40 protein-coding genes, 1 pseudogene and 1 riboswitch are annotated in these 44,110 nt (G+C 71.2%); of the genes and pseudogenes, 24 read left to right on the forward strand and 17 right to left on the reverse strand.

The window, feature by feature from the left end; all coding sequences use genetic code 11:
• The 3 genes and pseudogenes from AB0N03_RS47020 to AB0N03_RS47030 form a co-directional block, all read left to right on the forward strand.
• Positions 1 to 1,084: pseudogene (locus AB0N03_RS47020) on the forward strand (SARP family transcriptional regulator); the annotation flags it as partial.
• A gap of 101 nt (positions 1,085 to 1,185) precedes the next feature.
• A complete protein-coding gene (locus tag AB0N03_RS47025; RefSeq protein WP_364387085.1) occupies positions 1,186 to 1,695 on the forward strand; it encodes a hypothetical protein in 510 nt (169 codons plus the stop codon).
• 170 nt (positions 1,696 to 1,865) lie between these two features.
• Positions 1,866 to 3,317 (forward strand): MFS transporter, encoded by a 1,452-nt coding sequence (locus AB0N03_RS47030; protein ID WP_364387087.1) that lies wholly within the window; start codon positions 1,866 to 1,868, stop codon positions 3,315 to 3,317.
• 4 nt (positions 3,318 to 3,321) lie between these two features.
• Here AB0N03_RS47030 and AB0N03_RS47035 read toward each other — a convergent pair whose 3' ends face one another.
• The 4 genes from AB0N03_RS47035 to AB0N03_RS47050 form a co-directional block, all read right to left on the reverse strand.
• Positions 3,322 to 4,392 carry a DNA polymerase ligase N-terminal domain-containing protein gene (locus AB0N03_RS47035; protein ID WP_364387089.1) on the reverse strand — a complete coding sequence of 357 codons (1,071 nt, stop codon included), beginning with the start codon at positions 4,390 to 4,392 and terminating at the stop codon, positions 3,322 to 3,324.
• 213 nt (positions 4,393 to 4,605) lie between these two features.
• Positions 4,606 to 6,624, reverse strand: coding sequence for an ABC transporter ATP-binding protein (locus tag AB0N03_RS47040; RefSeq protein ID WP_364387091.1), 2,019 nt, complete (start codon positions 6,622 to 6,624; stop codon positions 4,606 to 4,608).
• Positions 6,621 to 8,354: an ABC transporter ATP-binding protein gene (locus AB0N03_RS47045; protein ID WP_364387093.1), complete on the reverse strand. Its 1,734-nt coding sequence runs from the start codon at positions 8,352 to 8,354 to the stop codon at positions 6,621 to 6,623. The genes AB0N03_RS47040 and AB0N03_RS47045 overlap by 4 nt, the downstream gene beginning before the upstream one ends.
• A complete protein-coding gene (locus tag AB0N03_RS47050) occupies positions 8,348 to 9,004 on the reverse strand; it encodes a TetR/AcrR family transcriptional regulator (RefSeq protein ID WP_364387095.1) in 657 nt (218 codons plus the stop codon). Before AB0N03_RS47050 ends, AB0N03_RS47045 begins: the two co-directional genes overlap by 7 nt.
• Positions 9,005 to 9,351: 347 nt before the next feature.
• Here AB0N03_RS47050 and AB0N03_RS47055 point away from each other — a divergent pair, with 347 nt between their 5' ends.
• From AB0N03_RS47055 to AB0N03_RS47095, 9 genes are all read left to right on the forward strand, one after another.
• Positions 9,352 to 10,596 carry an ATP-binding protein gene (locus tag AB0N03_RS47055; RefSeq protein ID WP_364387097.1) on the forward strand — a complete coding sequence of 415 codons (1,245 nt, stop codon included), beginning with the start codon at positions 9,352 to 9,354 and terminating at the stop codon, positions 10,594 to 10,596.
• Positions 10,593 to 11,030, forward strand: coding sequence for a roadblock/LC7 domain-containing protein (locus AB0N03_RS47060; protein ID WP_125315245.1), 438 nt, complete (start codon positions 10,593 to 10,595; stop codon positions 11,028 to 11,030). Before AB0N03_RS47055 ends, AB0N03_RS47060 begins: the two co-directional genes overlap by 4 nt.
• A 68-nt stretch (positions 11,031 to 11,098) precedes the next feature.
• On the forward strand, positions 11,099 to 11,491 hold the full coding sequence (locus AB0N03_RS47065; protein WP_364387099.1) for a DUF742 domain-containing protein: 393 nt from the start codon (positions 11,099 to 11,101) through the stop codon (positions 11,489 to 11,491).
• Complete coding sequence (locus AB0N03_RS47070; protein WP_364387101.1) at positions 11,466 to 12,092, forward strand: ATP/GTP-binding protein; 627 nt, start codon at positions 11,466 to 11,468, stop codon at positions 12,090 to 12,092. Before AB0N03_RS47065 ends, AB0N03_RS47070 begins: the two co-directional genes overlap by 26 nt.
• Positions 12,093 to 12,111: 19 nt before the next feature.
• On the forward strand, positions 12,112 to 13,338 hold the full coding sequence (locus AB0N03_RS47075; protein WP_364387103.1) for a styrene monooxygenase/indole monooxygenase family protein: 1,227 nt from the start codon (positions 12,112 to 12,114) through the stop codon (positions 13,336 to 13,338).
• Between the two features lie 74 nt (positions 13,339 to 13,412).
• On the forward strand, positions 13,413 to 14,294 hold the full coding sequence (locus AB0N03_RS47080; RefSeq protein ID WP_364387105.1) for a Ku protein: 882 nt from the start codon (positions 13,413 to 13,415) through the stop codon (positions 14,292 to 14,294).
• A gap of 360 nt (positions 14,295 to 14,654) precedes the next feature.
• Complete coding sequence (locus tag AB0N03_RS47085) at positions 14,655 to 14,864, forward strand: hypothetical protein (protein ID WP_364387107.1); 210 nt, start codon at positions 14,655 to 14,657, stop codon at positions 14,862 to 14,864.
• Positions 14,865 to 15,108: 244 nt separating this feature from the next.
• Entirely contained in the window at positions 15,109 to 15,426 is a 318-nt protein-coding gene (locus tag AB0N03_RS47090; RefSeq protein WP_364387109.1) for a metalloregulator ArsR/SmtB family transcription factor, read from the forward strand.
• Entirely contained in the window at positions 15,423 to 16,067 is a 645-nt protein-coding gene (locus tag AB0N03_RS47095; RefSeq protein ID WP_364387111.1) for a cation transporter, read from the forward strand. Before AB0N03_RS47090 ends, AB0N03_RS47095 begins: the two co-directional genes overlap by 4 nt.
• Before the next feature lie 30 nt (positions 16,068 to 16,097).
• Here the strand turns inward: AB0N03_RS47095 and AB0N03_RS47100 are convergent, their stop codons facing one another.
• From AB0N03_RS47100 to AB0N03_RS47120, 5 genes are all read right to left on the reverse strand, one after another.
• Positions 16,098 to 16,253: a hypothetical protein gene (locus tag AB0N03_RS47100; RefSeq protein ID WP_285996763.1), complete on the reverse strand. Its 156-nt coding sequence runs from the start codon at positions 16,251 to 16,253 to the stop codon at positions 16,098 to 16,100.
• A 121-nt stretch (positions 16,254 to 16,374) separates the two neighbouring features.
• A complete protein-coding gene (gene ahcY / locus AB0N03_RS47105) occupies positions 16,375 to 17,835 on the reverse strand; it encodes an adenosylhomocysteinase (protein ID WP_364387113.1) in 1,461 nt (486 codons plus the stop codon).
• A 96-nt stretch (positions 17,836 to 17,931) separates the two neighbouring features.
• Positions 17,932 to 18,008: riboswitch (S-adenosyl-L-homocysteine riboswitch) on the reverse strand.
• Positions 18,009 to 18,039: 31 nt separating this feature from the next.
• On the reverse strand, positions 18,040 to 18,522 hold the full coding sequence (locus tag AB0N03_RS47110; protein WP_364387115.1) for a GNAT family N-acetyltransferase: 483 nt from the start codon (positions 18,520 to 18,522) through the stop codon (positions 18,040 to 18,042).
• Positions 18,523 to 18,526: 4 nt separating this feature from the next.
• Complete coding sequence (locus AB0N03_RS47115) at positions 18,527 to 18,697, reverse strand: hypothetical protein (RefSeq protein ID WP_364387117.1); 171 nt, start codon at positions 18,695 to 18,697, stop codon at positions 18,527 to 18,529.
• Positions 18,698 to 18,827: 130 nt separating this feature from the next.
• Positions 18,828 to 19,718: a diiron oxygenase gene (locus AB0N03_RS47120; protein WP_364387119.1), complete on the reverse strand. Its 891-nt coding sequence runs from the start codon at positions 19,716 to 19,718 to the stop codon at positions 18,828 to 18,830.
• Between the two features lie 86 nt (positions 19,719 to 19,804).
• Between AB0N03_RS47120 and AB0N03_RS47125 the strand changes: the two genes are divergently transcribed.
• Positions 19,805 to 20,464: a TetR/AcrR family transcriptional regulator gene (locus tag AB0N03_RS47125; protein ID WP_364387121.1), complete on the forward strand. Its 660-nt coding sequence runs from the start codon at positions 19,805 to 19,807 to the stop codon at positions 20,462 to 20,464.
• On the opposite strand, the gene AB0N03_RS47130 is transcribed toward AB0N03_RS47125, so the two are convergent.
• From AB0N03_RS47130 to AB0N03_RS47140, 3 genes are all read right to left on the reverse strand, one after another.
• Positions 20,461 to 21,486: a DNA polymerase IV gene (locus tag AB0N03_RS47130; protein ID WP_364387123.1), complete on the reverse strand. Its 1,026-nt coding sequence runs from the start codon at positions 21,484 to 21,486 to the stop codon at positions 20,461 to 20,463. The genes AB0N03_RS47125 and AB0N03_RS47130 overlap by 4 nt on opposite strands.
• Before the next feature lie 22 nt (positions 21,487 to 21,508).
• On the reverse strand, positions 21,509 to 21,772 hold the full coding sequence (locus AB0N03_RS47135; RefSeq protein WP_364387125.1) for a DUF3040 domain-containing protein: 264 nt from the start codon (positions 21,770 to 21,772) through the stop codon (positions 21,509 to 21,511).
• 64 nt (positions 21,773 to 21,836) lie between these two features.
• On the reverse strand, positions 21,837 to 21,986 hold the full coding sequence (locus AB0N03_RS47140; RefSeq protein ID WP_364387127.1) for a hypothetical protein: 150 nt from the start codon (positions 21,984 to 21,986) through the stop codon (positions 21,837 to 21,839).
• Between the two features lie 15 nt (positions 21,987 to 22,001).
• Between AB0N03_RS47140 and AB0N03_RS47145 the strand changes: the two genes are divergently transcribed.
• Positions 22,002 to 23,060 carry a cobalamin-independent methionine synthase II family protein gene (locus tag AB0N03_RS47145; RefSeq protein WP_364387129.1) on the forward strand — a complete coding sequence of 353 codons (1,059 nt, stop codon included), beginning with the start codon at positions 22,002 to 22,004 and terminating at the stop codon, positions 23,058 to 23,060.
• Positions 23,061 to 23,091: 31 nt separating this feature from the next.
• On the opposite strand, the gene AB0N03_RS47150 is transcribed toward AB0N03_RS47145, so the two are convergent.
• Positions 23,092 to 23,220: a hypothetical protein gene (locus AB0N03_RS47150; RefSeq protein ID WP_364387131.1), complete on the reverse strand. Its 129-nt coding sequence runs from the start codon at positions 23,218 to 23,220 to the stop codon at positions 23,092 to 23,094.
• Between the two features lie 94 nt (positions 23,221 to 23,314).
• On the opposite strand from AB0N03_RS47150, the gene ribA reads away from it, so the two are divergent.
• A complete protein-coding gene (ribA, locus tag AB0N03_RS47155; protein ID WP_364387133.1) occupies positions 23,315 to 23,920 on the forward strand; it encodes a GTP cyclohydrolase II in 606 nt (201 codons plus the stop codon).
• On the opposite strand, the gene AB0N03_RS47160 is transcribed toward ribA, so the two are convergent.
• Positions 23,917 to 24,450, reverse strand: coding sequence for a MarR family transcriptional regulator (locus AB0N03_RS47160; protein WP_364387135.1), 534 nt, complete (start codon positions 24,448 to 24,450; stop codon positions 23,917 to 23,919). The genes ribA and AB0N03_RS47160 overlap by 4 nt on opposite strands.
• Positions 24,451 to 24,549: 99 nt before the next feature.
• Here AB0N03_RS47160 and AB0N03_RS47165 point away from each other — a divergent pair, with 99 nt between their 5' ends.
• The gene (locus tag AB0N03_RS47165; protein ID WP_364387137.1) at positions 24,550 to 25,512 is read left to right on the forward strand and encodes an MBL fold metallo-hydrolase; all 963 of its coding nucleotides are present in this window, start codon (positions 24,550 to 24,552) and stop codon (positions 25,510 to 25,512) included.
• Complete coding sequence (locus tag AB0N03_RS47170) at positions 25,509 to 26,999, forward strand: FAD-dependent monooxygenase (protein ID WP_364387139.1); 1,491 nt, start codon at positions 25,509 to 25,511, stop codon at positions 26,997 to 26,999. The genes AB0N03_RS47165 and AB0N03_RS47170 overlap by 4 nt, the downstream gene beginning before the upstream one ends.
• A 9-nt stretch (positions 27,000 to 27,008) precedes the next feature.
• On the opposite strand, the gene AB0N03_RS47175 is transcribed toward AB0N03_RS47170, so the two are convergent.
• Positions 27,009 to 29,222: a discoidin domain-containing protein gene (locus tag AB0N03_RS47175; RefSeq protein ID WP_364387141.1), complete on the reverse strand. Its 2,214-nt coding sequence runs from the start codon at positions 29,220 to 29,222 to the stop codon at positions 27,009 to 27,011.
• A gap of 517 nt (positions 29,223 to 29,739) precedes the next feature.
• On the opposite strand from AB0N03_RS47175, the gene AB0N03_RS47180 reads away from it, so the two are divergent.
• Both AB0N03_RS47180 and AB0N03_RS47185 read left to right on the forward strand, forming a co-directional pair.
• Complete coding sequence (locus AB0N03_RS47180; RefSeq protein ID WP_364387143.1) at positions 29,740 to 31,434, forward strand: discoidin domain-containing protein; 1,695 nt, start codon at positions 29,740 to 29,742, stop codon at positions 31,432 to 31,434.
• Positions 31,431 to 34,361, forward strand: a complete 2,931-nt coding sequence (locus AB0N03_RS47185; protein ID WP_364387145.1) for a glycoside hydrolase family 3 C-terminal domain-containing protein — start codon at positions 31,431 to 31,433, stop codon at positions 34,359 to 34,361. Before AB0N03_RS47180 ends, AB0N03_RS47185 begins: the two co-directional genes overlap by 4 nt.
• Here AB0N03_RS47185 and AB0N03_RS47190 read toward each other — a convergent pair.
• A complete protein-coding gene (locus AB0N03_RS47190; RefSeq protein WP_364387147.1) occupies positions 34,304 to 35,350 on the reverse strand; it encodes a LacI family DNA-binding transcriptional regulator in 1,047 nt (348 codons plus the stop codon). The two genes, AB0N03_RS47185 and AB0N03_RS47190, sit on opposite strands and share 58 nt — an antisense overlap.
• 76 nt (positions 35,351 to 35,426) lie before the next feature.
• The gene (locus AB0N03_RS47195) at positions 35,427 to 38,477 is read right to left on the reverse strand and encodes a discoidin domain-containing protein (RefSeq protein WP_364387149.1); all 3,051 of its coding nucleotides are present in this window, start codon (positions 38,475 to 38,477) and stop codon (positions 35,427 to 35,429) included.
• A gap of 292 nt (positions 38,478 to 38,769) precedes the next feature.
• On the opposite strand from AB0N03_RS47195, the gene AB0N03_RS47200 reads away from it, so the two are divergent.
• From AB0N03_RS47200 to AB0N03_RS47220, 5 genes are all read left to right on the forward strand, one after another.
• Complete coding sequence (locus tag AB0N03_RS47200) at positions 38,770 to 39,522, forward strand: sulfite exporter TauE/SafE family protein (protein WP_364387151.1); 753 nt, start codon at positions 38,770 to 38,772, stop codon at positions 39,520 to 39,522.
• A 43-nt stretch (positions 39,523 to 39,565) separates the two neighbouring features.
• Positions 39,566 to 41,893 (forward strand): xanthine dehydrogenase family protein molybdopterin-binding subunit, encoded by a 2,328-nt coding sequence (locus tag AB0N03_RS47205; protein ID WP_364387153.1) that lies wholly within the window; start codon positions 39,566 to 39,568, stop codon positions 41,891 to 41,893.
• Entirely contained in the window at positions 41,890 to 42,360 is a 471-nt protein-coding gene (locus AB0N03_RS47210; protein WP_364387155.1) for a (2Fe-2S)-binding protein, read from the forward strand. Before AB0N03_RS47205 ends, AB0N03_RS47210 begins: the two co-directional genes overlap by 4 nt.
• Positions 42,357 to 43,160: a xanthine dehydrogenase family protein subunit M gene (locus tag AB0N03_RS47215; RefSeq protein ID WP_364387157.1), complete on the forward strand. Its 804-nt coding sequence runs from the start codon at positions 42,357 to 42,359 to the stop codon at positions 43,158 to 43,160. The genes AB0N03_RS47210 and AB0N03_RS47215 overlap by 4 nt, the downstream gene beginning before the upstream one ends.
• A gap of 97 nt (positions 43,161 to 43,257) precedes the next feature.
• Positions 43,258 to 43,953 (forward strand): flavin reductase family protein, encoded by a 696-nt coding sequence (locus tag AB0N03_RS47220; RefSeq protein WP_364387159.1) that lies wholly within the window; start codon positions 43,258 to 43,260, stop codon positions 43,951 to 43,953.
• Positions 43,954 to 44,110 lie beyond the last annotated feature (157 nt).

Here is a 44,110-nt window from a genome sequence, read left to right on the forward strand (position 1 = left end):
GCTGGCCGGCGCGCACGGCTGGCACGACCTCACCGAACGCCTCGCCGACGCGTGCGCCGCGCTGGCCGGCACGCCGTGGCTCGGTCACGCCGCCCGCGCCGTGTCGGTGCTCGGCCTGGCCGCGGCCCGCCGCCGCCAGGACCCGCACGCGGAAGCCGAAAAGCTGTACAACCTCGGTTCGGTGCACTGGCAGCACGGCCGCGGACGGCAGGCGCGCAACTACTTCGTCATGGCCGAGAACCGCTTCCGTCAGCTGGACGACCCGCAGGGCACGGGCGCGGTGCTGGCCGCGCGCGCCGACGTCGACCTCGACGGTGGTGACCCGCGGGCCGCCGAAGCCGCGCTGCTGGAGGCCCTCGACCTGCTGCGCGTGTGCGGCGACCGCCACGGGCAGGCGGCCGCGGCGGCACAGCTGGGTTCGCTGGCCGAGGACGTGGGGGACGTGCGGCGCGCCGTCGAGAGCTTCGAGGTCAGCATGCTGCTCGCGGGGGAGTGCGACGACGGCCGCGGGCACGACCACGCCGCCAAGCGCTACGCCGACGTCCTGCGCCGCCACGGCGGCTGGGACCAGGCGGCCGACCTGCTCACCGGCGCGCTCGGCGGCGCCGTCCGCACCCGCGAGCGGCACTGGGAAGCCCACGTCCTGCGCAGCCTCGGCGACCTGCACACCGAGGCGGGGGAGCTCGTCGACGGCGAGCGCTGCCTGACGCGGTCGCTGACGCTGTTCGAGCAGATCGGGCACCGGCACGCCGCCGCCTACACCCACCGCTGCCTCGCCGAGCTCCGCCGCCGGGCGGGCGACGCGGCCGGCGCGCGGTGGCACCTGCGCGTCGCGATGGGCGTGTTCCGCGAGCTGCGCGACCGCCGCGGCGCCGGGTACACCCTGCTCAGCCTCGGCCGGACCCACGCGGACGAGGGCGCCGGGCCGGAAGCCGCGCGGCTGCTGCGGACGTCGGCCGGCCTGTTCGAGGAGCTCGGGTTCCCGCTGTGGGAGCTGCGCGCGCTGCGGGAGCTCACCGCCGTCACCAGTGAATCCCCGGCACGCGACCGGACTCGTGAAGTCTTGACGAAGATCAGGACCTGACCCGCTCCCGCCCCGGTCCGCGGCCGCACTGTTTGGCGAAGTTATGGCCGTCCCGATTTGGCTGCCGCCGTTCGAGATCGTCGCAGGAGAAGGAGCAAGGCATGCCGGGACAACGGATGCTCGCGCGAGTGGCCGTCGGATTGACCGCTTCGGCCGCGACGGTGGCCTTCGCCACCATCGGCACGGCGTCGGCGAGCGTCGAGGTCACGAAGCTCAGCCAGTCGGCCGCCGCGTCGCAGCTGTCCGCCGCCGGGGTCACGCACTCGTCGAGCGGGGGCTGCACCACGCGGTCGAACTCGACGTGCACGTCCTACGAGCAGATCAACCAGACCACGGTCACCGGCGTCATCACGTTGAAGCGGGCCAGCGGCTGCGCGGTCAACATCACCGGCGGGACCGAGGTCGGCCACGCGTCGGGTACCTACAGCCACTACAACGGCTACAAGGTGGACATCGCGCACAACAGCTGCATCGACAACTACATCAAGAACACCTTCAGCTACATCGGGCTGCGCGGGGACGGCTACCCGCAGTGGAAGGCCGGCTCCGGCAACCTCTACTGCGACGAGGGCAACCACTGGGACATCACGTACTACACCTGCGGCTGCTGACGTCCGGTGCCGGGGCCTGCCCGTCTCGAGGGCTGCGGGCAGCCTCCGGTCGCCGGCGCGGTGGTCGTGCTCGTCGCCGCCGGCCGGCCCCTTGCGCAGCCGGGGAGATGAGCGCACCGCCTCCCGGTTCGTACGGTCGTCGCACGATCGGAACGAGCATGGGAGCGCGGATGACCCTCGCAGAATCGGCGCGGCCGGACTCGGCCGCGCGGCCGGCGGACCCCCGCCGCCTGGCGGCGCTCGTCCTGCTCTGCGCGGCCAACTTCATGGTGATCCTCGACGCCCAGAGCGTGATCATGGGCGTACCGGTGATCGCGGCCGACCTCGGGCTGTCGCCGGTCGAGGCCCAGTGGATCCTCTCGGGCAACCTGCTGACGTTCGGCGGCCTGCTGCTGCTCGGCGGCCGGGCGGCCGACCTGCTCGGCCGCCGCCGCGTGTTCATGCTCGGGACCGCGTTGTTCCTGCTGGTGTCGATCCTGTCCGCGCTCGCCACGGCCGCGCCGCTGCTGCTGGCGGCCCGGGCCCTGCACGGCGTCTCGGCGGCCTTGATGGCCCCGACCGCGATGGCGATCCTGACCGACACGTTCCCGGAGGGCCGCGCGCGCAACCGCGCGCTGGCGACGTGGTCCGCGATCGCCGCGGTGGGCGCGACGACCGGTCTCCTGCTCGGCGGGTTCCTGCTCGACAAGCTGGGGTGGCAGTCGCTGTTCTACGTCAACGTCCCGGTCGCGATCGTGATGCTCGTGCTGAGCCCGGCGCTGCTGCGGGAGAGCCGGGACGCGTCGGCGTCCCGCACGTTCGACGTCGCCGGCGCGGTGCTCGGCACGGCGGCGCTGGCGCTGCTGGTGTACTTGCTGGTCGAGGCGCCGCAATGGGGGTGGACGAGCTTCCCGGTGCTGGGGCTGGGCGCGCTCCTCGTGGTGCTGATCGGCCTGACGGTCCTGGTGGAGAAGCGCTCGGCGAACCCGTTGCTGCCGACGCGGTTGTTCCGTTCCACCACCGTGCTGGGGGCCAACCTGCTGACGATCGTCGCGCTGGTGCCGGGCTTCGGCATGTCGGTGGTGCTTTCGCAGTACTCGCTGGGGGTGCTGGGCCACACGCCGATCCAGTTCGGGCTGAGCCAGTCGGCGATGCCGATCGCGTCGGTGGTGGGGGCGTTCGCCGCCCAGGCCGGCCTCGCCCGCCGCGGCGTCCGGCCGGTCGCGGTGACGGCGCTGCTGCTGCTCGGGGCCGGCTGCGCGCTGCTCGTCGGCATCTCGCTCGACGGCGCGTACCTGACGACGGTGTTCCCCGGCCTGGTCCTGTTCGGCCTGGGGCTCGGTGCGGGCCCGGTGGCGCTGGCGGCGGCGGCGCTGGCGGGGGCGACCACGGCCGACGCGGGCATCGCGTCCGGCACGAGCACGGCCGCGTTCCAGATCGGCGGCGCGTTCGGGGTCGCGGTGGTGTCCACGATCATCGCCTCGAGCATGGCGGCGACGCCCGGGCCGGCCGGTGCCTTGGCCGGGTTCCACCAGAGCCTGGTGATCTGCGCGGTGGTCGCCGTGGCCGGGGCGGTGCTGGCGGTGGCTCTGCTGAGGAAGGCGCGAGGCGGGCAGATCGCCGCGGTCCCGCGGGTGCACTGAGGCTTCAGCCGCCGATGAAGAGCCAGTCGCCGGAGCCGTCGCCGGGGCGATACGGGCTGTCCGCCCGCTTGGCGACCACGCCCGGCAGGCCGTGCTGGCGGCTGGCGCCGAGCACGTCCTCGCCGCCGCCGAGGTAGAAGCGGGGGACCTGCCAGTGGCGGTCGGCGACCGGCAGGTCCGCCAGCAGCTCGCGGCGTTCGGTGTAGGGCAGCTCGAGCGTCGGCTTGCCGTCGAGGTGGAGGACGTCGCCGGCGAAGAAGAAGACGGGGCAACTCGTCTTCAGCCGCTTCGCCGCGGCGCCGTCCGCCCGGCGGCGCTCTTCGAGACCCTGCGGATACGGCTTGCCGTCCTTCACGACGACCACTTCGCCGTCCAGCAACACTTCCGTCGACCCGAGCTCTTCGCCGAGCTTGTGCAGGTCGGGGTAGCGGCCGGTGACGTCGGCGCCGGTGTCGTCGTGGGCGATGACGCGGCCGCCGGAGACCAGCAGCATCGTGCGCAAGCCGCCCCACGCGAACTCGTAGGCCCACTCGCCGTCGTCCGCCGGGAGCCCGCCCGGGACCGCCGTCATCGGCTCGAGGAACTCGGGCGCGTCCTCGTGCCCCGGCTCGGCGGGGTCGAGGCGCCGCAGCATCCAGTCGCGGTCGTCGTCGGCGTTGTGCCGGTTGAGGAAGAGGTACTTGCCGCGGGCCCGCTCGCCGTGGAAGACGACCTCGACCTTGTGGTCGTTCCAGTGCAGGGTTTCGTACTTCCCGGTGTCCCACACGGTCATCCGGCCACCGCCGTACTCGCCCGCCGGGATCTCGCCCGCGAAGGTGAGGTACTCCAAGGGGTGGTCTTCGGTGTGCACGGCGAGCCGGTTCACCCCGGGCGCGAGCGGCAGCCCCCGCGGCACGGCCCACGACACGAGCACGCCGTCGCGTTCCAGCCGGAAGTCCCAGTGCAGCCGGGAGGCGTGGTGCTCCTGGATGACGAAGAGGTCGTTGCCGCCCGGCTCCGGCGGGCCGTCGGGCCAGGGTTCGGGGGTGCGGTCCTTCCCGCGTTTGCCGCGGTACTCCTCGAGCCGGTCGGCCATCGGTGCCCAGTACCCCTTCCGCTCGGGAGCGTTCAGGATACCGGGGCGGGAGGGGAGCCCGGGTGAGGCCGGGTCCCCGATGTCATGAACGGGTCGTTCATCGCGCCGGATGTCATGAACGACCCGTTCATGACATCCGAGGGCTCCGGAAAGCCGTGAAGACCTCCTGCCCGGCTATCGACGCCGGGCAGAAGGCCTTCACGGGCACCGGATTCAGTCGGCCTCCGCCATGGCTTCGGCGAACTGAGCCGCATACAGCCGTGCGTAAGCGCCGCCGCTGCCCAACAGGGTCTCGTGGTCGCCCTGCTCGACGATCTGGCCGTGCTCCATCACCAGGATCACGTCCGCGTCGCGGATCGTGGACAACCGGTGCGCGATGACGAAGCTCGTGCGTCCGCTGCGGAGCGAGTTCATCGCCCGCTGGATCAGCACCTCGGTGCGGGTGTCGACCGAGCTGGTCGCCTCGTCGAGGATCAGGATCACCGGCCTGGCCAGGAACGCCCGGGCCACCGTGATCAGCTGCTTCTCGCCCGCGCTGACCGTGCCGCCCTCGTCGTCGAGCACCGTCTCGTAGCCGTCCGGCAGCGTGCGGACGAAGCGGTCGACGTGCGTCGCCTTCGCCGCTTCGACGATCTCCTCCCGGCTCGGGTTGTCCGCGCCGTAGGCGATGTTCTCCGCGATCGTGCCGCCGAACAGCCACGCGTCCTGCAGCACCATGCCGGTCTGGTCGCGCAGCTCCTCGCGGTTCATCTTCGCGATCTCGACGCCGTCGAGCGTGATCCGCCCGCCGTCGAGCTCGTAGAACCGCATGAGCAGGTTGACCAGCGTCGTCTTGCCCGCGCCGGTCGGGCCGACGATCGCCACCGTCTGGCCGGGCTCCACCGAAAGCGACAGGTCGTCGATCAGCGGCTTGTCCGGCAGGTAGCGGAACGAGACGTCCTGGAACTCGACCTGCCCGCGGATCACCGCCGGCCGCTCCGGGTGCTCGGGCTCCGGCTCCTGCTCCTCGGCGTCGAGCAGCGCGAACACCCGCTCGGCCGAGGCGACGCCGGACTGCAGCAGGTTCGCCATGCTGGCAATCTGCGTCACCGGCTGGCTGAACTGGCGCGAGTACTGGATGAACGCCTGCACCTCGCCGAGCGTCAGGCTGCCCGACGCGACGCGCAGCGCGCCGATCACCGCGACCAGCACGTAGCTCAGGTTGCCGATGAACATCATCGCCGGCTGGATCATCCCGGAGATGAACTGCGCCCGGAAGCTCGCCTCGTACAGCGTGTCGTTCTGCTTGTCGAAGATCGCCGCGGCCTCGTCGCGGCGGCCGAACACCTTGACCAGCGAGTGCCCGGTGTACATCTCCTCGACGTGCGCGTTGAGCTTCCCGGTCGTGGCCCACTGCTTGATGAAGTTCGGCTGCGCCCGCTTCCCGATCTTCGCCGCCACGACGGCCGAGAGCGGCACCGTGAGCAGCGCGATCAGCGCCAGCAGCGGCGAGATCAGGAACATCATGATCAGCACGCCGATGACCGTCAGCAGCGACGCGACGATCTGCGACAGCGTCTGCTGCAGCGACATCGCCAGGTTGTCGATGTCGTTGGTGACCCGGGAAAGGATCTCGCCGCGCGGCTGGCGGTCGAAGTACTTCAGCGGCAGCCGCGCGAACTTCTCTTCGACGTCCTGGCGCAGCCGGTACACGGCCTGCTGCACCAGCGTCGTCGTCAGCCGGGCCTGGATCAGCCCGAAGAACGACGCGATGACGAACAGCGCCAGCACGGTCAGCAGGATCTGCCCGACCTTGTCGAAGTCGATGCCCACCCCGGGCACGAGATCGACGCGGCCGTAGATGTCGGCGAGGGTGCTGTTGCCGCCGGCGCGCAGCCCGGCGACGATCTGCTCCTTGGTGACCCCCGGCGGCACCTGCTTGCCGAGCACGCCGGCGAGGATCGCGTCGGTGGCCTGGCCGAGGATCTTCGGCCCGATCACCGTCAGCGCGACGCTCGCCGCACCGAGCACGAGCACCCCGATCAGGTGGAGCCGTTGCGGGGCCAGCATGCGCAGCAGCCGCTTGAGGGACCCCTTGAAGTCGAGGGCCTTCTCCGGCGGTGCGCCGCCGGCCATCCACCGGCCCGGTCCGGCCGTCGCCGCCCCGGTGTTCTTCTGCCGCTCGGCGGTCGGCCGTTCCCCCGCTTCGGTGACGGCGGCGGTGGCGGTCTTGGGCGATTCGGTCGTGCTCACGCCGCCTCCTGCTCGGTCAGCTGGGACAGCACGATCTCCCGGTAGGTTTCGTTGCCGTCGAACAGTTCGTGGTGGGTGCCGGTGCCGACGACGCGGCCCTCGTCGAGGACGATGATGCGGTCGGCGCCGCGGATGGTGCTGACGCGCTGCGCGACGATGATCACCGTCGCTTCGGCGGTCTCCGAGACCAGCGCGCGGCGCAGGGCCGCGTCGGTCGCGTAGTCCAGCGCCGAGAACGAGTCGTCGAAGAGGTAGATCTCCGGCTTGTGCACCAGCATCCGCGCGATCGCGATCCGCTGCCGCTGCCCGCCCGAGACGTTCGTGCCGCCCTGGGCGATCGGCGCTTCCAGGCCTTCGGGCATCGCTTCGACGAAGTCCTTGCCCTGCGCCACTTCCAGCGCGCGCCACAGCTCTTCGTCGGTCGCGTCCGGGTTGCCGTACCGCAGGTTGCTCGCCACCGTCCCGGCGAACAGGTACGGCTTCTGCGGCACCAGCCCGACCGCGCGGGCGAGCACCGCCGGGTCGAGGTCGCGCACGTCGACGCCGTCGACCTTCACCGTGCCGCGGGTCGCGTCCATCAGCCGCGGGATCAGGTTGAGCAGCGTGGTCTTCCCGGTACCCGTCGACCCGATCACCGCGGTCGTCTCACCCGGCCGCCCGATCAGCGAGATGTCCTGCAGCACCGGCTTTTCCGCGCCGGGGTAGCGGAACTCGACGCCGGCGAGCTCCAGGTGCCCGTGCAGCTCGCCGGGCGTGATCGGCGACTCCGGCAGCCGGACGCTCGACTCGGTGTCGAGCACCTCGCTGATCCGCTCGGCGCTGACCTCCGCGCGCGGCACCATCATGAACATGAACGTGGCCATCATGACCGACATCAGGATCTGCAGCAGGTAGGACAGGAACGCCGTCAGCGCGCCGATCTGCATGCTGCCGGAGTCGATGCGCTGGCCGCCGAACCACAGCACGGCCACGCTGGAGGCGTTCATCACCAGCATGACGATCGGGAACATCAGCGCCATCAGCCGCCCGACCCGCAGCGACACCGTGAGCAGCTGGTCGTTCGCGGCGTCGAAGCGCTCGCGTTCGTGCTTGTCGCGGACGAACGCGCGGATGACGCGGATGCCCATGATCTGCTCGCGCAGCACCTGGTTGATCTTGTCGATCCGTTCCTGCATCAGCCGGAACGCCGGGCGCATCTTGGTGATGATCGTCCCGACCGCGACGGCGAGCACCGGCACGATCACCAGCAGCAGCGAGGAAAGCGGCACGTCGAGGTTCAGCGCGAGGATGATCCCGCCGACGCACATGATCGGTGCCGACACCATCAGCGTCAGCGTCATCACGACCAGCATCTGGATCTGCTGGACGTCGTTGGTGGTGCGAGTGATCAGCGACGGCGTGCCGAAGTGGCCGACCTCGCGGGCCGAGAAGTCCTGCACCCGGTGGAAGACGCCGGAGCGGATGTCGCGGCCGACCGCCATCGCGGTGCGGGCGCCGTAGTACACCGCGCCGATCGAGCCGGCGATCTGGGCCAGCGTCACGGCGAGCATCACGACGCCGACGCGCAGGATGTAGGCCATGTCGCCCTTGATCAGCCCGTTGTCGACGATGTCGGCGTTGAGCGTCGGCAGGTAGAGCATGGCGATCGTCTGCACGAGCTGCAGCGCGACGATCACCCACAACGTGGTTCTGTACGGGCGCAGGTGACTGCGCAGGAGCTTGACTAGCACAACGGTTCCCCCAGTGATGTGGTGGTGGTGTTCGGTGCGGTGCCGCCGGTCAGGGTGGGCATCCCGGTGGCCAGCTCGTCCAGCAGCCGTTCCAGGGTCGGGAGGAACGGCTCGCCTTCGGTCATGAACCAGTTGACGAAGGCGACGCGGACGGCGCTTTCCACCGTGGAGGCCATCAGCCGGCACAGGAGGTGGTCCGCCCCGCCCGCCCGCTTCGCGATGGTCTCGGCGAGGACGCGTTCGACCGCCGCGTGGGCGTTGAGGAACTCGCCGCGCAGCATGAGCTGGCCCATCAGCTCCCGGATACGCGCAACATACGCGCGATCCGGCTCGCCCTCACGCGAATATTGCTCGATCACCGCCTGCTTCACGGACTCCCAGAGCGGCTCGCCCTCCGGCCGGGCGAGCAGGGCTTCGCGCATCCCCTCGTGGCGGTCGACGACCATCGAGCAGACCGCCTGCTCCTTGCTGGAGAAGTAGTTGTTGAATGTGCGGGGCGAGACACCGACCTCGGTGGCGATGTCCTCGACCCGCACGTTCTCCAGCCCGCGGTCCAGCGAGAGCCGCAACGCGGCCTGCGCGAGGGCGCGGCGGGCCTCGCGCTTCTTGCGTTCCCGCAGCGTCAGCTTCGGTGGCTCCTCCGGCGGCATGAACGGAGTGTAGCGAAAAACTTGCGTGGTCCGCAAAAAAGTGCGGGCCACGCAAAATTAGGGCGAACCGGACACGGCCCGGATTTCGCCGTGCGGGCCCGTGTGGCCTGCGGTATCGGCGCCCGTGTGCGCTCTGTTGCGCCACGCAATTTGCAAAATTGAGCCGAACGGCCTAATCCACTGCGCTCACCAGGCGCGACGCTCCGAATTCGTGCTCACTCGGCGCGGTCGCGCGGGGACGGGTTGTGGACACGTCACGAGGCTTTCTGCTTGCATGTCGGTCGTCGCCGCCGGGGGTCGGCACGTCGTACCGCGTCCGAACTTGAGCAAGGAAGAAGTGGGACCACATGGCCAGCCGGGCCCGGGAACTCCTGGATCGATCACGCGTCCTGCTGGACCGCTCGCGGGTCGCCGCCGCGCAGTTCCTCACCGCGCCGCCGAAGCACCCTGGGTACGCGCCCGCGGCCGGACCGGCGATCGCCGCGCTGCCGCCGCTGGAGCCCGTGGCGGTGCCGGAGGCGACGGCGGACGACGCCGTGCTGGCGGAGATCTGCGCCAGCGTCGCCCTGCGTGACCTCAACCTGCTGGACCAGCTCCTCGCCCGGCTCGAAGAGCTGGAGGCGGGGGAGGAGGACCACCACCGCCTCGCCGAGCTCTACCAGCTCGACCACCTCGCGACGCGGCTGCGGCGCAACGCCGAGAACCTGCGCGTCCTGGCCGGTCAGGAGACCGCCGACGACGCCGCCCGCGCCACCTCGGTGCTCGACGTCATGCGCGCGGCGATGTCTTCGATCGACCACTACGCCCGGATCACCATCGGCCGGGTCGTGAACCTCGGCGTTGTCGGCTTCGCCGCGGAGGACCTGGGCCGGGTGCTGGCGGAGCTGTTCGACAACGCCGCCAACCAGTCGTCGCCGAGTTCGCCGGTGAACATCAGCGCGCACCTGACCGAGCAGGGCAGCGTGCTCGTCCGGATCGAGGACGAGGGCATCGGCATCCCGGCCGACCGCGTCGACGGCCTCAACGCGCGGCTCGCCGCCGGCGGCGACCTCGACGACGCCGCGGCGCGCCACATGGGCCTCGCGGTGGTCTCCCGGCTCGCCGCCCGCCACGACGTCACCGTGCGCCTGGACCGGCGCAGCCCGCACGGCACGGTGGCCACCGTGCTGCTGCCCACCGGCATCGTCACCGAGCTCGCCGAACACGCGTGGTCCGGCACCCGGACCGTCACCGTCGAGCCGGTCAAGGCATCGGGGGGCGAGCCCGCCGCGGTCGGCGGCCTCCCGCGCCGCCGCCCGGGGGCTTTCCCCCGCGAAGAGCCGGTCACGCAGATGCCGCGCAAGCCCAGCCCCCGCCCGCGGCCGCTGGAGCAGACCGGCGGGATGACGGCCAACGGCCTGCCGCGCCGGGTGCCCGGCAGCATCCGCGGGGCCGCCCCCGAACCACCACCGCCCCCGCCGGCCCCGGCTTCGCCCGGCTCCGGCCACGACCAGCTGCTCGCCGACCTCGGCGCGTTCGCCGACGGCGAGCGGGCCGCGCTCGCCGAGAACCGCTCCCAGCAGGACGAGACGCCCGGAGGAACCGCCTCGTGAGCGCCCCCCACCCGGCCCCGGCGAACTTCGCCTGGCTGCTCGACGACTTCGTGCGGAAGGTCCACGGGGTCAGCCACGCGCTGATCATGAGCGTGGACGGCTTCCCCCTCACCGCGTCCGACTCGGTCGGTGAAGCCGAGGCCGAACAGCTCGCGGCGATCGCCAGCGGCCTGCTCTCGCTGGCCGGCAACAGCGCGGCACTGTTCGGGAAGGGCGCCTGCGAGCAGATCATCATCCGGCTGACCCACGGCTACTTCCTCTTCATGGGCATCGGCTCCGGTGCCGGGCTCGCGGTGCTGACCTCGGGCGAGGCGGACATGAAGGTGGTCGCCTACGAGATGACCCAGTTCATCACCAACGCCGGCCACGCGCTCACCCCCGAGGTGCGCGCCGAACTGCGCCAGGTGCTCACCGCGCGCCGGCCCCGGGTGTGATCGGCGTGCCCCACGACTCTTCCGGGGGTCCGGGTGGCGGAGCCCCCGGCCCGGGGCGAAGCCCCGGAATGCAGCACGAGGATGTGATCTCCGTGTCCGACAAGGACACCGCCTTGCCGCGGCGCAGCCGCCGGATCCGCGCGTACGCGCTCACCGGCGGCCGCACCAGCACCCGCCACCAGCTGCTGGTGGAGACGCTGGTCTCGGTCCCGCAGTACGACCCGGCGCTGAGCGGCACGCTCATGCCCGAGTCGCGCTCGCTCTACGAACGTGCCCGGGCGCGCTGCTCGATCGCCGAGCTGTCGGTCGGGCTGGACCTGCCGCTGGGCGTGGTGCGGGTGCTGATCGGCGACCTCGCGTCCCAGGGCGCGGTATTCGTCCACCCCACGGCGCACGCCTACCACCACGACACCAACGTGCTCGAGAGGATCCTTGATGGGCTCAAGCGGCTCCCCGCCTGAGGGCGATCTGCTGACGATCTCCGCGAAGATCGTCGTCGCCGGGGGCTTCGGTGTCGGCAAGACCACCTTCGTCGGGGCGGTCTCCGAGGTGCCGCCGATGAGCAACGAGGCGTGGATGACCGAGGCCGGCGAAGGCGTCGACGACATCCCGCCCGGCGGCAAGTCGACCACGACCGTCGCGATGGACTTCGGCCGCATCACGCTGCGCCCGGACCTGCTGCTGTACCTGTTCGGCACGCCCGGCCAGGCGCGGTTCTGGTTCCTCTGGGACGACCTGAGCCGCGGCGCGCTCGGCGCGGTCGTGCTGGTCGACACCAGCCGGATCGACGAGTCGTTCGCGGCGATCAACTACTTCGAGAACGACTCGGAGCTGCCGTTCGTCGTGGCGGTCAACCAGTTCGAGGGCATGCCGGTGCACGACCTCGAGGAGGTGCGCGACGCGCTCGCGCTCGACCCGAGCGTCCCGCTGGTCACCTGCGACGCCCGCGACCGCGCCTCGACGATCGCCACCCTGACCGAGCTGGTCGGCCACACGCTGTCGCTGGCCGTGCTCTCCGGCCCGGCGGGCCGCGAGCTCGCCGGCAGCGTCCCGCACGCCTGAACGAGGAGAGAAGAGCTTCATGCGCAAGGTCCTGATCGTGGGCGCCGGGCAGTCCGGGCTGCAGCTGGCCCTCGGGCTGCTGGCGAAGGACTACGACGTCACGGTGATGTCCGCGCGGACGCCGGAGGAGATCCGGAACGGGCGCGTGATGTCGACGCAGTGCATGTTCCACGACGCGCTGCAGCACGAGCGGGACCTCGGCATCGACCAGTGGGAAGTCGACACCGTGAACGTCGAAGGCCTCGGCGTGTCCGTGGCCGCGCCGGACGGCGGGCGCGCGCTCGACTGGTTCGCCGAGCTGGACCACATCGCGCAGTCGGTCGACCAGCGGGTGAAGATGGCCGGCTGGCTCGAGCTGTTCGAGGACCGCGGCGGCAAGCTCGTCATCCACGGCGTGATGACGTCCGAGCTGGACGCGCTGGCCCGGCTGTACGACCTGGTGATCATCTCGGCCGGCAAGGGCGAGCTGGTCCAGCTGTTCGACCGGATCCCGGAGCGGTCGCCGTACACGAAACCGATGCGCGCGCTGTCGCTGGCCTACGCCCACGGCGTGCGCCCGCGCCCGGAGCACCCGGACAAGATGGCGGTGCGGTTCAACATCGTCCCCGGGGTCGGGGAGCTGTTCATGATCCCGGCGTACACGCTCACCGGGAACTGCGACATCCTCTTCTTCGAAGGCGTGCCCGGCGGGCCGCTGGACTGCTTCGACGACCGCCCGGGGCCGGCCGAGCACTTCTCGCGGATCTTGGACCTGATGCGGCAGTTCGTGCCGTGGGAGTACGAGCGCAGCCGCGACGCCGAGCTGACCGACGCGAAGGCGACGCTGGCCGGCGGCTACACACCGGTGGTCCGCAACCCGGTCGGCACGCTGCCCGGCGGGGCGATCGTGCTGGGCATGGCCGACGTCGTCGTGGCGAACGACCCGATCACCGGGCAGGGCTCCAACAACGCGAGCCACTGCGCGGCCACCTACCTGGACGCGATCGTCGAGCACGGCGACCGGCCGTTCGACGCGGGCTGGATGGACGCGACGTTCGAGCGCTACTGGGAGTACGCCCGGCACGTCACCGAATGGACCAACGCGCTGCTCATGCCGCCGCCCCCGCACGTGCTCCAGATCCTCGGGGTGGCCGGCCAGAACCCCGCGGTGGCGCGGCGGTTCGCGAACGGGTTCACCGATCCGACGGACTTCCAGAACTGGTTCATGGACCCCGTGCTGTGGGAGAAGTACCTGGCAGAGGTCTAGATCAGACTGTCGCCGGGGGACGATTCGGGCTACGGTTGTCACGTAGCGTGAAGGCGACTCCGGAGGTGCGTGGCATGCGGGCGATGTGGAAGGGCTCGGTGTCGTTCGGGCTGGTGTCCATCCCGATCCAGCTGTACGCGGCCACCGAGAACAAGAACGTCTCGCTCCGCCAGGTGCACGAGGCCGACGGCGGCCGCATCCAGTACAAGCGGTTCTGCACGATCGACGGCGCCGAGGTGCCCTACGCCGAGATCGCCAAGGGCTACGAGCTGCCCGACGGCGAGATGGTCGTGATCACCGACACCGAGATGGCCGACCTGCCGCTGTCTTCGCAGCGCACGATCGACGTCCTGGAGTTCGTGCCGCTCGAGTCGATCGACCCGATCCAGTACGACCGGACGTACTACCTGGAGCCGCAGAAGAGCGCGGTGAAGCCGTACATCGTCCTGCGGGACGCGCTGCACAAGTCGAGCCAGGTGGCCATCGCCAAGGTCGCCGTGCGGCAGCGGGAGAGCATGGCGGTGCTGCGGGTGCACGCCGACGTGCTGGTGATGACGACGATGCTGTGGCCGGACGAGGTCCGCGAACCCGACTTCCCCTTCCTGCGCGACGACCCGCCGCAGGTCCGGCCGCAGGAGCTCACCATGGCCGGGTCGCTGATCGACTCCCTGGCCGAGCCGGTGTTCGAGCCGGAGAAGTACCACGACCACTACCGCGAGGCCCTCGAGGAGATGATCGAGGCCAAGGTGGCGGGGGAGGAGACGACCAAGCCGGCGGCGGTCACCGCGAAGGCCGACGTGGTCGACCTGATGGCGGCGCTGCAGGCCAGTGTGGACGCGGCGAAGAAGTCTCGCGGGGCGAAGTCCACTTCGGAGGAGTCCGATGAGGACGAGGAGCCGCCGCCCGCTGCGAAGAAGAAGCCGGCGGCGCGGAAGCGGGCACCGAAGTCAGCCTGATCTCGACGGTCCTGGGCTACTTGGATGACATGAACGACCCTTTCCTGTCGTCGGACGACATGAACGACCCTTTCATGACGTCGGCAGTCAGGGCTCCGGCAAGGTCACGGCCGCGCGCGGGGGTCGGGTGTCGCGAATGAGTCATTGGGGGCGCCGGAGGTCTCGAATGAGTCATTCGCGACGTTTGGCGGGGGTTGGCGGCGTCGTGAACGACCCTTTCCTGACGTCGGCCCGAGCGTGCCTGAGCCCGGCCGGGTGGCCGGGCCGACACGCCGCCGGCCCCTACCACGTCCGCGTGCTTCCCGGTGGTAGCAAGGAGTGCGAGCACACCGGGCACGAACGCGGAAAGGCGGGCCGGTCATGGAGTGCGCTTCCTGTGACACGGGAATCGATCACTGCCACGGCACCCTCGTGGTGCACCCGGACGGCGGGTTCGCCGAGTGCACCGATCCGGCCTGTGAGGACGGTGACCGCGTCCGGCACGGCCTGATCGTCGACTGCCAGGCCCTCGGCAGCGGGTGCGGCTGTGCCGCCGCACCGGGGAAACCGCTGCTGCGCCAAGCTTCCTGAGCCTCCCGCCAGGATCCGCGAAGGCCTTCTCGATCGGCTTCACCGCCGGCCGGGGAGGCCTTCGTGGCGTCAGGATCGCGTCAAGCGCGTAACACGATCGTGTATGCAGCTGTGTACACGGGCTTGGCGATGTGCTAACACTAACGGGGTCCTTCGGCTCTCCCTCCCCCTCGGAGCCGGAGGACCCTTTAATTTCCGCGGTGTCCCGTGTGGATAGGTCAGCCACTGATGTACAGTTCACCGCATGGTGACCTGTGAGACGCGGGAGTCGGCGCTGGCCCGGATCGGGCGCGCCCTCGCCGACCCGACCCGCTGCCGGATCCTGACCGCGCTGCTCGACGGGCCCGCCTATCCCGGGCGGCTCGCCGGTGAACTCGGGCTGAGCCGCTCGAACGTCTCGAACCACCTTGCGTGCCTGCGGGGCTGCGGGCTCGTCGCGGCGGGCTACGAAGGCCGTCAGGTGCGGTACGAGATCGCCGACGCGCACCTGGCCCGCGCGCTGCGCGAGCTCGTCCAGGTCGTGCTGGCGGTCGAACCGCGGGAAGAATGCGAGCCGGCATGACGAGCGCGGAGTGCTCCGACGGCTGCTGCGCGCCGGTCACTGTCGGCCCGGACCGCCGGGCGGTGCTCGTGCGGCGGGTCCGGCTGCTCGTGGCGGCGACCATCACCTACAACGTCGTCGAAGCCGCCGTGGCGCTGACAGCCGGAACCGCGGCCTCATCGGGCGCACTGGTCGGCTTCGGCCTGGATTCGGTGATCGAGGTCGCTTCGGCGGTCGCGGTCGCCTGGCAGTTCTCGGGCCGTGACCCGGAAGCCCGCGAACGGCGGACGCTGCGCCTGATCGCGCTGTCGTTCTTCACGCTGGCCGCCTACGTGACGGCGGAGTCCGTGCGGACGTTCTTCACCGCGGCGGCACCGGAAAGCTCGCTCACCGGGGTCGTCCTCGCGGCGGTTTCGCTTGTCGTGATGCCCGCCCTGTCCGCCGCGCAACGGCGAACGGGACGGGAGCTGGGTTCCGCCAGCGCGGTCGCGGATTCGCGGCAGACTTTGCTCTGCTCTTACCTTTCCGCGGTCCTGCTGGCGGGATTGCTGCTCAACACCCTCTGGGGCTGGTGGTGGGCCGATCCGCTCGTGGCCATCGCCATCGCCGTCGTGGCGGTGAAAGAAGGCCGAACGGCCTGGCGCGGCGAGCATTGCTGCTGACGCCGTGCCAGGCCGTTCGCGACTGTTCGATCAGTACCAGTGCGCACGCCCACCGATCCGGCGGCCGGTGCCGCCCAGGATGGCCAGTGCCACGCCGGCCACCGCGAGGATGATGCCGATGGTGTAAAGCACCGGGATACCGACGATGAACCCGATGACCAGAAGAATCACACCGAGGACGATCACTTGACACACTCCTTCGCACGAGACCCGGCCCGGCTCCGTGCCGTCCGGGCGGATGCGCTCTCGACGGGAGGATGGCCAGTTTCCGGATAAACCAAACTGCGGCAAATGGAGCAACTTCGGATCAGTACCGGTAGTGGTCGAGCTTGTACGGACCCTCGACGTCGACGCCGATGTAGTCCGCCTGGGCCTTCGAGAGCTTGGTGAGTTTCACACCGAGCGCGTCGAGGTGCAGCCGGGCCACCTTTTCGTCGAGGTGCTTCGGCAGCCGGTGGACGTCGGTGGCGTACTCGCCGGGCTTGGCGAACAGCTCGATCTGCGCGATGGCCTGGTTGGTGAACGAGTTCGACATCACGAACGACGGGTGCCCGGTCGCGTTGCCGAGGTTCATCAGGCGGCCCTCGGAAAGCACGATGATCGCGTGGCCGTCCGGGAACGTCCACTCGTGCACCTGCGGCTTGATCTCGTTCTTCACGATGCCCGGCAGCTTCACCAGCCCGGCGATGTCGATCTCGTTGTCGAAGTGCCCGACGTTCGCGACGATCGCGTTGTGCTTCATCCGGCTCATCTGCTCCGCCGAGATGATGCCGAAGTTGCCGGTGGTGGTGATGAAGATGTCGGCCGTCTCGACGACGTCCTCGAGCTCCACCACGTCAAGCCCGTCCATCGCCGCCTGCAGCGCGCAGATCGGGTCGATCTCGGTGACCGAGACCCGGGCACCCTGGCCGCGCAACGCCTCGACCGCGCCCTTGCCGACGTCGCCGTAGCCGCAGACGAGGACGCGCTTGCCCCCGATCATCACGTCGGTGGCGCGGTTCAATCCGTCCACAAGGGAGTGTCGGATGCCGTACTTGTTGTCGAACTTGGACTTCGTCACGGAGTCGTTGACGTTCATGGCGGGGAAGAGCAGCTCGCCGTCCTTGGCGAGCTTGTAGAGCCGCTTGACGCCGTTGGTCGTCTCCTCGGTGACGCCGCGGATCTCCTTGGCCATGCGGGTGAAGCGGTCGCCGTCGGCGGCCAGGCTCGCGCGCAGGGTGCCGAGGACGATCCGGTACTCCTCGGGGTCCTCTTCGGACGGCTGCGGCACCGCGCCCGCGGCTTCGAACTCGACTCCCTTGTGGACGAGCAGGGTGGCGTCGCCGCCGTCGTCGAGGATCATGTTCGGCGCCCGGCCGCCGGCGAAGGCGAAGAGCCGGTCGGTGCACCACCAGTACTCTTCGAGCGTCTCGCCCTTCCACGCGAACACCGGCGTACCGGCTGGGGCGTCGACGGTGCCCTCGAGGCCGACGACGACCGCGGCGGCGGCCTCGTCCTGGGTGGAGAAGATGTTGCAGGACACCCAGCGCACCTCGGCACCGAGCGCGACGAGCGTCTCGATGAGCACGGCGGTCTGGATGGTCATGTGCAGCGACCCGGCGATGCGGGCGCCCTTCAGCGGCTGCGCGGCGGCGTACTCGCGGCGGATCGCCATCAGGCCGGGCATCTCGTGCTCGGCCAGCCGCAGCTGGGTGCGGCCGGCCGCGGCCAGGGACAGGTCGGCGACGGCGAAGTCGAGACCGTTGCGGGTCTGCAGTTTGTCACTCATTCTTCGGTGCACTCCGGAGCTCGTTGCGGACCGCTCGGGAGGCAGGACGGAAAGTCCCCAGGCACATCACAGCGGACATCAAAAAAGGCACCTCCCTCGCGGGAGGCGCCCTTGGAGTCGTGGTCCGGGCCGAGCGTGGCGGAAAGAGTTCCGTCGCAGCGCCTCTCGGCCCGGAACCAGGATGGCAAAGCCGCCGGGAAGCTGTCAAGCGAGCGAGCGCGCCATGAGGACGTCGTCGACGTCCGTGCCGTCGACGTGGAATTCCGCGCGCAGCACGCCTTCCACGACGAATCCGCAGCCTTCGTAGACCCGCCGGGCGGCGGTGTTGTGACCCAGCACGCGCAACGTCACCTTGCGCGCGCCGCGGCGCCGCGCCTCGGCCACCGCGGCGTGGACGAGCTGCCCGGCGATGCCGAGCCGGCGCCGGTCCGGGTCGACGGCGAGGCCGCCGATCACCCGTACGTGGTCGTGGGCGGGGATGGCGAACCCCGCGCCGAGGCGGACGTAGCCGGCGACCACGCCGTCGTGCTCGGCGACGAGGACGTCCTCGGGGTGGGTCCCGTCGTCGAAGAACGGGGTGCCGGGCGGGGGCGGGGGAGCGGGGGACATCGTCGTGGTCCAGGTGCGCTCGTCGAGCTTCGCCAGCACGGCTTCGTCGTCGGCGCGGGCGCCGCGGATGGTGATCACTTGCTCAGTGTCGCCCACGCCTCGTCGACGATCCCGGCCAGCCGCTCGGCGCGTCGCCGAACAGGCTCAGCACCAGCCACGGCACGCCGACCAGGAACGCGCCGACGAACACGCCGATGAGGCCGACGACGACGGGCCGGCCGGTCAGCGGGCGGCGCGGTACGGGCTGCGGCACCGGCGGCACCGGCGGCTCGTCTGCTGCCCGGGTGCGGGCGGGAGCGGAAATTCCTGCGAGAAACCCTTGGTCACCGGGGAATCCTGGCGCAGTCCGGGCTCTACCGGGAAGGCAAATTTGCCCGGCCTGCTCAAATCAGGTGCGCGCGCCGCCAAATGCCCTCGGACCGGCCGCCGATCAGGCCCGCTTCGCGCAGGAACGGCACGATCTTCCCGGCCATCCAACGGCGCGTCTCGTGGAAGTGCGGGTTCGCGAGCGCCGCGGCCCGGCCTTCGCGTGCGTCGATCCCGACGCTGCGGTAGACCCGCGGGTCGACCATGCTGTCGATCACGCCGAACGCGACGAGCGCGGTCCGCAGCCGGTGCCGCTGCAGCGCCGCCTTCGACAGCTTCGGCGTCTCCCGCAGCACCTCCTCCTTGGCGAACCGGACGTGCCGGGCCTCCTCGACGACGTGGATGCGGTTGACCGAGCGGATCAGCGGCTGGATGCCGTCGTCGTCCATCATCGACCGCTGCAGCCGGTCGGTGGTCTCCTCGGCGACCAGCACGCTGGCGAACATCGACGGCCCGGCGGCGGTCGCGCCGAACACCTTCGCGGCGCGGTGCACGACCTTCGGGACGCCGTAGCGCGGCACGCCGAGGCGGTCGGCGGTGCGGGCGAACATCACCGAGTGCCGGGTTTCGTCGCCGATCTCGGTCATGGCGTACTGCGCGTGCTCGGTGCGCGCGTCGAGGTCGAAGACGTATCGCGCGAGCAGTTGCATCAGGACGATCTCGAACCAGAGGCCGACGCTCATGATGCTGGCGATCTCGTGCTTGGACAGCTCGATCCGCTGCGCCGGCGTCAGCTTTGCCCAGAGGTCGGTGCCGTAGAGAGAGACGCGCTCCAGCGGCATGTACGCCTTGCCTTCGGCGAGCGGCGCGCTCCAGTCGATGTCGACGTACGGGTCGTAGGAGTTCTTCGCGGAGCTCTTGAGCAGGCGAGCCGCGGTCACGTCCCGGTCCTGGGCCTCGACGCCCATGGCGGCCTCCGAAAGTAGGGGGTACACGCTGTACTAGATACTTCGGGAGCGTACACCCGCTCGGGGGCCGTGAGTAGGCTTTCGCCGTGACCAAGGTCGACGGGCGGGCGGCGCGCTGGGCGGGCCAGCAGGAGCGGCGACGCGCGGAGTTCGTCGACGCGGCCCTGGAAGCGATCGCCGAGCACGGCCCGGACGTCTCGACCGAGCAGATCGCCGAGCGCGCCGGCGTCGCGAGGACCCGCCTGTACAAGCACTTCGACGGCGCGGCCGACCTCCAGCGAGCGATCGCCGAGCGCGCGGCCGAGCTGGTGACGGCCGAGCTGCACCCGCTCTGGCACCCATCGGGCTCGCCGAACGAGATGATCGCGGCGGCGATCTCGACCCACCTGCGCTGGCTGACCGAGCACGCCCAGCTGCACCGGTACCTCGTCCGCACGCTGCCGGGCACGCCGGAGGGCCGCACGGACGTCCGCGGCACGATCGCCCGTCACCTCAGCCGCCTGTTCACCGGCTACCTGACGGCGTTCGGCCTGGACCCGGCCCCGGCGGACACGATCGCGTTCGGCCTGGTCGGCTACGTCGAATCGGCGACGACCCGCTGGCTCGACCACCCGGGCACGCTGAGCCTCGGGCAGCTGACCGGCCAGCTGAGCGGCACGATCTGGGCGATGCTGGACCACACGCTCCGGGCGGGCGGGGTCGAACTGGACCCGGACCGGCCGTTGCCGCTGCCGGACGGGCTCTAGTCCTCCCGCGGGAACTCCGCCCGCACGCCGAGCAGGCGCACCGCGCGGGTCAGCTCGAACATCCCCAGCACCTCCTGCGCCGCGCGGTCGATCTCGTCGGCTTCCGACGTCGGCTCGGGCAGGGTGACGCTGTGCGTGTGGGTCAGGAACGGCACGAACCGCACCTTCACCGCGACCCGGGCGGCCGGCCGGCCTTCGTCGAGGACGTCCTGTCCCACGCGCTTCGCCAGGGCCGACACCTCCGCCGCCATCTCCGCCGGGTCCGTGAGGTCGCGCTGGAACGTCGTCTCGCGGCTGCGGGAGCGGGCCACGTACGGCGTCGCGCTCACCTCCGCGTCGCTGATGCCGCCGCCGAGCAGGCGCAGCCACGGGCCGGTCTTCGGGCCGAACCGCGCGGCGAGCTCCGCCGGGTCGGCGCCGGCCAGGTCGAGGACCGTGGCGATGCCCAGCTCGGCGAGCTTCTTCGCCGTCTTGCCGCCGATGCCCCACAGCGCGTCGGTCGGGCGCGCGGCCATGACGTCCCACCAGTTCTCCCGTGTCAGCCGGAAGATCCCGCCCGGCTTGCCGAACCCGGTGGCGAGCTTGGCCCGCAGCTTGTTGTCGCCGATCCCGACCGCGCACGACAGCCCGGTTTCGCGCGCCACGGCCTCCTTGATCGACGCCGCCAGCGCCTCCGGGTCGTCGGTCTCGGCGCCGACGAACGCCTCGTCCCAGCCCAGCACCTCCACGACGACCGGGAGCTCCCGCACCGCGGCCATCACGTGCTCGGACACCTCGAGGTAGGCCGGCGGGTCACTGGGCAGGAAGACGGCGTCCGGGCAGCGCCGGGCGGCGATCCGCAGCGGCATGCCGGACTGGATCCCGAACTCGCGGGCCTCGTAGGACGCGGTCGCGACGACGGCGCGTTCGGTGGGGTCACCGTTGCCGCCGACGACCACGGGCTTTCCGCGCAGCTCCGGCCGGCGGGCGATCTCGACCGCGGCGATGAACTGGTCGAGATCGACGTGCAGGACCCATTTCACGGGTCCAGTCTGCACCGGAACCTCAGATCCGGTGCCGCGCCACGTGGGTCCAGACGGTGCCGGTCAGGGCGAGGATCCCGCAGAGGGTGACCCCGGGGTCGGGCAGGACCAGTCCGAGGACCAGCAGGGTCACGGCGACGACGTCGACGGCGATCAGCAGGGCGCTGCGGAGCGCACGCGACTTCGGGCGCCGTCCGTCGCGTAGCGCGGTGGCCAGGTCGGGGTCGCTGAACTCGAGGTTCCGCTCGATCTTCTCGAGCTCGGTGCGATCGTGGTGACTGAGCATCGGGGTACTCCTTCGGCGCCGAACCCGCCGTATCGCCAAAGCGAATACCCCATCGTCCTCCTGGTTAACCGCCGAACGCCTGCTCATTTTGCGCTTTTTGCTGCTCCGACCGGGTGATCTGCGCTCGGTGACCGCTCTGGATCACGCTACGTTCGTCGAGCACGAGGCCGGTGAGGCCGGCCCCGCGCCGGTCGAGGCCGGTCAGGACCTTCAAGCAGCGGAGGACTCGATGACCCTGCCCACCGAACCGATCGGCAGCATTCCGCGCCCCGGCTACCTCGTCGAGGGGCTCGGCGCCTTCGCCACCGGACAGATCGACGCCGCCGCGCTCGCCGAGCTGGAGAGCCGGGCGCTGGCCGACACGATCAGCCGGTTCGAAGAGACCGGTTCGCCGGTCGTGTCCGACGGCGAGCAGGGCAAGCCGAGCTTCGCGACGTACCCGCTGGCCGGGCTGACCTCGCTGGCGCCCGACGGCGTCGTCATCCCGTTCGCCGACGGGCACACCCGGCAGCTGCCGCGGCTGACCGCGGGCCCGTTCCGCTACGCGACGCACGCGGACTCGTACCTGACGCGCGCGAAGGCGCTCACGGGCAAGCCGGTCAAACAGGCCGTGATCGCCGCGTCCGCGATCTCCCTGATCTACCCGGGCGACGGCATCGACGGGTACCCGCGGGAGCAGTTCGTCGCCGACCTGGTGAACGAGGCCGAAGCAGACATCCGGCGCAGCCTCGACGCCGGGGCGCACAGCGTCCAGATCGACTTCACCGAGGCGCGGCTGTCGCTGAAGCTCGACCCGTCCGGCGGGCTGCTGCGCCAGTTCGTCGATCTCAACAACGCGGTGCTCGAGAGGTTCACGACCGAGGAGCGCGCGAAGATCGGCGTCCACACCTGCCCCGGCGGCGACCAGGACTCGGTGCACAGCCTCGACGTCGACTACGCGGGCCTGCTGCCGACGCTGTTCGAGCTGAAGGCGGGGAACTTCTACGTCCAGCTGGCCAGCGAAGCCGACCCGGACCGGGCGCTCGGGGTGATCTCCGAAAACCTGAAGGCGGACCAGCGGATCTTCGTCGGCGTGATCGACCCGATCGACCCCCGGGTGGAGACGGCGGAGGACGTGCGCGACCGCGTGCTCGCGGCGGCGAAGTACCTGCCCGCCGACCGGCTCGGCACGTGCGACGACTGCGGGTTCTCGCCGTTCGCGGACGACACGTCGACCTCGCGCGACATCGCGTTCGCGAAGATCCGGGCGCGGGTCGAGGGCACGCGGCTGGCGGCCGAGCGGCTGTGAGGGGTGCCTGAGGGCCCGGCGCGCCGGGCCCTCAGGCCGTTTCGGCGGCGACCTTCGGCCCGAGCGCGACGAGCACGCTGCGCAGCACGGCGTCGAGCCCCCGCCGCCAGTTCGAGGGTCTGCGCCGTTCGGAGCCGATCGGGAAGATCTCGTGATCCACCGGTGTTGGCTCCAGTGATGTTCGGCGCGAAGACGATGTTCGAATTTGAACTTCCGGTAGGGTCGATCACGTGGGCGATCCGAGGGGAGCAAGCATGACGGCCGAGGTGCGGACGCGGGTCCGGATCCCGCTGCGGCTCGACGGCGGCGTCGCGGTCGAGGCCGAGGCCGTCACCTTCCGGGGCCTCGCCGACGGGGGTGAGCACCTCGCCTTCGTGCTCGGCACCCCCGGGGATGTGCCGCTCGTGCGGCCGCACTCCGAATGCCTCACCGGGGACGTTTTCGGGTCCGCGCGCTGCGATTGCGGTCCTCAGCTGGCCGAGGCCGTCGAGCGGATCTCCGCGACCGGCGGCTACCTGCTCTACCTGCGCCAGGAAGGCCGGGGGATCGGCCTTTACAACAAGCTCGACGCTTACGCCCTGCAAGACCAGGGGCTCGACACCTACGCCGCCAACGCCGCGCTCGGCCTGCCCGAGGACGCCCGCGACTACACCGTCGCCGCGCAGATGCTCGAGGCGCTCGGGGTGAGCGAAGCGGACCTGCTGTCGAACAGCCCCGACAAGGCCGCGCAGCTGCGCAAGGCCGGGATCATCGTGCGCGAGCAGGTTCCGACCGGGGTCTTCGCCACCGAGAACAACGTCCGGTACCTCCGCGCGAAAGCCGAGCAGACCGGGCACACCCTGCCCGGGCTGGCCAGCTAAGCCAGCCGCTGGGCCGCCGCGGCCGCCGGGCTCGTGGTCAGCTTCTCGAGCAGTCCGATCAGGACCGTCTGTTCCGACGCCGTCAGCGACGCCGCCCACGCCTGCTCGCGCGTGTTGTGCGCCTGGTACGCGTCCGTCACCGCGTCGTGGCCCGCCTCCGTCAGCGCCAGCCGGACGGCCCGGCGGTCCTCCGGAACCTGCGTGCGCGTCACCAGGCCGTCTCGCTCCAAGGTTTTGACCAGCGCCGAGACCGCCGCGCGGCTCATGCCGGCCAAGCGCGCCGCGTGGCGGGACTCCAGGGGACCGGCCAGCCACAGCACGAACAGCACCCGGAACCCGCCCCAGCTCAGTCCGCGCGGCCGGTGCACCGTCGACTCCCAGTCGTAGACCAGCGCGCCCGCCAGCCGGTGCAGCGTGAGGCCGAGGCGCATCGCGACGGGGTCCGTGTCCGGCAGCTCCGCCTTCGCCTTCCCGATCGCGTAGTCGACGAACGAGAGGTAGTCGAGGTCTTCGGCCGGCCGATCGGTCATGCGCCCCAGATTAGGCGAAGGGGTTCCGCGCGCCGTCCGAGCGGGTTAGTGTGACCGGCGAGATAGTCAAACCTTTGACGATCAGAAGGAGCGCTCGCCGTGACGAAGAAAGCCTTCGCCTCTTCGGCCGACCTGGCGGAGAAAGCGCAAACCCTCGAAGTCCTGGACGACGGCGTCTACGCGTTGACCGCCGAGGGCGATCCCAACATCGGTGCCATCGAGGGCGAGGAATTCCTCGTCTGCTTCGAGGCGCTGGCCACGCCGGTCGCCGCGGGCGAATGGCTCGCGAAACTGCGGGAACACACCGACAAACCCGTGCGCTACCTGGTGCTGAGCCACTACCACGCGGTGCGCGTGCTCGGCGCGTCCGCGTTCGACGCCGAGGTCATCGTCGCGCACGAGAACACCCGGGCCCTCGTCGCCGAGCGCGGCAAGGAGGACTGGGCGAGCGAGTTCGGCCGGATGCCGCGGCTGGCGAAGGGCGCGGACTCGGTGCCCGGCCTGACGTGGCCGACGCTGACCTTCTCCGACCGGCTCACCCTCGACCTCGGCGGCGACCGCGGCGACCTTGTCCTGCAGTACTGCGGCCGCGGCCACACCGAAGGCGACATCGTCGCCTGGCTGCCGCGGCAGAAGATCCTGTACGCCGGCGACCTCGTGGAAGCCGAAGCCGCGCTCTACACCGGCGACGCGTTCCACCGCGAATGGGCAACGTCCACTTTGGACCGCGTCGGCGCCTTCGGGGCCGAGACGCTGATCGGTGGCCGCGGCGGCGTGAGCCGCGGGGCGCAGGCGGTCGAAGCCGCCATCGCGCAGACCCGGCACTTCCTCGACACGATGATCCGCGAGGTCGGCGCGGCCCGTGACGCCGGCGGCACGCTGAAGGACGCCTTCGAACGTACGCACGCGGCGCTCGTCGACCAGTACGGCCAGTGGCCGATCTTCGAGCACTGCCTGCCCTTCGACGTCTCACGGCTGTGGGACGAGCTGGGCGGCATCGAACGGCCGGTGGTGTGGACCGCCGAACGCGACCGCGAAGTCTGGGACCAGCTGCAAGGATGAGCGTCGTGGTGCTCGGCAGCGGCCCGGTCGGCCAGACGGCCGCGCTGCTGCTCGCGCGCTGGGGCGTACCCGTGGTGCTCGTCGACGAGCACGAGGTGCGCGACCCCGTGGGGTCCAAGGCCATCTGCCAGCAACGGGACACAGTGGACGTCTGGGCGTCGCTCGGCGCGGGCCACCTCGCCGAGGAGGGCCTCACCTGGACGACCGCGCGGACGTTCCACCGCGACACCGAGCTGTTCTCGCTGAAGCTGCCCGACGGCGGCTCGGCGCTGCCGCCGTTCGTCAACCTCTCCCAGGCCCGCGTCGAGGAGGTCCTGGACGAGCTGATCGCCGCGCAGCCGCTGATCGACGTCCGGCGCGGCCACCGCGTCCGGGCGCTGACCCAGCCCGGGCGGGTGGTGGTCGAGTGCGACACGGCGGACGGGCCGCGCCGGATCGAGGCCGACTACGCCATCGCCTGCACCGGCTCCCGCGGCGACGCCGTGCGGCGGGCGCTCGGGCAGCGTCTCGACGGGGTGTCCTTCCGGGACCTGTTCCTGATCTGCGACATCCGCGCCGACCTGCCCGGCTGGGCGGCCGAGCGCCGGTTCTACTTCGACCCGCCGTGGAACCCGGGCCGCCAGGTGCTCATCCACCCGTGCCCGGACTCGCAGTTCCGCATCGACTGGCAGGTCCCGGCGGACTACGACCTCGCGGCCGAGGAGTCGGGCGGGGCGATGGAAGCGCGGATCCGGGCGATCATCGGCTCGGCCCCCTACGAGGTCGTCTGGCGCTCGGTGTACCGCTTCCACACGCGCCTGGTCCCGCGGATGCGCGCCGGCCGGGTCCTGCTCGCCGGGGACTGCGCGCACCTCGTCGCGCCGTTCGGGGCGCGCGGCCTCAACTCCGGGGTCGCCGACGCGGAGAACGCCGCGTGGAAGCTCGCCCGCGTCCTGCGCGGCGAAGCGGGGGAGGACCTGCTGGAGAGCTACCACACCGAGCGGCACGCCGCGGCGGTGGAGAACGCGGCCGTCACCACGGCCACGATGGACTTCCTGGTGCCCCAGGACGACGAGCAGCACCGGCGCCGCCTGGACGTCCTCACGCGCGCGGCGCACGACCCGGCCGCCTGCGAACAGGTCGACTCGGGCCGGCTCGCCGAACCGTTCTGGTACGCGGATTCGCCGTTGACCACGCCCGATCCGGGACGGCCGTTCGCGGGACGCCCGCCGCGCGGAGCGGTGCCGCCGCCGGGCCCCGGGATCCTGCTGCCCGACGTGACCGTCGCGAGTGGACGGTTGCGCGACCTCGCCAGGCAGGGGTTCCTGCTGCTGACCACGCCGGGTGTCGACGCCGCCGGGATGCGCTCGGTGGAGATTCCGGTGGGCGGCGCGCTGGGTGCGCGCCCGGGCGAAGCCTGGCTGGTCCGCCCGGACGCGTACGTCGCCGCGGTACTGCAGGACCCGACGGAGATCCGCCAGGCCCTGCAGCGCGCTGCTGTCACGTGAAAGCTCCGGTCACGGGTAGCTGACCAGCGGGCTCACCTGGTGGGCCGTGTTCGCCGGGTCCCCGGTGTCGTTGATGACGTGGGCGATCGTGCCCACGCCGCCGAGCGACACCGAGACCAGGTTGTGGAACCGGACCCCGCCGTTGTTCGGCACCTCGAACGAGTGACTGGCCACCATGGACGGGTTGGTCTGGAAGAAGCAGTAGCTGCCCAGTCCCCAGCCTTCGTGGCTGGTCACCGAGTCGGCCACCTTGTACGCCGCCCAGCCCTGCCGGCCGCCGCCGCTGGACCAGGAGCCCTGGTCCGGCGGGTCGTACGGCATCTCGTTCTGGAAGAAGTACGTCCGCCCGCCGTTGCCGTTCCAGAGCACCTCGTACTGCTGGTAGTGCTCGACGAACAGGCCGTACATCGTTACGTTCGCGCCGTTCACCACCAGGCCGTTCGCCGCGGTGTTGACGTTCCAGCCGACGCCGTTCGAGTGGTCGCCGCGCCACAGCCACATGTGGTCGCCGATGACGTTGCTCGAGTTGACCACCAGCGTCTGCGTGGCCTTCCCGACGGCGGCGCCGCCGATCCGGAAGAACACGTCGTGCAGCGACGTCGGGTCGGCCGCGTGGCCGGCGTTCGAACCCGGCTGGCCGACCTGCACGAGCACCGGCGAGTTGACCGCACCGGCGTCGATCAGCAGCCCGGCGATCTTGACGCCGTCCACATCGGACGTCGTGATCGCCGCGGTGCCGTTGGTCGGCTGCAGCGTCGCCAGGCCGAGGCCGAGCACCACGGTGTCCGGGCGCGTGACGTTCAGCGCCTGGTCGAGGTGGTAGACGCCGGGCGTGACCAGGAGGTTCTTGCCCGCGGCCAGGGCGGCGTTGAGCGTCGCGGCCGAGTCGGACGGGTGCGCGACGTAGAACTCGCTGAGCGAGATCGACTGCCCGGCCGGGGCGCCGTGGCCCCAGCTGGTGCCCGAGGAGTTCTGCCGCAACGCCGGGACGAACACGTTGTAGCTGCCCGAACCGTCGACGTAGAGGAACGGCTTCTCGCGGATCACCGGCGTCTGGCCGACGACCGTCTCGGGCGGGTTCGGGAACGACGCCGGCGGGGTGCCGGTCGAGCCGACGAACACCATGTTCCACACGCCGCCCTGCCAGCCGCCGAGCTCGCTGTTGCGGGTGAGGAACTGCTGCTGTGAACCGGAAACGGCGACGCCGTCGATCTTGCTGTCGGCGATCAGGCCACCGCTGGCCCAGCCGTCACCGCCGTTCCACAGCTGGATCTGGCTGCCCTTGAGGTGCATCCGTCGGTAGGGCGCGGCCTGCGCGACGGCCCAGCGTTCGACCTGCCCGGCGGGCAGCGTCACCGAGAGGTTCTCGGCCGAGCGCCAGAAGTTCTGCGTCGCGTTGCCCTTGTTGGCCGGGTTGTCGCCCTGCTGCAGCCAGTCCGCCTCGACGCGCACGTGCCCGTTGAGGTTGACGTCGTCAGGGGAGAGGCCGAGGCCCGCCACCTGCTCGTAGAAGCCGAGGTTGACGTCGGCGGTGTAGTTCCCGGGCTTGAACAGCACGGCGTAGCGCTCGTTGCCGAACTGGTTGGTGTGCTGCTGGTTCGCCAGCTGGGTCAGCCGGTTCTGGATCGTGGCGGCCGGGGTCGACGGGTCGAAGACCGACACGTTCGGCCCGAGGTCCGGGTTGCGCGGGTCGGTCGGCGGGATGGTCGTCCCGCCGCCGGTGCCGTGCACGGCGACCTCCCAGAGGGAGTAGCCGTAGCCGGTGGCCCGCTGGGTGCCGTTGATCCGCAGGTAGCGGGCCGTGCCGGTGACGGGCACGGTCTGCGTGCCGCCGGTCGAGGTGGTCGTCGCGTACGCGTCGGTCCAGCTCGTGCCGTTGCTCGAGAGCTGGACGGTGAACGCTTTCGCGTACGCGGCTTCCCAGGTGAGCACCACGTCGCACAGCTGCTGCGCTGAACCCAGGTCGACCTGCAGCCACTGCGGGTCGCTGAACGCGCTGGACCAGCGCGTCCCGGAGTTGCCGTCGACCGCGGCGGACGCGAGGGTGCCGCCGTTCTCGGCCGAGGACGCGGTCGCGGTGCGGCCCTGCGCGAGGTTCGTGCTGCCGCACGCGGCGGCCTGGGCCGGTGCGGAGCCGACCGCCACGGCGGTGGTGACCGCGGTGACGAGGGTGGTCGCGAGGACGAGAAGGCGGTGTGCGGGGGAGAACGTCGTTGATCTCATCTGCCTGCCTGCTGATCGAGGGGAGACGCCAGGAGGGGACCGCGCGGCGGTGCCGGGCGGCGGCGGACCGGGCGAGCCCCACAGCTCGCGTCGGCGTCGGGTGGTGCGACGGGTTCGCGGCCGCCTCATCGCCCCGGCGCCGTGAGCCGGTGGAGCGGTGCCGAGGCGGGTGCGACGGCGCGAACCGGTCAGCCCGAAGAGGTGCGTGTCGCGGCGGAACGATCCCGGGTGGCGGTCACGGAACCGGTTCCGACCGGCGGTTCGAAGTTAACAGCGCGCGTGTCGGCGGAGTCAAGGCTCCGGCGCGGATTCGTTCTCCCGGACCAGTGCCGGGGGTGGTCCGCGACCGTCCGGCGCAACGCCGTTGACATTTTACGGCTCTTTATTTATATCCTGAACTAAGAGCGTGCCGACGGGCGGGACCCACACCCGCGCCGAGGACCACGTGAGCCGATCCGCGCCGGGGCAAGGCCGTCCCGGCGCCGGTTCGCCGTGGAGGTGCCCCATGCAACGCCGCATGCCGAGAACCCGGGTTCTCGCCGTCCTCGTCCTGACCCTGGCCGCCCTGCTCACCGCACCGGTCGCCCAGGCCGCTCCCGTCCTGCTCTCCCAAGGCCGTCCGGTGACGGCGTCCTCGGCCGAGTCCGCCGCCTTCCCGGCTTCCGCCGCGGTCGACGGCGACCCCGGGACGCGCTGGTCCAGCGCGTTCGGCGACCCGCAGACGCTGCAGGTCGACCTCGGCGCCACCCAGCAGCTGTCCCAGGTCGTGCTGAACTGGGAAGCCGCCTACGCCAAGGCGTTCACGCTCCAGGCGTCCACCGACGGCGCCACCTGGACGTCGCTGTACTCGACCACCACCGCGACCGGTGGCACGCAGACGCTGAACGTCACCGGCAGCGGCCGGTACGTCCGGCTGACCGGCACCCAGCGCGCGACGCAGTACGGCTACTCGCTCTGGGAGTTCCAGGTCTACGGCGGCGGCGGAACGACCCAGCCCGGCGACGTCCTGCTCTCCTACGGCAAGTCCGGCACGGCGTCCTCCTCCCAGGACGACGGCGCGTGCCCCGGCTGCCTGCCGGCGAAGGCGTTCGACCACGACCCGGCCACGCGCTGGGCGACCAGCGCGACCACCGGCTGGGTCGACCCCGGCTGGATCACCGTCGACCTCGGCGCGGTCGCGGCCGTGCACCAGGTCGTCCTGCAGTGGGACCCGGCCTACGCCGTGGCGTACCAGCTCCAGGTGTCGAACGACAACGCGAATTGGACCTCGCTGTATTCGACCACGACCGGCAAGGGCTTCAAGGAGACGCTGACCGTCAACGGCAGCGGCCGGTACGTCCGGATGTACGGCACCGCGCGGTCGAACGGCTACGGTTACTCGCTGTGGGGCTTCGACGTCTACGGCACCGGCGGCAACCCGACCACCCCGCCGCCCGCGCCGCCGGCCCCGCACTTCCCGGGCACGCTGGTCTGGAGCGACGAGTTCAACGGAGGTTCGGGCGCCGGCCCGGACGCGAGCAAGTGGACCGCCGAGACCGGCCCGGGCGTCAACAACGAGCTCGAGTACTACACGAACAACAACAACGCCAAGCAGGACGGCCGCGGCAACCTCGTCATCCAGCTCCGCCGCGAGGCGACGCCCGGCTCGGCGTGCCCGGTCGACCCGATCAGCGGCAGCGGCACCTGCCAGTACACCTCCGGCCGGATCAACACCGCGGGCAAGTTCAGCTTCACCTACGGCCACGTCGAGGCCAACATCAAGGTGTCCGGCACGCAGGGGCTCTGGCCCGCGTTCTGGTTGCTGGGCGCCAACTTCTTCAGCGGCACGCCGTGGCCGAACTGCGGTGAGATCGACATCATGGAGCACGTCGGGAAGTCGCCGAACCTGGCCTACTCGACCATCCACGCGCCCGCGTACAACGGCGCCGGTGGTATCGGCGCGCCCCTCGACCTCGGTCAGGACGTCTCCGCCGGCTTCCACAAGTTCGGCCTCGACTGGGACGCGAACCACATGACCTTCTCCGTCGACGGCAACGCGTTCGAGACGATCGACCGCGCCACCGTCGAGAGCACGCGGGGGCCGTGGGTCTACGACCACCCGTTCTTCCTGATCCTCAACAACGCCATCGGCGGGGACTTCCCCGGGCCGCCGGGGGCCGGGACCGTGCTCCCGCAGGACATGGTGATCGACTACGTGCGGGTCTACCAGTGAGGCGGCGGCTCGCGCTCGTCACGGGCGCGGTGGTGGCCGCCGGACTGCTCACCGCGCCGCTGTTCACCGCGCAAGCCGCGCCGGCCCTGCTCTCGCAGGGCCACGCGGTGACCGCGTCCTCCACCGAGAACGCCGCCTTCCCCGCCTCGGCGGCGGTCGACGGCGACCCGGGCACCCGGTGGTCGAGCCTGGCGGCCGACCCGCAGACGCTGCAGGCCGACCTCGGTTCGTCGCACACGCTGAACCAGGTCGTCCTGCAATGGGAGCCGGCCTACGCGAAGGCGTTCACGATCCAGGCGTCCGCCGACGGCAGTCAGTGGTCCACTGTGTACTCGACGGCGACGGGCACCGGCGGCACGCAGACGCTGCCGGTGTCCGGCACCGGTCGGTACGTCCGGTTGACGACGACCCAGCGCGCCACCCAGTGGGGCGTGTCGCTGTGGGAGTTCCAGGTCTTCGGCGACGGTTCGGCGCAGGCGTGCGGCAGCGCGAACGCGGCCCTGCGGCAGCCGTCGTCGGCGTCCAGCGTCCAGTCGGACGCGTTCCCGGTGTCCGCGGCCTTCGACGGCGACGCCGGGACGCGCTGGTCGAGCCTGGCCGCCGATCCGCAGTGGATCCAGGTCGACCTGGGCAGCTTACGGCCGGTCTGCGGCGTCGACCTGACGTGGGAAGCCGCGTACGCGAGTGCGTACACGATCCAGCTGTCCGCCAACGGTTCGTCGTGGACGACGGCGGCGACCGTGACCGGCGCGGGCGGCACCGAGCACCCGGCCGTGTCGGGGACCGCCCGGTACGTCCGGCTCAACGCCACGGCCAGGGCGACCCAGTGGGGCGTCTCGCTGTGGGAGTTCGCGGTGCACACCAGCGACAGCGCCCCGCCGACGACCACACCCACCAACCCCGGTGGCTGCCCGTGGGTGGGATCCGCCGCGCCGGTCGCCGACCGCGTGAACCAGTTGATGGCGGTGATGACCGCGCAGCAGAAGATCAAGGTGCTGCACGGCAACGGCGCGACCGGGCCCTACATCGGCAACACCGACGCCGTGCCGGAGCTGTGCATCCCGGCGCTCGGCCTGCAGGACGGGCCGGCCGGCGTCGGGGACGGCCTCGACGGCGTCACCCAGTTCCCGGCGCCGGTGTCGGCCGCGGCGACCTGGGACACCGGCCTGCTGAACCGGTACGGCACCGCGATGGGCGCCGAGTTCGCGGGCAAGGGCGTCGACATCGCCCTCGGCCCGACGATCAACTTGGTCCGCGACCCCCGGTGGGGCCGCAACTTCGAGACCTACGCCGAGGACCCGTACCTCGCCGGGGCGGCCGGGACCGCGACGATCCAGGGCATCCAGAGCCAGGGCGTGATGGCGCAGGCCAAGCACGCGGCCGCCTACAACGTCGAGGCCGGGGCGTCGCGCGGCACGCCGTCGGACAACGTCATCATCGACGACCGGACCCTGCACGAGCTGTACCTGCCGGCGTTCCAGCAGGTGGCGAGCCAGGGCCAGGTCGCGTCGATGATGTGCGCCTACAACCAGATCAACGGCGTCCCGGCGTGCCAGAGCAGCGGTGTGCTCACCACGGCGATCAAGCAGGACGCGAACTGGGGCGGGTTCGTCGGCTCCGACTGGGGTTCGGCGACCGGCGGCCCGCGGCAGCTGGCCAACGGCGGCCTGGACATGGAGATGCCCGGCGGCGCGTTCTTCGGCCAGGGCCTGCTCGACGCCGTCTCGCGCGGCGAAGTCACGCAGGCGCGCGTCGACGACATGGTCCGGCGGGTGCTGACGCAGATGTTCAGGTTCGGGGTCTTCGACCGGGCCCGGCGGGGCACGCCCGCTTCCGTGGTGACCAACGCGGCGAACGTCGCCACCGCGCGGGACGTCGCGGCGGCCGGGTCGGTGCTGCTGAAGAACACCGGTGTCCTGCCGCTGACCGCTTCGACGAAATCGATCGCGCTCTCCGGCGGCGACGGGATCGACCCGCAGAACATCGGCGGCGGCAGCGCCAAGGTCAACCCGTCGCCGGCGTCGGTGAACCCGATCAACGGCATCAAGGCGCGGGCCGGCTCCGGTGTCACGGTGTCCTATGTGGACGGCGCGGGGGAGCACGTGCAGACGCCGAACATCGCGGGTGCGGTCGCGCAGGCGCGTACGGCCGACGTCGCGATCGTGTTCGCCAGCTACGGCGAGTCCGAAACCCAGGACCTCGACACGATCGACCTGCAGAACCAGCAGAACGACCTGATCGACGCGGTCGCCTCGGCCAACCCGCGCACGATCGTCGTCCTCAACACCGGGTCGGCCGTGACGATGCCGTGGCTGGCGAAGGCCGCCGCGGTCATCGAGGGCTGGTACCCGGGGCAGGAGAACGGCAACGCGCTCGCGTCGCTGCTCTACGGCGACGTCAACCCGTCGGGCAAGCTGCCGGTCAGCTTCCCGAAGCAGATCGCCGACCTGCCCACGGCGAACGTGCAGCAGTTCCCGGGCGCCAACGACCGGATCGAGTACTCGGAAGGCCTCAACGTCGGGTACCGGTGGTACGACAGCCGGAACATCGAGCCGCTGTTCCCGTTCGGCTATGGCCTGTCGTACACGACGTTCGGGTTCTCGAACCTGGTCGTCACGCCCCAGGGCGGAGGCGGCACCGCGACCGTGACGGCGACGGTGACCAACACCGGCACCCGCGCGGGCGCCGACGTCGTCCAGCTCTACGTCGGTCAGCCCACCGGCAACGGCGAGCCGCCCAAGCAACTGAAGGGATTCAAGAAGGTGCAGCTCAACCCGGGGCAGAGCCAGCAGGTGTCGTTCCCGCTCACCCCGCGGGACCTCGCGCACTGGACCGGGTCGTGGACGACGAACGCGGGCCAGTACCGCGTCTACCTCGGTGATTCCTCGCGCAACGTCCCGCTCTCGGCGGCGCTGACCGTCTCCTGAGTCGACTCCCGGATCACCAGGGACGTCGGGACGATCAGCGGCTCGTCCGGCCGGGGTGCCCCACCCAGCTGGGCGAGCAGCTGCCGGGCCGCCGTCTCGCCCATCTGCCGCAGGGGCTGGCGGATCGTCGTCAGCGGCGGCTGGGTGTGGGCGGCCAGGGGGATGTCGTCGAAGCCGACCACGGCGACGTCCTCCGGCACCACCCGCCCGGCCCTGCGCAGCCCGGCCAGCACGCCGGCCGCGGTGAGGTCGTTGTGGGCGAAGACGGCGTCGAACTCCGGGCCGGTGGCGAGGAGCTGGAGGATCGCCGCTTCTCCGCTTTCACTCGTGAAATCGCCTTCGATGACCAGATTCGAGTCCAGCACCAGTCCCGCTTCGCGGATCACGTCGCGGAAGCCGTTGAGCCGGTCGCTCGTGCAGCCGAAGTCGCGCGGCCCGGTGACGGTGGCGAGCCGGGTGCGGCCGGTTTCGAGCAGGTGGCGGCCCGCGGCCGCGCCGCCCTGCCGGTTGTCCGTGCCCACGGACGGGAACGCGGGACGGCGGCCGCGGTCGTCGATCACCACCACCGGCAGCCCGGAGTCGTGCAGCACGCGCAGGTGCCGCACCGCGTCCGGCGGCTCGACGAGCAACAACCCGTCGAACGCCTTCGCCGCCACCTGGCGGGAGAACTCGTCGAGGGAGTCGGCGCCGCGGTTGGCCGTGGACAGCAGCAGGCCGTAGCCCTTGGCCTCCACGACGTCGGCGACGCCCTGCAGCACCTCGCCCATCCACGGCCAGGTCAGCCCGGGCACCAGCATCCCGACCGTGCGGGTCACGCCGCGGGCCAGCCCGACCGCGCCGGCACTCGGGATGTACCCGGTCGCCGCGATCACCTCGCGCACGCGGATCGCGGTCGCCGCGTCCACATCGGCCTTGTTGTTGAGCACCCGCGACACGGTCGTCTTGCTCACCCGTGCGCGGCGGGCGACCTCGGCGATCGTGACGCGCATCCGTCCTCCCGGGCAGGCGTGACCTGTGGTGCCAAGGTACTCGCCCCGGGGCCCGCCGCGAGGGGTGCGAGATCGATCAAGTCCGGACAGAAACGCGCGTGAGGCTCGCGTCGCCGCTTCGCCAGGCCGTCCGGACCGCCACGTACCGGGCCGGCCCGGTGCTCGCCGCCTGGTAGGTGAGGCCGTCGACGCTGGTTTCGATGCTCGCCTTGGGGCGGCGTCCGGGTGTCCAGACCAGTTCGACCGCGGAAACCGCCGCCACCGCCCCGAGATCGACGACCATCCGGCCGTCCGGGCCGGGGCGCCACGCCGTCGCGGGATTGTCGTCGACGGCCGCCGCGGGGCTCGACATCCCGGGCGGCAGGGGTTCCGCGGGGAAGGTGGTCCGGCCGAGCGCGGCGTCGGCCAGCGGGTAAGGGCGGACGTCGCCGAAGACGACCGGCACGGTCCGGCGCGGCGGCAGCACCACCGGCCGCGGCCGGCCGCCGTCCGGCGTCACCGTGACGAGCACCGGGAGGAACCCGGACGGCATCGTCAGGTCGACCCGGCTCGCGTCGCGCACGACCGCCTTCAGCCCGGCCGGGCCCCGCACGGTGAACCGCGGGGGTTCGATGCGGCCTTCCGCCGCGGCCAGCGCGTAGGCGACTTCGGTGCCCGTTTTGGTGAGGATCTGCTCACCGTGGTACAGCCGGTACGCGCCGCCGTCCTGCGGGAGGGTCGCCGTGCCGCTCGCCGCGGCGCCGGAAAGGTTGAGCAGCACGAGGAAGCCGTCGGTGACGGTCGCGCGGACCGCGGTGGTGCCGGTGGTGACCCGGGCGCGTCCCGGCTTCCGGGGAGCCGGGTACAGCTCGGCGAGCAGGGGCGCGGCGGGCCCGTCGGAGAGGGTGACGCGGTCGCCGGTGACGGTGAGCGGGTTCGGGCTGTCGACGAGGATCCCGGCCCGGCCGTCGATGTCCAGCCAGCCGCCGGTGCTGCGCAGCGCGGGCACGGGGTAGGTCGCCGCGGGCGTCCAGGTCGCGCCGTCCTGGGACGTTTCGATGCGGTACTTGCGTCCCGCCGCCGCTTCCCAGCTCAGGTTGACGCGGTCGAACGTCCGCGGCGCGCCGAGGTCGATCGCGAGCCGGCTGTCCGCTCGTGTCCGGTCCGATGTGGACACTGCCCAGCGGGTGGCCGCGTCGCCGTCGTTCGCGTACTTGGCTTCCTTGCCCGGGCTGGCCGAAGACGCCGACGCGGTGCCGGCTCGCGCGAGGTCGGGACCGTCGCCGTCCCGGATTTCCAGGGCCCAGAGCGAATAGCCGTACTGCGGGTCCGGCTGGACGCCGAGCATGCGGACGTGCCGGGCGGTGACCGGGGCGAACGTCAGGTCGTCGGTCCGGGCGCCGGTGGGCGCGGCCTGCGCCTCGAGCGTGACCTTGCCTTCGGCGGCGGTGTAGGTGCGGTCGCCGTCGAGGCCGGGGACGCCGGGCATGGTGAGGTTGTAGACGTTCAGGACGCCTTCGCTCTCGGCGACGCCGGTGCTGGCGTAGACGGCGGCGCCGGTGGGCAGCGTCGCGAGCGCGGCGTACCCGTCGTCGAAGCGCAGGACGCCGACGGTGCCGTCGAAGCCGTCCCGGACCTTTTCGTAGGTGGTGGCGTGCCGTTCTTTGACGGCGATGTTCGTGGCCGGGAGCAGCATCGGGTTGGCGCCGCCGAGCACGAACAGCCAGTCGTCGTGGTGCGGCTGCCAGGCGAACTTGACGAAGCCGGGCTTGGTCACGGTCGCGGCCCAGGCGGCGGGGGAGCGGTGGGCGAGGAGGCCGGGCGCGGCACCGAAGTCGGCGACCCCGGCGGCGCGGGCGTCGAACTCGGGGGCGCTTGCCGGGGTGAGGGGGCCGTGGTGCCGGGCGCGCCACTCGTGGAGCAGGTAGCTGATGGCGAGCTCGGCGCGGGCTTCGGGCTCGTACTTCGGTTCGCCGGAGAACTTCGTGATCCGGTCGGCGGGCGCGTAGGCCTGGTAGGGCTCGAGCCGCGCGGCGAGGTCGGCTTCGGCGCGGGCGGCGTGGCGGTCGCCGAGCACCTGGGCGCGGAAGGCGAGCGGGATGACGTCGCGGCCGTAGAGGTGCTCGCGGTCGGCGACCATCGGCATCAGCGGCTCGCCGGCGTCGCTGGTCATGAGCAGCATGGTGCGCCAGAGGAGCTCGCCGTTCGGCTGCGCGGTGAGGACTTCGGGCAGCGGGGCGCCGGCCGCGAGGAAGTGCATGGAGTTGCGGCCGGAGGTGCGCCAGAGCTCCTCCTGGTAGTGCGGGCCGAAGGAGCCGTGGTTCTCGACGAGGAAGGCGTCGTAGAGGTTGGTGGCGGTGTTCGCGCTGATCGGGACGCCGTCGACGAGCCGCGGGTTGGCGAGATCGGCCGCCGGCAGCCCGCCTTCGTTGCGGCTCCAGGTGCCGAAGGCTGCCTGCCAGTCCTTCGCTCTCGTGTCTCCTGGTGCCCACGCGAGCGCCGGGGCGAGCGATTGGGCGTAGACGCCCATCTCTTCCAGCTTGGTGTCGCCGACGAAGCCGCCTTTCAGGCCGTTCGGTGTCCAGCCGCCGGAGGTCGGGTCGTCCTTGGTGCCGAGGGCGGTGGTGTAGGCGGCCTGTTCGGTCGTGATGCGCTCGACGTGCTGTTTCGTGGCGTCGTCGAGGTCCGTCCACAGGAGACGCGCGGCGAGCAGGAAGTACGACTGGAAGGTGGTGTCGAAGAACAGCTTCCGGCCCCACTCGGTGCCGCCGGTGAGCAGGTTCGACGCGGCGAAGTGCTTGATGGTGGCGAGGGTGTGGGCTTTGAGCTGTTCTTTTTCGATGCCGGCGGTCACGGCGTCGTAGCCGGGACGGGTCAGCAGGAGGGCGTTGCCGAGGACGACGGCGAAGGTGAAGTCCTTCGCGGGGTAGATCCCGGCCGCGGCGTCGAACTGCTGCTCGGCCCACCGGGTGTGCCGCAGCAGGACGCGCAGGTAGGTGGCGGCGACGGGGTCGGGCGGGCCATCGGGGGCCTTGCTGGTCGCCCCGTCCACCGCCGCGGCGGCGACGCCGGGCACCAGTCCCGAGGCCAGGATGGCCGCGACGCCGCCCGCGCCCAGGAGGGCCTTCCGCCGGTTCAACTCACCCATGGTCCGGTCTCCGCTCGATGACAACCTTGTCAGCGCGGATTCTGGGACGGCTCGCACCGAGGGGGCAAGCCCGGCGCCGGATCCCGTCCGGTTTCGGACAAGGCCTGGGTAATTCGTATAACGACCTATACCGTCGGGGATTGGTCGCACTCGCTTCGCGGTGTCTTGAATGAGTCTTTCCGGACCTCCGAAGACCTGAATGACTCATTCAAGACCTTTGCGGCCGCCGCTCGTGCGCCGGTGGGAGCAATCTCACCGCAGCCCCCCACCCGAGCCGTGTTGAGATGACAACGTGATCACCGACCCCGGCGTCTTCCTCCTGCTCGTCCTGGCCGGCGTCGGCGCCGGCCTGACGGGGTCCATCGCCGGGCTGGCCTCGCTCGTCTCCTACCCGGCCCTCCTCGCCGCCGGGCTCCCGCCCGTCACCGCCAACATCACCAACACCGTCGCCATGCTCGGCACCACCGCCGGGGGCGCCGCCGGGGCGCGGCCCGAGCTCGCCGGCCAGCGGCGCAGCATCGTTCCGCTCTGCGTCATCACCACCGTCGGCGGCGCGTGCGGCGGGCTCGTCCTCCTCCTGACGCCGTCCGGCGCCTTCACCGCGATCGTGCCGTGGCTGATCGGCGGCGCCTCGGTCGTCCTCATGGCGGGCCCGCGCCTGCGCCGGCTGGCCGAAGGCGCCGAGCACCGCGGCCTGAGCCCGGCCACCGCGGTCGCCGCCTTCTTCATCGGCATCTACGGCGGCTACTTCGGCGCCGCGGCCGGCGTGCTCATGCTCGCCCTGCTCGTCTCCGTGTGGAACCAGCCGCTCGCCCGGACGAACGCCGCGAAGAACCTGGTCACCGGCTCGGCGAACCTGCTCGCCGCGATCATCTTCGCCGTCACCGGCAAAGTCGACTGGCCGGCCGCCCTCGCCGTCTGCCTCGGCTCCCTCGGCGGCGCGTGGCTGGGCTCGACGCTCGTGCGCCACCTGCCGGCGACGCCGTTGCGCATCGGGATCGGCATCGCCGGCCTGGGACTCGCGGCGGTGCTGGCGTTCTCCTGAAAACAGGGCATGATCGGCGGGGTATCGGCGAGCAGGAGACCAGATGAGCATTGTCGGGACCCGGGTGGTCCGCCAGGAGGATCAGAACCTGATCACCGCGGGCGGCACCTACGTGGACGATCTGCGGGAGGAAGCGCTTTCCGGCGCCGCGCATGCGGTGTTCGTGCGCAGTCCCGTCGCGCACGCGCGGATCGAAAGCATCGATGTCAGCGAGGCGAAGGCGGCGCCGGGGGTGCTCGGCGTGTTCACCGCCGCCGACCTCGGCCTCGACCCGCACGACGCGGGGCCGGTGAAGGAACCGTGGCTGGCCGACGGCGTGGTGCGCTACGTCGGCGAGCCGGTCGCGCTCGTCCTCACCGAGGAGCGCTACCAGCTGGCCGACGCGGCCGAGCTGGTCGACATCGACTACGACCCCCTCGACGCCGTCGCGAGCATCGATGCGGCGCTGGCGGACGAGACGCTGCTGTACCCCGAGACCGGCAGCAACATCATGCAGGTCAACGGGACGAAGGAGTTCGACGACGGGATCTTCGCGGAGTGCGAGGTGGTCGTCTCGACGACCATCGTCAACCAGCGCGTCGCCCCCGCGCCGCTGGAAGTCCGCGGCGCGTCGTGCGCCTGGGGCGAGGACGGCAGGCTGACGGTCTGGCTTTCCACGCAGAACGCCCAGATCGCCCGGACGCAGGTGGCCATGAGCCTGGGCGTCGGCGAAGAGAACGTGCGCGTCATCGCGCCGGACGTCGGCGGCGGGTTCGGCGCGAAGATCGGCGCGGACCCCGAAGCGACCGTTCTCGGCTGGGCCGCCAAGGAGATCGGGCGGCCGGTCCGCTGGGTCGAATCGCGCAGCGAGAACCTCACCTCGATGACGCACGGCCGCGCGCAGCAGAACACCGTGACCGTCGGCGGCAAGCGCGACGGCACCGTCCTCGCGTACCGCCTCGACGTCATCCAGGACGCCGGCGCGTACCCGCGGACGCTGTTCCTGCCGACGCTGACCGAGCTCATGGCCGTCGGCGTGTACCGGTTCCCGAAGGTGGAGACGCGCAGCCGCGCCGTCGTCACGAACACGACGCCGATCGCGGCCTACCGCGGCGCGGGCCGCCCGGAGGCGACGGCCGCGCTCGAGCGGGCGATGGACCGTTTCGCCGGCGAGCTCGGGCTGGACCCGGCCGAGGTCCGCCGGGTCAACTTCATCCGGCCCGAGGAGTTCCCGTACCAGACGCCGACGGGCGCGTCCTACGACACGGGCGAGTACGCGGCGGCCCTGGACAAGGCTCTCGAAGCCGCCGGCTACGCCGAACTGCGCGCCGAACAGAAACGGCGCCGGGAAGCCGGCGACCCGATCGAGCTCGGCCTCGGGATCGCGGCGTACGTCGAGATCACCGGCGGTGACTCCGGCGGGGAGAGCGGCCGCGTCGACCTCTTCCCGGACGGCTCGGTCGTCGCCTGGACGGGCAGCTCACCGCACGGGCAGGGCCTCGGGACGTCGCTGGCGATGCTCCTGGCCGACCAGCTCGGCGTGCCGCTGGAGAAGATCACCGTCCGCCACGGCGACACCGACGAGGTGCCCAAGGCCGTCGGCACGTTCGGGTCCCGGTCGCTGCAGCTGGGCGGCTCGGCGATCCGGCAGGCCGCCGACGAGGTGATCGCGCAGGCCCGCGAACTGGCCGCCGAACTCCTCGAAGCCGCGCCGGACGACCTCGAGCTGGACGCCGAGCGCGGCGTCTGGCAGGTCCGCGGCGCGCCGTCGAGCACCGTGCTCAGCTGGGCGCAGGTCGCCGAGACGGCGTCCGGCGGCAAGCTCACCGCCGACGTCTGGTTCGGCGGCGGCAAGCCGACGTTCCCGTTCGGCGCGCACCTCGCCGTGGTCGAGGTCGACACCGAGACCGGCAAGGTCGTGCTGCGCCGGATCGTCGCCGTCGACGACGCCGGCCCGATCGTCAACCCGCTGACCTTCCGCGGGCAACGCCACGGCGGGCTCGGCCAGGGCGCCGCGCAGGCGCTGATGGAGGTCGTCACCTACGACGAGGACGGCAACCCGACGACCGCGACGCTGGCGGACTACTCGTTCATCACGGCCGTCGAGCTGCCGGACTTCGAGCTGGTCGACATGGCCACCCCGACCGACCGGAACCTGCTGGGCGTCAAGGGGATCGGGGAAGCGGCGACGATCGGCTCGACGCCCGCGGTGCACAACGCCGTGGTGGACGCGCTGGCCGAGCGCGGCGTCAAGCACCTGGACATGCCCACGACCCCGATCCGGGTCTGGGCCGCATTGGAACAGGCTGCCCTTCAGGGGGTCCGGGTGGCGGAGCCCCCGGCCCGGGGCGAAGCGCCGGATGTCACAGCTCGGAAGGAAAACGCCCGGTGAAGGTTTCGATCGAGGTCAACGGACGGCCGGTGGCCGAGGAGGTGCCGGACCGGACGCTGCTGGTGCACTTCCTGCGCGACACCGCCGGGCTGACCGGCACGAACATCGGCTGCGACACGACGTCCTGCGGCGCCTGCACGGTGCTGCTCGACGGCGAGTCGGTCAAGTCCTGCACGGTGCTGGCCGCGCAGGCCGACGGCCACGCCGTCACGACCGTCGAGGGACTGTCCTCTTCGGACGGTTCGCTGCACCCGGTGCAGCGGGCGTTCCGCGAGCAGCACGGCCTGCAGTGCGGGTTCTGCACACCGGGGATGATCATGGCGTCGGTGTCGCTGCTGGCCGACAACCCGAAGCCCACGCGGGACGAGGTGCGGGCCGGGATCGAGGGGAACCTCTGCCGCTGCACCGGTTACCACAACATCGTGAGCGCCGTGATCGACGCGTCGGGGCAGGAGGTGGACCGGTGATCCCCGCCGAGTTCCGCTACGAGCGAGTGTCCACAGTGGAGGAAGCGGTGGCCCGGCTCGCGTCCCTGGGTGACGAGGCGAAGGTCCTCGCCGGCGGGCATTCCCTGCTGCCGCTGATGAAGCTGCGGCTGGCCGCGCCGGAGTACCTGATCGACATCGGGCCGATCGACGATCTGCGCTACGTCCGCCTCGACGGCGACGACGTCGTGATCGGCGCGTTGTCCCGGTACAGCGACCTCACGAGGGACCCGGTGCTGCTGGAGCACGCGCCGCTGCTGGCGCACGTATCCGGCGAGGTCGGCGACCGGCAGGTCCGCCACCGCGGCACGATCGGCGGTTCGCTGGTGCACGCCGACTCCGCGGCGGACCTGCCCGCGGCGGTGCTGGCGTCGGACGCGGTGCTGGTGGCGCGCGGCCCGGCGGGGGAGCGGCGCATTCCGGCGTCGGAGTTCTTCCTCGGCCCGTTCACGACGCCGCTGGAGCCGGACGAGCTGCTGACGGAGATCCGCCTGCCGGCGCAGACCGGTCAGGAGTGGGGCTTCGAGAAGTTCACCCGCCGCGCGATCGACTGGGCGATGGTCGGGGTCGCCGTGGTCGGCGGGCGGGTCGGGCTGGTGAACATGGGCGGCGTCCCGCTGCGGGCGACGGCTACGGAGTCGGCACTTTCCTCGGGGGCGTCTGCCGCTGACGCCGCTGCCTTGGCGGCCGAGGGAACTTCGCCGCCCGACGAGCCCCACGCGACGGCCGAGTACCGCCGTCACCTGGCGCGCGTGCTGACCCGGCGGGCGCTGACCCACTGAGTCGTCGTCGCGATCACCGGTGTCCGGTGTGACGCCGGTGATCGCGACGGCCGATTCCCGCGAGTCTTCGTCACGCGGGGGCGGCAGGATCGAGGGTGTGAAGACGGAAACCCTTGCGCACACGGCCATCGAGCCGGGCATCCTGTACTTCGGCACCCCGGTCGTGCTGATCTCCAGCGAGAACGAGGACGGCTCGGCCAACCTGGCCCCGATGTCCTCGGCATTCTGGTTGGGCTGGCGCGCGATGCTCGGACTCGGCGCCCGTTCCAAGACCGCCCAGAACCTCCTGCGCACGCGAGAGTGCGTGTTGAACCTGCCATCGGACGCGCTCGCCGCGGCCGTCGACCGGCTGGCGTTGACGACGGGTTCGGATCCGGTTCCTCCCGGGAAGGTTTCGCGCGGGTATTTCCACGTCGCGGACAAGTTCTCGCGGGCGGGGTTGACTCCTGTTGCTTCGGAGACTGTTTCTCCGCCTCGGGTCGCCGAGTGTCCTGTCGCGATGGAAGCTGTTGTCGAGGCTGTGCATCCTGTTGCCGATGAGGATCCTTCCCAGCGTGGGGGGATCGTTGCCATCGAGGTTCGGGTTCAGCGGGTGTTCGTTCATGAGGAAGTCCGGGTTCCCGGGAGTCCGGACCGCATCGATCCTGATGCCTGGCGGCCTTTGATCATGAGTTTTCAGAAGCTTTATGGTTTGGGGTCACAGGTTCATCCTTCCACCTTGGCTCGGATTCCGGAGCGGCTCTATCGGGGGCCGGATATTGATCGGGCTCGGGGTGTTTCCTCTCTTGGTTGAGTTTTAGGGATACGGCTTCCCACGCGACGGTGCCGCTGCCGGGTTGCCGCTTCCACCTGATCGGTAACTGTTCAGGCCATTTCCGGGACTTGAGCGTGACTGTGGGATGATCTTGTTGTGGGAGAAGGTGTCCGTCCTTCGTATGATGAGCTGGCCG

Origin of the sequence: Amycolatopsis sp. NPDC051061, from assembly GCF_040682935.1 — a bacterium.
Lineage (GTDB): Bacteria > Actinomycetota > Actinomycetes > Mycobacteriales > Pseudonocardiaceae > Amycolatopsis.

Excerpts from the sequence above, each read along its gene's own strand:
- AB0N03_RS47025 (WP_364387085.1), top strand. The coding sequence starts at position 1,186 with ATGCCGGGACAACGGATGCTCGCGCGAGTGGCCGTCGGATTGACCGCT.
- AB0N03_RS47030 (WP_364387087.1), top strand. The coding sequence starts at position 1,866 with ATGACCCTCGCAGAATCGGCGCGGCCGGACTCGGCCGCGCGGCCGGCG.
- AB0N03_RS47035 (WP_364387089.1), bottom strand. The coding sequence starts at position 4,392 with ATGGCCGACCGGCTCGAGGAGTACCGCGGCAAACGCGGGAAGGACCGC.
- AB0N03_RS47050 (WP_364387095.1), bottom strand. The coding sequence starts at position 9,004 with ATGCCGCCGGAGGAGCCACCGAAGCTGACGCTGCGGGAACGCAAGAAG.
- AB0N03_RS47055 (WP_364387097.1), top strand. The coding sequence starts at position 9,352 with ATGGCCAGCCGGGCCCGGGAACTCCTGGATCGATCACGCGTCCTGCTG.
- AB0N03_RS47065 (WP_364387099.1), top strand. The coding sequence starts at position 11,099 with ATGCAGCACGAGGATGTGATCTCCGTGTCCGACAAGGACACCGCCTTG.
- AB0N03_RS47070 (WP_364387101.1), top strand. The coding sequence starts at position 11,466 with ATGGGCTCAAGCGGCTCCCCGCCTGAGGGCGATCTGCTGACGATCTCC.
- AB0N03_RS47075 (WP_364387103.1), top strand. The coding sequence starts at position 12,112 with ATGCGCAAGGTCCTGATCGTGGGCGCCGGGCAGTCCGGGCTGCAGCTG.
- AB0N03_RS47080 (WP_364387105.1), top strand. The coding sequence starts at position 13,413 with ATGCGGGCGATGTGGAAGGGCTCGGTGTCGTTCGGGCTGGTGTCCATC.
- AB0N03_RS47085 (WP_364387107.1), top strand. The coding sequence starts at position 14,655 with ATGGAGTGCGCTTCCTGTGACACGGGAATCGATCACTGCCACGGCACC.
- AB0N03_RS47090 (WP_364387109.1), top strand. The coding sequence starts at position 15,109 with ATGGTGACCTGTGAGACGCGGGAGTCGGCGCTGGCCCGGATCGGGCGC.
- AB0N03_RS47095 (WP_364387111.1), top strand. The coding sequence starts at position 15,423 with ATGACGAGCGCGGAGTGCTCCGACGGCTGCTGCGCGCCGGTCACTGTC.
- ahcY (WP_364387113.1), bottom strand. The coding sequence starts at position 17,835 with ATGAGTGACAAACTGCAGACCCGCAACGGTCTCGACTTCGCCGTCGCC.
- AB0N03_RS47120 (WP_364387119.1), bottom strand. The coding sequence starts at position 19,718 with ATGGGCGTCGAGGCCCAGGACCGGGACGTGACCGCGGCTCGCCTGCTC.
- AB0N03_RS47135 (WP_364387125.1), bottom strand. The coding sequence starts at position 21,772 with ATGCTCAGTCACCACGATCGCACCGAGCTCGAGAAGATCGAGCGGAAC.
- AB0N03_RS47145 (WP_364387129.1), top strand. The coding sequence starts at position 22,002 with ATGACCCTGCCCACCGAACCGATCGGCAGCATTCCGCGCCCCGGCTAC.
- ribA (WP_364387133.1), top strand. The coding sequence starts at position 23,315 with ATGACGGCCGAGGTGCGGACGCGGGTCCGGATCCCGCTGCGGCTCGAC.
- AB0N03_RS47160 (WP_364387135.1), bottom strand. The coding sequence starts at position 24,450 with ATGACCGATCGGCCGGCCGAAGACCTCGACTACCTCTCGTTCGTCGAC.
- AB0N03_RS47170 (WP_364387139.1), top strand. The coding sequence starts at position 25,509 with ATGAGCGTCGTGGTGCTCGGCAGCGGCCCGGTCGGCCAGACGGCCGCG.
- AB0N03_RS47175 (WP_364387141.1), bottom strand. The coding sequence starts at position 29,222 with ATGAGATCAACGACGTTCTCCCCCGCACACCGCCTTCTCGTCCTCGCG.
- AB0N03_RS47180 (WP_364387143.1), top strand. The coding sequence starts at position 29,740 with ATGCCGAGAACCCGGGTTCTCGCCGTCCTCGTCCTGACCCTGGCCGCC.
- AB0N03_RS47190 (WP_364387147.1), bottom strand. The coding sequence starts at position 35,350 with ATGCGCGTCACGATCGCCGAGGTCGCCCGCCGCGCACGGGTGAGCAAG.
- AB0N03_RS47195 (WP_364387149.1), bottom strand. The coding sequence starts at position 38,477 with ATGGGTGAGTTGAACCGGCGGAAGGCCCTCCTGGGCGCGGGCGGCGTC.
- AB0N03_RS47205 (WP_364387153.1), top strand. The coding sequence starts at position 39,566 with ATGAGCATTGTCGGGACCCGGGTGGTCCGCCAGGAGGATCAGAACCTG.